The organism is Rhodococcus baikonurensis (assembly GCF_040489275.1).
Taxonomy (GTDB): Bacteria; Actinomycetota; Actinomycetes; order Mycobacteriales; family Mycobacteriaceae; genus Rhodococcus_F; species Rhodococcus_F baikonurensis.
This window is the reverse complement of the sequence record NZ_JBEUOQ010000017.1, coordinates 1-57,671: the sequence shown is the minus strand read 5'-3', so window position 1 is coordinate 57,671 and position 57,671 is coordinate 1. Positions and strand designations below refer to the sequence as shown.

Genomic DNA, 57,671 nt, shown 5'->3' with positions numbered 1-57,671 from the left:
GTGACGCCCCGCGATGCGCGTCGCCGCAGACGAATACACCAGGCGTCCGGGTCTGCCACCTGACATCACACTCGATTCGGCCGAGTGGATCGGTGCCGACATCAAGGTCGGTGAGCAGCGGGGCGGTTTCGACGCCCTCGAAACCGAGCGCGAGTAGGACCATCTCGCACACGAGATCGATCGTGTCGCCGGTCTCCACCAGGGTCCGTTGTCCGTTCGCCCTTCGTGACACGGCTACCGGAACCATCCGGATTGCACGGACCGCACCCTCACCGTCGTCGAGAAATTGCTGCGCTGCCCATCGGAACCGTTTGTCACTGCCTTCCTCGTCTGCCGGCGAGGTGCGCAGGACCCGCGGCCACAGCGGCCATGGGTCGCGATCTCGATCGCGGCGTGCCGGAGGTGGGACGTGGTAATCCAATTCCGTCACCGAGAGGCCGCCCTGGCGATGCACGGTGCCGAGGCAGTCGGCGGCCGTGTCACCGCCACCGATGATCACGACGTTCTTACCTCGTGCCGAGATGCTCGACGCGCCGTCCCCCTCGCATTCGCGGTTGGCCGCACGCAGGTACGTCATCGCACGATGGATTCCGCGAAGTCCACGACCCGGTACGTCGGTGTCTCTGGCACGATCGGCCCCTACCGCCAGGACTACCGCCTCGAAATCCGTCAGCAGGTCGTGCGCGCTCACGTTCACTCCGACGGCACAGTCGGTGACGAATCTGGTCCCTTCGGCGGTCAGTTGGTCCAACCGCCGGTTGATCAAGGCCTTGGGCAACTTGAATTCCGGAATTCCGTAGCGAAGCAGTCCCCCGATCCGATCGCTCCGCTCGAACACCGTGACATTATGTCCGGCTCGTGTCAGTTGTTGAGCCGCAGCAAGTCCCGCCGGTCCCGAACCGACTACCGCGACACGGTGTCCGCTGTGACCTACAGGTTCCTGCGGCCCCAACCAACCCGACTCCCAGGCGTTGTCGACGATTGCCTGTTCGATGCGCTTGATGGTGACACCTCCCGACGTGTGCTCGTCGTCGAGTGCGAGAACGCACGCCGTTTCGCACGGAGCGGGGCACAGATGTCCGGTGAACTCGGGGAAATTGTTGGTGGAATGCAGATTCTCCGAAGCTTCGGACCACCGTCCACGCCGAACGAGGTCGTTCCATTCCGGGATGAGATTGCCGAGCGGACACCCGACGCCGGCCGAATGGCAGTACGGCACAGCGCAGTCCATGCAGCGCGAGGCCTGTGAAGATACGCCTCGATTTCGCACGACGGGATCCAGCGACTCGTATACCGACGCCCAGTCGCCGACACGCACATCGGTCGATCTGGTCGGTGTGCCGGATCGTTTCACGTCGAGGAACCCGCGTGGGTCAGGCATGGGCCGGCTCCACCAGTTCGTTCTCTTCCACGACCTTCTGATAATCGACGGGCAAAACTTTGGTGAATCTCGGACTCTGGCCAACCCAGTCCTCGAGAAGTTCTGCCGCCACCGGCGAGCCGGTCGCAGCCACATGCTCGCCGAGAATTTCGACCAGCTGACTACAGTCTTCCGTCGAAGGCCGCTCCAGAACGACCATGTCGCAGTTGACCTTCTCTGCCTTCACGTCGAGTACGAAAGCAATTCCGCCGGACATTCCCGCAGCAAGGTTCCTACCAGTTGGGCCGATTATGACGACGCGACCTCCGGTCATGTACTCACACGCATGGTCGCCGACGCCTTCCACCACAGCGACCGCGCCCGAGTTGCGCACCGCGAATCGTTCCCCGACACGCCCCCGGACATAGAGTGCACCGCTCGTAGCGCCGTACAGCAGCGTATTGCCGGCAATGACCTGCTCCTCGGCCACGAAGGGTGCATCCTCACTCGGCCGGAGCACAATTCGTCCACCGGACAGACCCTTCCCCACGTAATCGTTTGCATCGCCGACTACGACCAGCGAGATGCCGGGCGGCAGGAACGCACCGAGCGACTGGCCTGCCGTTCCGCTGAGCACGATGTCGATGGTGCCTTCGGGTAGCCCGCCAGCGCCGTAGCGTCTGGTCACCTCAGCGCCAAGCCTCGTCCCCACCGCCCGATCCGTATTGTGTACTGGCAGTTCGATATGCACGGGTCGAGCGTCCTCGAGTGAGTTCGCAGCGCACTCGATCAGGGTGCGTTCGAGTTCGCTCGAAACAGGGACACACGGCGGGTAGGCCGCGCCGGTCGGCGCGGCCGGAACGTCGAAGAGCGGTGAGAGGTCCAACGTGCGACTCTTCCAATGCGCCACCGCCGGAGACATTTCCAATACGTCTGCGTGGCCCAGAGCGTCGTCGATACTTCGAAACCCCAGTTCTGCCAACAAACGTCGTACGTCGTCGGCGATGAAGCGGAAGAAGTTCTCGACGTACTCCGGCCGGCCGGTGAATCGCTCGCGCAGTTCGGGATTCTGCGTTGCTACTCCGACGGGGCAGGTGTCGAGGTGACATACCCGCATCATGACGCAGCCGGCCGCGATGAGTGGCGCCGTGGAAAACCCGTACTCCTGCGCCCCCAGCAACGCGGCGACGACGACGTCCCGCGCCGTGCGCAAACCCCCGTCACACTGGACGACGATCCGATCGCGTAACCCGTTGAGCACCAGAGTCTGCTGAGTTTCGGCCAGCCCGATCTCCCACGGCGTACCGGCGTGGTGGATGGACGAGAGCGCCGCCGCGCCCGTCCCCCCGTCATGACCGGAGATCAGCACCACGTCGGCGTGCGCTTTGGCCACACCAGCTGCAACAGTCCCGACTCCGACTGCGCTGACCAACTTCACGTGTATCCGCGCACGATCGTTTGCGCATCTGAGGTCGTAGATCAATTGGGCGAGATCCTCGATCGAATAGATGTCGTGGTGCGGGGGCGGAGAAATCAGCCCGACTCCAGGCGTCGAGTACCGGGTTTCCGCGATCCACGGGTACACCTTGTACCCCGGAAGCTGCCCTCCTTCACCGGGTTTGGCACCTTGGGCCATCTTGATCTGAATGTCGGTGGCATTGACCAGGTAATCGCTGGTCACCCCGAAGCGCCCACTCGCGACCTGCTTGACAGCGCTACGACGCTTGTCGTCACGCAACCGCTCCGGTGACTCTCCGCCCTCACCGGTGTTGGAACGTCCGCCGAGAGCATTCATCGCAACCGCCATCGTCTCGTGCGCCTCGGCAGAGAGGGAACCGTAGCTCATCGCGCCGGTGTTGAATCGAGCGAGAATCATCTCGACGGGTTCGACCTGATCGAGCGGAATCGGCGAACGAATCCCACGCCGAAATCGAAACAGCCCCCGAAGTGTTCCGCCCTGCGCACTCAGTCGATCGACTTCGTCGCTGTAGCGACGAAACATCTCACTTCGCCCTGTCCGGGTCGCATGCTGGAGAAAGAACACGGACTCGGGTGTGAACACATGCAATTCACCACCGCGGCGATACCGGAACTCTCCGCTGCTACTCAACTGCCGATGCTGCACCGCGCGATACGTGGCCGCGTGACGCATCAGAACTTCTCGCGCGACTTCGGTGATACCGATTCCGCCGATCCGGCTTCGTGTGTTGCAGAAGTACGTGTCGATCAAAGCCCGGCCCAAACCCACGGCCTCGAATACCTGAGCGCCGGTGTAGGAGTGAACCGTGGCTATGCCCATTTTCGACATCACCTTGAGCACTCCGGAATTCGTTGCTCTCAGATAGTTCTCCGATGCCGTCTTCGGATCTGTCCCGGGAAGCTCGCCTTGCTCGCTGAGTGCCTCCACGGATTCGAGAGCAAGATAGGGATGAACAGCCGCCGCACCGTATCCGATCAGGAGCGCGATGTGATGAAGTTCGCGGGCATCTCCTGATTCGACGACGAGTGACACCTTGGTCCGCAGGCCATGACGAACGAGATCGTGGTGCACGGCCGATACTGCGAGGAGCGACGGAATGGGAGCCTGGTCTGGGCCCGATCCACGGTCGGAGATCACGAGAATCTCGATACCGTCGACGGCGGCAGTTCGGGCAGACTCCCGAAGCCTCTCGATACCCTCGGCCAGACCGCCCCGAACATCGAACAGTCCCGGTAGGACAAAGCATGTCGGAGTTCGAGGGCCGTGGAGTTCGGTGATCTTCTTCATGACCACCGGCCCGATCACCGGCTTGTGCAGAACGATCCTCCGACACGAGCGGGCAGATGCTTCGAACAAGTTCTGCTCGGTACCGAGCGTGGTTGCGAGAGTCGTGACAACCTGCTCGCGAATCGCATCCAATGGCGGGTTCGTCACCTGCGCGAAGAGCTGGACGAAATAGTCGTACAACAGCTTCGGCCGATCCGAGAGAACAGCCAGGGGTGTGTCGACACCCATCGATCCCAACGGCTCCGATCCTGAGCGAGCCATTGGAAGGAGAACTTCCTGCAAGTCCTCTGCCTGGTATCCGAAGAGCAGTTGCCTCTGCAACAGCGGAGCCGGATCGCCTCGGGCAGGTGCAGACACGGGGATCTCCTCGAGATCGACCAATCCTCCGTCGACCCAGCCCCGGTAGGGTGCTGTGCTCGCGAGTTCGGATTTGATCTCCGCATCGGAAACGATGCCACGGCGAGCGGTGTCGACGAGGAACATGCGTCCCGGTTCGAGGCGCCCCTTCTCCAATACCTCGGAAGTCGGAGCGTCGAACACACCGCTCTCACTGGCCAGCACGATACGGCCGTTCTTCATCCGCCACCACCGCCCTGGGCGAAGACCGTTGCGATCCAACACCGCCCCGACGACGGTGCCATCGCTGAAAGTCACGGACGCCGGACCGTCCCACGGTTCCATCAGGCAAGCATGAAATTGGTAGAAGGCCCTCATCTCGTCCGGCATCGAAGAATCGTTCTCCCAGGCACCGGGAATCATCATCGCGATGGCGTGCTGCATGCTGCGGCCCCCGAGGGACAAGAGCTCGAGCACTTCGTCTAACGACGCCGAGTCGGATCCGCCCGGGGTGCAGATCGGAAACAGGCGAGCGATGTCCCCATGGAGCAGTGCGCTTCGCAGCATCGGCTCGCGAGCGCGCATCCAATTCCTGTTTCCCACAATCGTGTTGATCTCGCCGTTGTGAGCGATGCAGCGATACGGCTGTGCGAGTGGCCACGAGGGAAATGTGTTCGTGGAGTATCTACTGTGCACGACGGCCAAGGCAGTTCGCATCCTGCCGTCACGGAGGTCGGTGAAGTATCCGGGCAACTGCGCCGGCGTGAGCATGCCTTTGTACACGATCGTTCGAGCTGACAACGAGGGGAAATACACCGCGGCCCCGTCCTGGTCGATCCGTTCGACTTGCCTCCTGAGCGCAAACACTCGTCGGTCCAAGGCAATTCCGCCCACACTGCGCTCTCGTGGCTCGGCGCACGTCACAAAACACTGGCTGATGTACGGAGCACACTGCGCGGCAACGGTTCCGACGCAGTCGCTCTCGACCGGCACCTCTCGCCACCCGATAATCCGCAGTCCTTCTTCCGCTGCGTACCGGTCTATCCGGACCAGCGCGCAGTCACGTGCTTCCTGATCCACCGGAAGAAAGCAGTTTCCGGCTGCGTAGGTGTTCTCACCCATCGCATTGGGTGGTGGAAGCTCGAACTCGGTCACCGCGTCGAATAACTCCGTCGGCAGCTGAATCAGGATCCCCGCGCCGTCACCGCTGTTGGATTCGCGCCCGGCTGCGCCACGGTGGGTGAGATTTCCCAGGACCGCGATTGCCTCGTCGACAATGGAATGCGCGCGGCGTCCAGAGGTGTCTGCTACCAGGGCTACACCACATGAATCGGTTTCCTGATCGGGGTCGTACAGGCCTCGAGGATCAGGTATTCGAGAAAACGGCACTCGGCGACCTCCACGCGGACATGCAGCCGACGTGCGCCAGTTTATCAGCACATAACCGCAGGTCGCGAGAGAAAACTGTGATCCCCTGACACCGGGGTGTCAGGGGGTCACAGTTTCCGAAAGTCGTTTCGATCAGCTACGCAAAGGGCGGTTGTACTGATCGCGCACGCTGCCGGTCAACATCATGATTCCGTCGATGAGCGGCCAGATGCCACCGATTCCACACGTCAACCAAGTGACCGCGATCTGTGCGACAGCCATGCCGGGCTGGTTGAGGTAAAAACGTCCTGCTCCGAAACCGCCGAGCAGAATGCCCAGCAATCCGGCGGTCGTCTTCGACTTGTCCGAGTACGGTTCGCCGGTCATCGGGTCTCGTCCGTACGGTGCGGACGGGTCGACCAGGCCGTAGCCAGGCTGAGGATAACCCTGACCTTGCGGGTAGCCCTGAGGCTGACCGTAACCCGGCTGCGAATATCCAGGCTGGGGGTAGCCCTGCGGCTGACCGTAGTTCTGGCTTCCCTGCGGCGGAGCGGCGGGGTAGTCCTGCGGCGGAGCCGCGTAGGGATTCGGAGTCTGATCTGCCGGCGCCCCGTAGACGGGACCGTCCGTCGAGGATTGGGTAGAACCCGAGTAGTCCGGCGCCGGATAGTTCTGGGCCACGTAGCTTTCCTGCGACGTGTAGGGCGCCGTGGGGTGATTCGGGGTGGAATCAGAACCCGCGGTGGGAAAAGCTGTGGTGGATTCGGTTCCGGTCGGCGGCGGGTAGATGGGGTGGTTTCCCCAGCCCGGACCGTTTCCGACTCCCGAATACGTGTCCCAGCCCGGGCCCGTGCCGGTGGTCTCCGTCGACGGCGTCTTTTCCGTGGGCGCCGAGGTTTCCGTCAACGACGCATCCGCCGTCGCGTCGTAGTCGAACGGCGACCCGAACTGCGGTGGAACCGGCGACTGCGATCCTGACGAGTCCCCCGACTCGGAAGGTTCCGGATTCTTGTTCAAGTTAGGCAACGTACTTTCCTTCGATTCGACGACGGTACGTAATAGCTTTTGTTATCGGGCCGCGCGAAGGATTTCGACCTTCGCGTGGCCGGACCCCCACACATCTGTTTGCGCGTTCATCCTCGCGGTTCATCCCCGTAATGGCCGACGAACACCGTCCCGTGCATTGCCCGAAAGTATCACGATGCCGTCGACGAACGCCCAGATCCAGATTCCGATGGCGAACGGAATCCCGATCAGGAACGCCGACATGAACAGCGCGAAGAACATGCCGAGCAGTTGGCACAATCCGATCCCGACACTTCCGATGTAGAGGCGCCCGACTCCACAGATTCCGAAGAAGCCCAGCAAGATCTGCAACAGTCCAGCGGTGGCCTTCGACTTGTCGGAATACGGTTCCCCGGTTACCGGGTGCCGACCGTACGGGGCATAGGGATCACCGAACCCGTACATCGACGCAGCCGGTAGAGGCTGCTGATAGCCGTACGGATTGGGCGCGCCGTAGACCGGTCCCTGATCGTCGGGGAATCCCCCTTGCGAATAGGGACCTGTCACGGCTTGTCTTTCTTCGACAGCTTCACCGCGTCCGACGACTCGTCCGACGCTGCCGTGGAGTCGCTTGCCTCACTGGCATCGGACCCAGTGACATCGGATCCAGCGGCATCGGATCCAGCGGCCTTCGCTTCGGATGCTTTTGCGTCGGTGACTTTCGCGTCGGCCTTCGCCGAATCAGTGTCGGTGCCTGGCGCTGCGACTCCTGCTTCACCGGCAGCTACCGCAGCGACGTAGTTCTTCGACTTCAAATCAGCCGGATCCTCACGGCCCTTCTTCGCCAGGAAGAAGTAGGCCAGTGCGGCGAAGAACACGATCCCCGAAGTGAATGTGTTGACTCGAATGCCGGCGATCTCGTAGGCGAAATCGTCACGCATCAGTTCGACGACGAACCGGCCCAGGCAATAGCCCGCGACGTACAGAGCAAACAGGCGTCCGTGGCCGATCTTGAATCGGCGGTCGACGAGGACCAGCAGGATCACGATCAGGACGTTCCACACAGCTTCGTAGAGGAACGTCGGGTGAACGACCCGAATGACTTCTCCGTTGGAGACACCAGCCAGTTGATCGAGTTGGCCGGAAGAGTTCACCCGTTCGAAGATCTCGAGGCCCCATGGGACGGTGGTCTCGCGACCGTACAACTCCTGGTTGAAGTAGTTGCCGATACGACCGATGGCCTGCGCGAGCAAGATTCCGGGTGCAATCGCATCACCGAGCGCGGACACCGGAATGCCGCGGCGACGGCAGCCGATCCACGCACCGATGCCGCCGAGGAACACTGCTCCCCAGATTCCGAGGCCTCCCTGCCACACCTTGAGTGCGTCGAGAGGTTGCCCGTTCTCGCCGAAATAAGCGGGCCAGTCGGTCAATACGTGGTAGAGCCTGCCACCGATCAGACCGAAGGGAACAGCCCAGATCGCGATGTCGAGAACAGTCCCCTTCTCACCGCCGCGGGCCACCCAACGACGATCTCCCCACATGATCGCGACGATGATGCCGAGGATGATGAAGAGCGCGTAGGCGCGCAGCGCTACCGGTCCGACGTACCAGACGCCTTGGGGCGGGCTGGGGATATAGGCCAGCAGGTCCACAGTTGAGGTCACGACGCCACGGTAGCCGAGCGGACGCCCTCGGCGAGTTCTTCGGTGAGCGAGCGAACTGCTCCCAAGCCGTTCTCGACCGCGGAGACCAGAGCCGAGCCGACGATGACGGCATCGGCGTATGCCGCGATTTCGGCAGCCTGTGCGCCGGACCGAACACCCAATCCGACGCCGACGGGAATGTCGGAATGCGCGCGGATTCGTGCGGTCAGTTCCGGAGCCATCGAGGACACGGCGTCGCGAGCGCCGGTGACGCCCATCGTCGAGGCCGCGTAGATGAATCCACTACTCGCGTCGAGCGTCATCGCGAGTCGTTCTTCCGTCGAGGACGGCGCGACAAGGAAGATCCGGTCGAGGTGGTGCTCCTCGGATGCTTCCATCCAGGCGCCTGCTTCTTCCGGAATGAGGTTGGGGGTGATGAGTCCGAGCCCACCGGCAGAGGCGAGATCTCGTGCAAACTTGTCGACGCCGTACTGCAGTACCGGGTTCCAGTAGGTCATCACGACGGCCTTGCCGCCGACCGAACTGATCTGCTCGATCACGGTGAAGATGTCGCGCAGTCGAACGCCGTTGGTGAGTGCGGTTTCGGCTGCACGCTGGATTGTCGGACCGTCCATGACGGGATCGGAATACGCGACACCGACCTCGATGATGTCGCAGCCACCGTCGACCATCGCCTTGAACACGTCGATCGATTCGGGAACGGTCGGATAACCGGCCGGCAGGTAACCGACGAGGGCGGCACGCTTGTCAGCCTTGCACGCTGCAAAGGTGGGTGCGAGGCGTGATGGTCGTTCGCTCACTTGTCCGAGCCTTCCGTGTTGTCGTTCTGGTCTGCTGCGTCATCCGGAACGGGTGTCTGACCCGAGGCGCCGTCGAAGAGACCGAACCAGCTTGCGGCGGTGTCCATGTCCTTGTCACCGCGACCGGAGAGATTGACGACGATGATCGCGCCCTCTCCGAGTTCCTTGCCCAGTCGGAGTGCCCCGGCGACGGCGTGGGCGGATTCGATGGCCGGGATGATGCCTTCGCGGCGCGAGAGCAGCAGAAGCGCATCCATCGCTTCGCTGTCGGTGACGGGCTCGTAGGTGGCACGCCCGATGTCGCTCAGGTACGCGTGCTCGGGCCCGACGCCCGGGTAGTCCAGACCGGCCGAGATCGAATGCGATTCGATGGTCTGACCGTCTTCGTCCTGGAGCAGGTAGGAGTAGGCACCTTGGAATGCGCCTGGGGTACCGCCGGCGAACGTTGCTGCATGCCTTCCAGTTTCGACGCCGTCGCCGGCTGCTTCGTAGCCGACCAGACGGACCGACAGATCGTCGATGAACGGGTGGAAGATTCCGATCGCATTGGAGCCGCCACCGACGCACGCTGTGACTGCATCGGGCAGTCGGCCGGTCAACGCCTGAATCTGCGCGCGAGTTTCGAGGCCGACCACGCGCTGGAAATCGCGCACGATCGTCGGGAAGGGGTGCGGGCCTGCCGCGGTACCGAAGCAGTAATAGGTGTTGTCCGCGTGGGAAACCCAGTCGCGCAAGGCTTCGTTGATCGCGTCCTTGAGCGTGCGCGAACCTGTTTCGACGGAGACCACCTCCGCGCCGAGAAGGCGCATGCGGGCGACGTTCAGTGCTTGACGTTCGGTGTCGACAGCACCCATGTAGATGACGCACTCGAGACCGAGCAGTGCACAGGCGGTGGCCGATGCCACACCGTGCTGGCCCGCTCCGGTCTCGGCGATGATGCGGGTCTTGCCCATCCGCTTTGCCAGCAGAACCTGACCGAGAACGTTGTTGATCTTGTGAGAACCGGTGTGGTTCAGATCTTCACGCTTGAGGATGATGCGCGCGCCGCCGGCGAACTCGCTCATTCGCGTTGCCTCGAAAATCGGCGACGGACGCCCGGTGTAATCGCGCTGCAAGCGATCGAGTTCGTTCAAGAACGAGTCGTCCGCGCGAGCCTTTTCGTACTCCGCAGTGACTTCCTCGATAACCGCCATGAGTGCTTCCGGCACATGCCGTCCGCCATAGACGCCGAAATGGCCTCCGGCGTCGGGATCGTGAGAGCGCTCGGTGAGTCCCGCGCTGGCCGGCGGCAAATTGCCGCCCTTGAATAGTGCACCGGAGCCTGGTTCCTGAGTACGTGAAGTCACCCCACCAGTCTGCCCCAAGGGTGTCGCTGGTCACCGCCCGGGTGCATCAAAGCACGCCGGGCGGGTGAAGCGATTTATCGCGACGGTTTGGGGCAGGACGGGTGTGCGCCTGCATTGACCAGATCTGCGACGGCCTTGCGAGGGTCGCCGCTGGTCACGAGGCCTTCACCGACGAGCACTGCGTCGGCGCCCGCCCCGGCGTACGCCAACAGATCGGCGGTTCCGCGAACACCGGACTCGGCGATCTTGATCGTCTCGGTCGGCAAACCGGGAGCGATGCGACCGAAGGTGTTCTTGTCCACCTCGAGAGTCTTGAGATTGCGGGCGTTCACACCGATAACCTTGGCGCCGGCTTCGAGCGCGCGGTTGGCTTCTTCTTCCGTGTGCACCTCGACGAGGGCAGTCATTCCCAGAGATTCGGTGCGATCGATGAGCGAGGCGAGGGCCTGCTGTTCGAGTGCGGCAACGATCAGCAAGATGACGTCGGCGCCGTGAGCGCGAGCCTCGTGAATCTGGTACGGCCCCACGATGAAGTCCTTGCGCAGCACCGGAATGGTGACCGCTTTACGGACTGCGTCGAGGTCGGCCAACGAGCCGTGAAAACGGCGCTCTTCGGTGAGGACACTGATGATGCGTGCGCCACCGGCTTGGTACGCCGCGGCAAGCTCTGCGGGATCGGCAATGTCGGCCAGCGCACCCTTTGACGGGCTCGCTCGCTTGACCTCGGCGATGACGCCGATGCTCGATTCCAGAAGTGCTGCTGCAGCATCGAGTGCAGGCGGTGCAGCGGCCGCAGCAGCCTTGACTGCAGCGAAGTCGAGTACGGCTTCGCGGGCGGCGACATCAGCGCGCACCCCGTCGAGAATCGAGTCGAGTACGGTCATCGTGGCCCGAATCCTTTCTGGGCAAGAGCCCGATGTGAGATACGTCATCAGGGTGGTCTCAGCCTAGTGGGACGAAATTTTGCTACTCCGTCGGGGTACCCACGCAGGTGAGGGTTCAGTCTTACTCAGTGGGACGACCCCGGTTTCGCACAGTCGCCTCCCCCAACTCCGTCGTCTCCGTCGGCCACTGTCGGGTCCTCTCCGGCGTCGAGCGCATCCCACAACATCCGTTGTGTCACAGGCTCGTCCGACGCGGGTTTGTCTCCCTGACCGAGCTTGGCTGCGGCTTCGCGGCGCGCGGCAGGGTTGTCGTACTTCGACGACAACCCGCCTCGCACTGGAGGTTTGCGCATCAGAAGTACTGCTGCGCCGAGCGCCGCCACCGCTCCGACCAACGCGAGCAAGGCAGGCAGCACCGATACAGTCGTCGAGAGATCTTCCGGGTGACCGGACAACTCGGCCAACTCCACCGCTCGGTCCGCAGAGGCTCCGGACACCAACAACTGCACCGCCGGAACCGCTACCGCGATGGCGACGAGTGCAACCAACAGTCCGACTACCCGAAGTGCCCAACCTCGCACCGCAAACGACGCCGCGATCGCCGCGAGAAGCGCGAGCGCGAGCGGAGTCATCGCCGCCGCCCAGGTGCTGCCGTCGAGATCCGTCGTCCGCTCCAGCGTCTTGCCGTCGCTCGAGGTCAGATGAACCCACGTCATTCGTGAGCTGCCCCACAACGCTGCTGCCGACAACGCAAGCAAAAGCGTTCTCGGCACGGCGGTGCCACGAGAAGCGCTTGTAGGCTGCTCCGCTGCAATCGACTCGTTCTCACTCACAGATCGTCACCTCCGATGGTGCGCAGGGTGTGCGCCGACGCGATGGCGCTCAGTACTGCCATCGCCTTGTTGCGGGCCTCGGTGTCCTCGTAGACCGGGTCCGAGTCGGCGACGACGCCGGCGCCCGCCTGGACATATCCGATCCCGTCCTTGATCAATGCTGTTCGGATCGCGATCGCGGTGTCGGCGTCGCCGGCGAAGTCGAGGTAGCCGACGATGCCGCCGTAGATACCTCGCCTGGTGGGCTCGAGTTCTTCGATCAACTGCATCGCACGCACCTTGGGTGCCCCTGACAGGGTTCCGGCGGGGAAGCACGCCGTGACCGCGTCGAGAGCGTGCTTTCCCTCGGCGAGATGACCGGTGACGGTCGATACGAGATGCATCACGTGGCTGTACCGCTCGATGTGCCGGTAGTCGTGCACCTTCACCGTGCCCGGGCGACAGACACGACCCAGATCGTTTCGCCCCAGATCGACGAGCATGAGGTGCTCGGAGTTTTCCTTCTCGTCGGCGAGGAGATCCTTTTCGAGCAGGATGTCGTCCTCCTCTGTGGCACCGCGCCATCTGGTTCCCGCGATCGGGTGTGTTGTCGCTACGCCCTCGGCGACGGTGACCAGTGCCTCAGGGCTCGATCCGACGATCGAAAACGCGGTCTCGCCATCACCGTTCGGCACGTTGAGCAGGTACATGTACGGGCTGGGGTTCGACGCGCGGAGCATCCGGTACACGTCGATCGGCGCTGCAGTGCAATCGATCTCGAATCTCTGCGAGAGGACTACCTGGAATGCCTCGCCCGCTTCGATGTCGCCGATCAACTTTTCGACGTCGACACCGAAACTCTCGGTGGTGCGCTGACGGCGGTAGTTCGGAGTCGCTTTCGAGAATGTCGACACCGTCGATTTCGCGGGCGCCGCAAGAGCGCGAGTCATCGCGTCCAACCTGGCGACTGCGTCGTCGTACGCCGTGTCGACACGCTCGTCGGTGCCGTCCCAGTTGACCGCGTTGGCGATGAGGGTGATCGCCCCTTCGTGGTGATCGACTGCGGCGATGTCGGCAGCAAGCAGCATGACCATCTCGGGTATCTGCAGGTCGTCGACCGCCGAATCACCCAATCGCTCGAGGCGTCGCACCGCGTCGTAGCCGAGGAATCCGACCATCCCGCCCGTCAACGGGGGTAGGTCGGGCAGCCGCTCCGAACGAAGTAGCTCCAGGGTGGCACCGAGCGCGTCGATCGGATCGCCTCCGGCCGGAGCACCGGCCGGAACGTTGCCGTACCAAGCTGCCTCTCCGTCCACGACGGTCAGTGCAGCCGGACTCCCGACGCCGATGAACGACCACCGCGACCACGAACGACCGTTCTCGGCCGATTCGAGCAAGAAGGTGCCGGGACGATTGCCGGCCAACTTCTCGTACGCCGAGAGCGGAGTTTCGGAGTCCGCCAACACTTTCCGAGTGACGGGAACGACCCGGTGCTCGGCCGCGAGAGCTCGGAACTGCTCCCGAGTGGTGGTGGAATCGGACGCGTCACCGACGATCGCGGTGTCGGACGACCGTGCGGACATGGAGGTGGGCTCGCCGTGCATGACTCCATCATCCCAGGCTCCCCCACGCGGTCGTCGTGCGCGGGTAACCTCGGCCGAATGAAACCAGGCCAACTCGCTCCCGATTTCTCGCTGCCCGACCAGGACGGGACTCCGCGCTCGCTGACGAGCCTGCTCGCGAACGGACCCTTGGTCCTCTTCTTCTACCCGGCAGCCTCGACGCCGGTGTGCACCGCCGAGGCGTGCCACTTCCGTGATCTGGGCAGCGAATTCGCCGCGGTGGGCGCTTCGCGGGCGGGTATCAGCACCGATACGGTCGAAGCTCAGTCCACCTTTGCCACCGCACAATCCTTCGACTACCCCCTACTCGCAGACACCGACGGCAAGGTAGCCGAACAGTTCGGCGTCAAGCGCGGACTCCTGGGCAAGTTGGCTCCGGTCAAACGCTCGACCTTCGTGATCGACACCGACCGCACCGTTCTCAAAGTCATCTCGAGTGAGCTACGCGCCAACACCCACGGCGACCAGGCACTCGAGTTCCTTCGCAATCGAAGCTGACTTTCCTGGGGACCTGATTCCCTAGGCGACCTGAATCGAGCGCTTCGCAAGCCCCATCCAGAATCCGTCGATCACCTGGGTGGGCACCTGTTCCGGATCGGACGACGCACCGAGCGTGACGAACAACGGGGCGAAGTGTTCGATGGTCGGATGCGCGTACGGCATCCCGGGAGCTTGGGCGCGGAAGTCGATCAACGAATCGACGTCACCGGCAGCGAACCTTTCCCCTGCCCACGCGTCGAATTCCGCCGACCATCCCGGGGCCTGCGCCTCCGGTGACGGATCGCGCAGGAACGGTAACCCGTGCGTGGTGAATCCAGATCCCACGATCAGTACGCCTTGCTCACGGAGTGGCCGTAGGCGCTCTCCGAGATGGAGCAAACGCTCGGGATCGAGAGTGGGCAGCGAAATTTGCAGTACCGGGATGTCTGCGTCCGGGTACATCACCGTGAGCGGCACGTAGGCACCATGATCCAGGCCTCGATTCGGCTGCTGAACCACTCGTTCGTTGTCCGGCATCAACGCGGCAACCTGGGCGGCGAGTTCCGGAGCGCCGGGAGAGTTGTACTTCGCGCGGTAGAACCTCTCGGGAAAACCACCGAAGTCGTAGATGAGCGGGGTGCCCGTGGTCGTCGAACCGATCGTCAGCGGCGCCGATTCCCAGTGCGCCGAGACGACGAGGATTGCCGTCGGGCGCGGAAGATCGCCGGCCCACGCCCCCAACTGGTCGACCCACAACGCGCTGTCCACCAGCGGCGGAGCACCGTGGCTGAGATACAGCGCAGGCATGGTTGCGGTGGACATACGGACTCCTCGGGATAGACATTCGTCATTAAGTTGAAGGTTCAACCTAATATAGAACTCAACACTTGCGTCCCGCAACTATTCCCCGCAATATTCTTCTGGACATGCGTCTGAGACGCTGTACACCAGCACGCTCCGTGCACGAAGAATGCTCGACCCGAAGGAGAAGTCACCGATGAGTGAACCGACCGCGCAGCCCGACGCGCAGTCTCAGACAAAGTGGCTCACAGCCGAGCAGCAGGAAGCCTGGCTGACACTGATCGCTCTCGTGACTCGATTGCCTGCCGCCCTCGACACTCAACTACAACGCGATTCGGCACTCACCCACTTCGAGTACTTCGTCCTAGCCGCACTCTCGGACGCCCCCGACCACAAGCTCCAGTTGTCGGTACTTGCCCAGCGCGCGAACGCGTCCCTGTCCCGCCTGTCGCACGTCATCACGAAGATGGAGAAAGCCGGCTGGGTGAAACGGGAAGTCATTCGCGGCAGCCGCGGCTCCAACGCAGTGCTCACCGACGAAGGAATGGCAAAGGTCGTCGCGGCCGCGCCGCCGCACGTCGCCTCGGTTCAAGGTCTCCTCTTCGAGGGTCTCGACGATCGACAGGTCGCCCAGCTTTCGTCGTTGGGTACGGCAATGCTCACCCAACTGGACAAGGGAATCGCCGCCGGACTCGGCAAGGCCTGACGCTTCCCGACACGAACGGGCTGACTTACGACAGCGGCTTCGTGAGGTCGAGTGCAGCCAAGTGGCTGAACAACATGCTCGCTCCGATCGGATTTCCACCGCCGGGGTACGTTGTCCCGCTGGCCGCTGCCATCGTGTTCCCCGCAGCGTACAACCCGGCAATCGCCGTACCGTCGGCTTTGAGTACCCTCGCGGTCGCGTCGGTGCGTAGACCACCTTTGGTCCCGAGGTCGGAGATTCCGAAAGCAGCAGCGTGAAACGGACCTTGGTCGATCAGTACGAGCGGCGAAGCCCCCTCCGAGAAGGCGCGGTCGTATGCAGTGTCTCCTCGGCCGAAGTCCGCGTCGACGCCGGTCGCCGCAGACGCGTTGAATCGCTTCACGGTCTCCACCAGTTCCGCTGCGGGGACATCGATCTGGGCGGCGAGGTCTTCGAGCGTCTGCGCACTCTTCCACAATCCCGCATCCACGTATTGCTTCGTCTGCGCCATAGGCACATTGGGTGCCTTCACCGGTGGCACTGCGCCTTCTCTGTTGTCGTAGATCATCCAGTACGGCGTGGTTACTTTCCCTGCCCGCATGTGTTCGATGACGGAGCGACCCAAGCGGTCGTACGGCGCAGACTCGTTGACGAACCGGCGACCCTTGTCGTCCACGAAGATTCCGCCGGTGAACCACAGCGCAAACGCAGAGCGGCCATCTGGATGGGTCAGCCCGGGCGACCACCAGGCCTCCCCCATGAGGTCGGTGTCGGCGCCCACGGCGATGGCCGCCTGGTGAGCCTTACCGAGGTTGCCGGGGCAGCCCATCGTGTCGAGAGCAGAACCAGGGACACCGAATTCGGCCCGCAGGGTCTCGTTCTGTTCGAATCCGCCGGCGGCCAGGATCACTCCTCTGTGGGCTCGGATCATTCGACGCCGACCACCTTGCTCGACGACAGCGCCGACGACCCGTCCGTCCTCGACAACCAATTCTTCGAGTGCGGTGTTCAGGTGCATGGCGGCATTCGGGTATGTCGAAAGTGCCAGCATGAATCGGCCGATCAACGACTGCCCGCCGACGAGGTACGCCGGCAACTCTTCTCCCAACCGCTCCGTCGCGAGCGGCGATCGAAGTGAATCACGAAGCACACCAAGCCTCGTCGCGTTCATCGGTTTGGGAACGATGTGTCGACCGCTCGCGCGAGCCTTGGGTTTTTCCCCGAAGTAGTCGGGCCATGGCAGTATCTGGAACTCGAAATTCGAGTCCTCTTCGAGATAGTCGATCAACCCGGCGCCGCCCCGAACGTATGCCTCCTGAACGTCGGCGGGCGTCCGATCACCCACCACCGAACGGTAGTACTCCAGCGCATCGTCGATGGTGTCGTCGTCCCCGGAACGGCGAAGAACGGCGTTGCACGGGAACCACATTCCGCCGCCGCCCGAGTACGCCGTTGTTCCGCCGTACTTGTCGGTCGCTTCGATCACAATGACGTCGAGACCTTCGCGGGCCGCCGTGTACGCGCCGGCGAGTCCGCCGCCCGAGCCCACAGCGAGTACGTCGCATGTCTCGTCCCACTTCGTCATAATCAGCCTCTCCGATCCTGGGCACACTTTCCGAACGTGTTCTAGAAATCGTTCTAACACATGGACTTAGCGATCGCGGGGGATCGAAATTCTGTCCCACCGAGCGGGAGCGAGACATGACACCGAGCGGAAGCGAGAGAGGACACCGAGCGGAAGCGAGACATGACACCGAGCGGGAGCGAGACATGACACCGAGCGGGAGCGAGAGAGGACACCGAGCGGGAGCGACATTGAGAATGTGATAGCGCATACTTTGCTCGCTCGGGTCCTATCCCGTAGTGTCTGGACACATGTCTGGTAAGACCAAGTTCGAGTCCACGCGTCGACGGCTCACACAGCAGCAAGCCGAAACCGTCGATCGATTGACCGCGGCAGCGATCACGGTCCTGCGCGACAAAGGGTTTGCCGATCTGACTGTGCGGATGGTGGCAGCGGAAGCGGGTGTCGCCGCGGCCACGGCATACACCTATTTTTCGTCCAAGAGTCACCTTGTGGCAGAACTGTTCTGGCGCCGACTCGACGCGGTACCTCACGAGCCCTCCCCGGAGGCGGAACGGGAAGCGCAGGTCTGCTCGGTCCTTCGTAGCGTCGCACTGCTCGTTTCCGACGAACCGGAGCTGGCGGCGGCCGTGACCACGGCGATGATGGGCAACGATCCCGACGTCGAACATCTTCGGGGACGCATCGGCAAGAACATCCGGGAGCGGCTCATCGAGGCACTGGGGCCGTCGTACGATCCCGACGTACTCGAAGCACTCGAAATCTCCTGGTCCGGGGCGCTTGTCCGAGCCGGCATGGGATACGAGTCCTATTCGCAGATCGCAGACCGGCTCGAAGTCACTGCCAGGCTGATCATGGCGGGCCGCGAGAACCTTCACTAGACGGGGATCATGGCACTCACCAGCCATGTTCCGTCGACTCGGTCGAGTGTCACCTCGACTCGGCTCGACGTCGACGCTGGTGCCGGCCGCGCGATACTCGTCGTGATCTGATCGACGAACATGAGCAATTCTGCGCGGTCTGCAGCCACGGAGCGCACGCCGACGTCGACTACCCGCGCCTTGGTGCTGATTCCCTGCTCCTTCGATTGGGGTGCAACCGTTTTCGATCCGAATTCGGCGAAGCTGTCCTGAAACGTTCCGCTTGCGCCCTCGGCAGCACGTGCAAGGTCGTCGTCGACCGTGTCGCTGTTGTAGCTCAAGAGATTCTCGACGAGCATCGGCGCCACACCGATCACCTCTACACGTGCGGTGTCAGCGGCTGCCGAACGGTGATGACTCCAGAGCAGAGTCCCACCGACTCCCACCAAGATCAGCGCCGCACACACCAAGACCACGCGCTTCACGGGACGAACTCCACACTCGACATCAGCACCCGCCCGTCGACCTCCTCGACACCGATGCGCAGACGGTAGGTTCGCGCCGAAGATTCTCCCGCTGAATTGCCGACCTGGGCCGAGGCTGCGATCAGTACCACTCCCGAGGTACCGGATTCCGATGCCAGGGCTGCGGTGTCGACACGACCATCGGAATCGACGGCGAAATCGCGGATCGATGCGACGAACGCAGATTCACCGGACTTCAGTTCGTCTGCAAAAGTTCCCGTAGTCAGCGACTTCAGCGTCGCGAGATCCACGTCGAGCGTGGCAGAGTGGACGTCGATCAGGGCAAGGGTTCCTGCGACCGCACCGGCGACGAACTCTTGACGCTGGGACTCTCGGGCGCGGTCCGATCGAACTGCCAGACAGCCGAAGACGACGACGACGCTCAGAGCCGCGAGTGCAATCCAGGCCAGGGCGGTGAGAACACCGGGTTTGCCTCGTACCGGATCCAGCACCTCGCCCCTCAGCGATTCGTCGGCGTCAGCAACTGTTGCCACGGCTCGCCCTCCCCCGGACCGGAGGCGGCCGGAGCCAACTCCGTGTGTTGATAGTCGACTCCGTCAGGCCCGGTGTACAACTCGCCGGGCGCATTGGTCCCCGACGGCACGTACGCCTCGGGGCTCCGGCAGATCTCCGGGCTCGGTGCTCGTTTGCCCGGTACCTCCATGCAGGGAATGTTCCGGGATCCACGAACTGCGAAGATCGAGTTCTGTGGAACTTTGCAGTACAGGTCGGCCGGGGTGTCCGGAACACTCATCTGGGTCGGGTCTCGTCGCTGATCGGCCGGAAGGTAACCAGTCGAGCACGCTGCAGGATCTTGCGCCTGGAGGTGGAAGTTGACGTTCGCGGCGCCGTCCACCTGCCCGCGTTGTACGACGGTTTCCTGTGCCGCGACCAGTGGCGGCAAGATGACGAGCACCTGTTCCAAGCCGGCGTTGTACGTCAAAGCCACCTGAGCAGTACTCGTGAAATTGGCAAGCAGCACAGGCAAAGTGGGTTGGAGGCCTTGAAACAGCAGGTCGGCTTCGGTCGCGAAGCCCGGTCCGGTTTCGAGGATATTGCGCACGGCGCCGTCGGCGATCTCCAACTGTCCACTGAGTTGAGCGACACTGGACGCCCACTGGCGAATCTGGTCGCCCGTCACCACCTGTGTCTGCAGGAGCGGATCCAACTGCTGTACGAGCGTCGTTGCCGGCGTCGTGGCAGCGGACATCTGATCGACGAACGAAGTGGTCGAATCCAGCAGACGAGCCAGGTCCTCTCCCCTGCCTCCGAAAGCCGCCGCGGACTCGTCGATCACCGATCGCAACTTGTCCTGCGGTACGGATGCGAGCATCGCCTGCGCCTGATCGAGGACCGGTCCGATCTCGGTCGGGATCGTGACAGCGTCGGGGCCGATCACGTCTCCGTCGGACAGAAAGGGTCCGTCCGCGGTGCTCGGTTGCATGTCGACATATTGCTCGCCGATGGCCGACACACTTCGCACCGCTACTGTGAGCCCGCTGGAGGGAACGGGAACCGCGCTCTCCAAAGATAATTCGGCGCGTACCACTCCCGGAGACAGACGCACCGACCTGACCTGACCGATGGTGTCGCCGCGATAGGTCACGTTCGCGTTCCGATACAGGCCGCCGGCGTCGGGCAGTTCGACTGTCACCGAATAGCGCCCGATGCCGAGCATGGTCGGAAATCTCAGGTACGAGATAGCCGCTGCGCTCATGCCTATCACCGCCAGGATCGCGAAGATCGTCAATTGCCTTCGCACCAACTTCGTGAGAATCATCGCCCACCGTCCTGGTCGGTCCGCCCGGTGTCACTTGGGGCGGCCCGCCCGGTACCCAGAGGCGCGGTCAAAGGATCGACCAGTATTCCGTTCTCCACCGGAGTTTGCGGCGCCCCGAACGGAGTACCGAAGCCGAGACCTGACTGGAGGCGATTGCTCGTGAGGTCGATCAGCGCCCACAAATTGGTGTAGTCACCGCGCATTCCGTCGTCGATGGTCGTCTGGGGGAAGGGGAAGGTACTCAGATTGCCCAAATTGTTGATCAGGTCCGGTCCGGTTTCGACCACCTTCTGCAGCGTCGATTCCAAGGCGCTCAAATTGGCTTTCACATCGTCGCGGGTCCGGTCGACCAGATCGGTCCCGACGTCCCCGAACCTGCCGACCGCATCGAGGGCGGTGGTCAGGTCGACGCGTTGGGCGCTCAGTTCCGCCAAGGCCGGATCAAGGGTCTCCAACGCCTCACCGAGAACGTCTCGCTGAGCCGTGATCTCGCCGGCGAACACGTCGAGATTCTCCATGGTCGTGACCATCGCCTCGCGTTGACGGTCGAGTGTCTCGGTCACGGTGTCCATCTGGCTCAGCAGGTCGCGCGCCGCATCGGTCCGTCCGCCGAGAGCAGTGTTCAGTTCCGTGGTGATGCTGTGAATCTGGGCCAGCCCACCGCCGTTGAGCACCAAGGACAGTGCCGTCAACGCTTCCTCGGTGGTGGGATAGACACTGGCCGATGCAAGGGGAATCACGGATCCCTCCGACAACCGCCCTTCCGGCGCCACCTCGGTGGGCGGCGCGAGCGCGACGTGTTTGGATCCGAGCAGACTGGTCTGGCCGATCTTGGCAGTCGCGTTGGCGGGCAGCGACACCGAGCCGTCGAGCGCAACCGTCACCCGTGCGTGCCAGTTGTCGGTCTCGATCGCACTGATACTTCCGACTGTCACGTCGTTGACCATGACCGGGGAGTTGGGGCTGATCGACGTGACGTCCGGCATCTCGATCACGACCGAGAAACTTCCCTCACCGCGGCCGGCCGCGCCCGGCAGCGACACCGAATTCAGCCCGCTCCATTGACAACCCGTCAGAACGAGCACAGCGCTCGCCGCCACACACACTGTTCCCCACCGGCGGCCAGTCATCGTGATCCTGTCGACGGCATGAGCAAGCCGGTCAGATCAGACGCCACCGGTACCGTCGGAAAACTCAAGGCGCCCGTCGGTTCCAGATCAGGCTCGCTGTACACCAGTTGGTCCGGAAGAGCGCCGAGCGCCCGGGTCGGGTTGATGCTCAGGTCCGGGTAGTTGGCCTTGATCGTGTTGAGCAACGGGCCGAGGTATTCGATGCACAAATCCGCGCCCTTCTTCGAGGTGTCGTTGGCCAGGCCGGCGATTCCGCCGCAGATCAAGTCGATCGGGTTGCCGACGTTCTGGAATGCGGGCACACCCACCATCGCTCCTTGGGCCGGCCGGTAGACGTTGTAGTAGTTCGACAACGCTGTCGGAGCCAGATGCAGTACCTTCTCGAGACCTGCGCGCTTGTCGACCAATACCTGGGACACATCTGCCAACTTCGCGATCTGCTCCGTCAAGCCGGTTCGGTTCTGTTCGACAAACCGCTGTACGTCGACGACGGCGGCGTCCAGATCGGCGAGAGCCGGAGCCAATTGCGTCCGGCTCTCGGCGAGCACACTCGAGACATGTGCCAGCCGTCCTTGGAACTGAACGATCTGTTCGTCGCTTGCCGCGAGCGCCGTCGTGAAGGTCTGCAGGCCGCGGATGGTGCCGAACAGATCGGCTCCGCCTTCGTCGAGTGTGCTCATAGCCTCCGAGAGTTCGGTCACCGAGCGCCCCAGCGCTTCCCCGTTGCCGGCCAGTGCGGATCCGGCACCGTCGAGGAAGTTGGCGGCGGGACCGCGATCGTCCCCGTCGGGACCCAAAGCATCGGCGGCCCGGCCCAGCTGTTCCTTGATCTGGTCCCACTCGACCGGGACCGCCGTTCGGTCGAGCCCGATCTCCGCACCGTCATTCAGTGCGTCGGCGCCGTCCGTCACCGCCGGCGTCAACTGCACGAAGCGGGCCGAGACCAGCGACTGGGCAACGATCACCGCTTTCGCGTCCTCGGCGACGGGAACCTCGCGGGCCAATTTCAGTTCGACGCGCATTCGATCACCCTGAGGGGCGATCTCGGTGACACGGCCGACGTCGACTCCCACGACACGAACGTCGTCACCGACATACAGACCAGTCGTCGAGGTGAAGTAGGCCGTCACGTTGTAATAGCGCAGATGTTGCACCGCAAGGTATCCCGACACGACGACGATCGCCGCCCCGATGATGCCTGCGCCGACGAGGACGATTCGACGCCGGTTCAGCGGATTGCGAACTCGTGAGGCACCCATCATCGAACCTCCGGAATCGGCAGCGGTGCAGGTGGTAGCCCGAACATCGCGTTGATCAACGGTTGGGTGTATTGCGCCGGTACCAGGTTCTGGACGTACGCGTAATAGAAGGGACCACTGGCCACGGTGTCACCGAGCGTGCCCACGTACGTACCGAGACCGTCGATTCCCTGAGAAAGGTTGTCCTTGTTGTTCTGCAGAATGCCGACAACGGTATCGAGTTTGCCGAGGACCGGCTGCAATTGCGCCTCGTTGTCGTGGACGAGTCCACTCAGCTGGGTCGACAATGCCGAGATGTTCGTGATCACTTCCCCCAGCGCCGCCTGTCGCCGATCCAGTTCTCCCAACAACGCGTTGCCGTCGACGAGTAGAGCGTTGACCTGTGGACCACGCTCGGCCAACGTTCCGGCGACGTCGTTTGCATCGGACAGCAAGGTGCGCAACATGTCGTCCCGCCGATTGACGCTGTCGGAGATCCGTGCGACGCCGTCCAGTGCCGGCCTCAGGTTCGGCGCACTGTCGGACATCACCTGCCCCACTGCGTCGAGTGATTCGGAGAGTTGGTCGAGATCGATGTCCTCGACCGTCGTGGTGAGGTCACCGAGCACGTCGGGCAGCGAGTACGCCGATCTTGTTCTCTCGTCCGGGATCTCGCCGCCGACCGCGATCCTTCCCGGACCGTCCAGATCGAGCGATACCGCTCGCTTGCCGAGCAACGACATCGTGGTGACGGCGGCCGACGTGCTTTCTCCCAAACCGATCGAGCCTTCCAGTGTGAAATCCACGCGCGCGAGTCCGTGCTCGACCTCGATCCGATCCACCGTTCCGATCTTCACTCCGGCGGCGTTGACTTCGTCTCCCGGCGCGAGACCGCTGGCGTCGGCGAACACCGCGCTGTACCCGACACCCGATTTCAGGAACTGCAGATTCTGATACTGGAGCGATGCCAATACGACGGCGGCCGTGACGACCAATCCCACGACCCCCACGCGTACGGCCTGGCTCTGCGCCATCTCTCTCATCGTGGTGCGCACCTTCCGGTCGTCTGATCCACCAGGTCGACAGTGAGCGGCGTACCGTCGGCACCGTCGACCTTCAGGGCGATTCCGCACAGATAGAAGTTGAAGAACGACCCGTACGAGCCGACTCGGATCAGCTGCTTGTAGTTCGAGGGCATGGACGCGAGAATCCGATCGAGCTCACTTTGTTGCTCGATCAGCGGATTCAGGCTTGCGTCCAGCTTCGACAGGTTTCCCGCGATGTCCGGGCGAACTCCGGCGAGGAGATCGGCGAAGGTGCCTGATGCGGTGTTCACACTCTCGACGGCAGTCCCGATCATCTCCCGATCCGCCGCGAGCCCGCTCACCAGCTGTTGTAGGTGATCGAGAGTGTCACTGAACTGTCCACCGCGGCTGCGCAATTCACTGAGCACACCGTCGAGGTTGCCGATCACTCGACCGATCAGTTGGTCGCGGTCCGCGAGAGTGTTCGTGATCGATCCGGTGTGTGCCAACACCGATGCCACAGTTCCGGACTGGCCTTGAAACACCTCGAGCAAGGACATCGACAACGCGTTGACCTGCTCCGGGTCCAGGGCTTGAAACAGCGGCTTGAAACCACCGAGTAGCGCATCGAGGTCGAGTGCCGGCGCGGTGCGATCGACGGGAATGCTCTCGCCCTGTGGCTGCGGTTCCGCGATCCCCGGATCGTCGAGCAGTTCGAGGTATCGATTACCCACCAGGTCCTGATACCGAACAGCGGCCCTGGTCGAAACGGTCACGGTGTCAGCCGTATCCACACTGAAACTCACGTGGGCACGGTGATTCCCACCGAATTCGACGGAGCCGACAGAACCGACGGGCACACCGGCGATGCGCACCTTGTCGCCCGCTCTGAGCCCGGAGGCGTTGACGAACTCCGCCGAGAAGGACTTGGCATCGCCGCCCCGCATCTGACCGAATACGAGGATCAGCCCGGCGTTGACGAGGATCATCACCAGAACAAAAATTCCGAACTTGACGGTGTATCCACGAACTTTCATCGGATCTCCATCCCGAACAGATAGCTCATCAGATCCGGGACCGTGTTCATCGGCTGCCCACCGTTCGGTTGACGCTCGGGCGCAAACGGATTCACCCCGGTGTCGGTCACCAGGTAAGGCGCGTTGACGTTCGGATCACGCAGAGGAAGGCCCATACACTGCGGGCCACCTGTTGCCGCGACCTTCGGGAGGTCGTCGGGATATCGGTACGGTTCGGTCCCGGCGATCAGACCGATCGACATCTTGATGCCTGGTTGTCCGTTGTAGGCGCCGTCGCCGATCTTCTTGCTCTCCTGCAGTCCGTGGAACATGCAGGGAATCACCGGGGAATATTCCTCGAGCAGTGCGGTGGTCGGCCGCAGTAACGACAGAACGGTGTCGATGCCGTCGGCGTTGGCTCCCAGTACATCTTCTCCGGTGCGGGCGACCCCGATCACGTTGAGCAAGAGGAGATCAAGATTCTGCTGCTCGTCGAGAACAGTGGTTCCCGTCGTCGTGAGCGAGTCGAGGGTGTCGAGCAAGTCGAGAACAGCGTCGCGGTAGGTCTGTGTGACGGCTGGTAAATCAGTCAACACATGATCGAGAGCCTCACGTGCAGTGTTGAATTCGAGCAACGAGGAATCTGCTTGTTCGAGTGCGACCCCGAGCCGTTCGCCGCGTCCTTGCAGAGCAGTCGAGAGGGCACCCAATGTCGAATCAAGCTTGCCCGGGTCCACCGTCCGGAGCACGGTGGTGAGTTTCTCGAACACCGTGTTCAGCTCGACAGTCACCCGGGATGCGTCGATCGTCGCCCCGGCGGCAAGTCGCGCGCTGCTCGGCTGCTCCGGCGAGGACAGGCTGACGAACTTCGCACCGAAGGCCGTGTTCGACGTGATCGCCACATCCACGTTGGACGGAATCGATTCGAGCGCTTCGGGATCGATCGACAACGACAGTTGTGCGGTAGCGTCGTCAGTCGGCGTGATGGACTCCACCGAGCCCACGGTCACCCCGGCCATCTTCACCCGCGCGCCCGGATCCATCACGAGCCCCGCGCGCTCCGCGATCACCGTGATCGGGACGCGAGCGACAAACACCTGGTTGAAAGACGCGACCGACAAAGCGATGACCCCGACGATCGCCGCAGCCAAGCCCAGAGCAGCCAACTTGTAGCCGTATCTGTGCACGCAGTCCCCCTAACCGGACAGATTGAAGTTGCCGGAACCGCCGTAGAGCGCGAGTGAGACGAGCAGGGTCACCGCCACGACGCAGATCAGCGAGAGCCGAACCCCGCGGCCCACTGCAGTTCCCACGCCCGACGGTCCCCCGGACGCGTTGTATCCGTAGTACGTGTGGATCAGCATCACCAGTAGTGCCATCACGAGCACTTGAACGAAGGACCATGCGACGTCGACCGGATCGAGGAACGTCGTGAAGTAGTGGTCGTAAAGACCGGAGGACTGACCGAACAGCACGACCGTGGTGAATCGTCCGGCCAGAAATGATCCCACGAGCGCCAGTGAGTACAGCGGCAAGATCGCGATCATCCCTGCGGTGACGCGGGTGCTGACGACGTACGGGACCGAACTGATCGCCATCGATTCGAGGGCGTCGATTTCCTCACTGATGCGCATGGCACCGATCTGCGCGGTCGAACCTGCGCCGATCGTGGCCGACAGGCCGATTCCCGCGATGACCGGCGCAGCGATACGAACGTTGATGAAGGCGGAGAAGAATCCGGTGAGCGCTTCGACTCCGATATTTCCCAGTGAGCTGAAACCTTGGATCGCAATGGTGCCGCCCGAGGCGAGAGTCAGAAATCCTACGACCGCAACCGTGCCGCCGATCACTGCCAAAGCTCCGGTGCCCATGCTGATCTCGGCTACCAGCCTCAACACTTCTTTCGGGTGTTTGCGAATTGCCCACGGGATGTGAGCGATGGCGCGCGCGAAGAAGACAGCTTGTCGCCCGACATCGTCGATCGAGCGTGACGTTCGGGCCACCCGCGCCCGCGTGCGTCCGAACTTGCCGATTTGTGCCAGCGAATCCGACAGCGTCACCTCGATCACCCCGCCGTCAATCGGATGCCGACCGCGGTGACGATGGTGTTGACGACGAACAACGCCATGAATGCGTACACCACCGTTTCGTTGACGGCCTCCCCCACGCCTTTCGGCCCACCCCGTACCGACAGTCCGCGATAGCAGGCCACCAATCCCGCCAGCATCCCGAACAGTGCAGCTTTGACCATCGACAGGGCCACCTCGGGCAGGCCGGTCAGCAACGTGATTCCCTCGACGAACGCGCCGGGGTTGACGCCCTGGAGAAACACCGAGAAGGCGTAGCCGCCGGCGATGCCGATGACGCAGACGAGTCCGTTGAGCAGAAGAGCCACCACGGTCGAGGCGACCACCCGCGGGATCACGAGCCGATTGATCGGATCGATCCCGAGCACCTCCATCGCGTCGATCTCTTCACGGATCGTTCTCGATCCCAGATCGGCGGCGATGGCAGTCGCGCCTGCACCTGCCACGATCAGCACCGTCACCACCGGGCCGACCTGTGTCACGGCGCCGAGAGCGGCTCCGGCGCCGCTGAGGTCGGCGGCACCGATCTCGCGGAGAAGGATGTTGAGTGTGAAACTCACCAGAACCGTGAACGGCACTGCCACCAACACGGTCGGCACTATCGACACCCGGGCGATCATCCAACTCTGCTCGAGAAACTCCTGCACCTGAAAGCGGGTGCGGAACAAGCCCACTGCGACATCGGCGCCCATCCGGTAGAACTGGCCGAGTTCGCGCATCGGGCCCGCAAGTGCAACTCTTCCGCTGTACACGTCAATGCCCCGAAGGACAAGACGTGGAGTTGCCGTAGTCGACCTTGAATTCCTTGATCCCGTTGAGCCAACCGGACGAGAGCCGGCTCGGATCGCCGAGCTTGCTGATGTCGGGCATGTGATCGGCGATCTTGCCGAAGATCAGATCGACCTCCATTCTGGCCAGGTTGGCGCCGACGCAGTAGTGCGGTCCGGTTCCTCCGAACGCGAGGTGCGGGTTCGGGTCTCGGGTGATGTCGAAGACGTCGGGGTTCCCGAAGACGGTTTCGTCGAAGTTCGCCGAGCCGTAGAGCAGTACGACACGCTGCCCCTTCGCAATCGCCGTGCCGGCAATCTGTGTGTCCACCACTGCTGTTCGTTGCATCGACGTCAGTGGCGAAGCCCAGCGGATGATCTCGTCCGCGGCGGTGCGCGGACGCTCACGCTTGTACAGTTCCCACTGATCCGGATGCTCGAGAAATGCCATCATGCCGAGTGTCGTGGCGTTGCGCGTCGTTTCGTTGCCCGCGACAGCCAACATGATGACGAAGAAACCGAACTGTTCCGGGGTGAGTTTCTGTCCGTCGATGTCGGCATGCACCAAGCGCGAGATGATGTCGTCGAGCGGCTCCTCCCGTCTCGCCTCGGCCAATTGATAGGCGTAGCCCAAGATCTGCGCCGACGCCATCCGAGACTCGCCGGCGAGCGACTCGTCGTCGTATCCCGTCATCTGATTCGACCAGTCGTACAGCTGACGGCGCCCGTCCTGCGGTACACCGATCAGCTCCGAAATCGCCTGCATCGGTAACTCGCTGGCGACCTGGCTGACAAAATCACCGCTACCTTCCGCCACGGCAGCCGACGCTATGTCTTCTGCCCGCGCTTCCAGCCCGGCCCGCATCGCTTCCACCGACCGCGGAGTGAACAAGCGCGCCACCAACTTGCGCAGCTGTGTGTGCTCGGGGGCGTCCTTGTTGATCAGGACATGTTTAGTTGCCTCCAACTCCTCAGCGGAGATGTTGTCTTCATGCCGAGGAATGCAGCCGTTGACGTTGCTCGAGAACTCCTCGCTGCGCAACGAGACATCGCGGACGTCTGCGTGGCGCGAGACCACCCAACAACCACCGTCGTGAAATCCACCGGTGCCCGGTTCCTGGGCGTTCCACCAGACCGGAGCGCATCGTCGTAGTTCGGCGAACTCGGCAAGCGGGACGCGCTGGCCGTACAGATGCGGGTCGGTCACGTCGAACCCGTCGGGAAGGTCGATCTCAGGCATTGCAGATGCTCCTTTACGGATGGGTGCCAGGTGCCGGGCGCTGCGTGTGAGCGCTAGTCGATCCGGTGGACCGGGTCGCTGTTCTGTGAGAACTCCTTGGCCCAGCGGTAGTCCGGCTTGCCGCTCGGCGCTCGAACGACCTCGTCGGCGATCCAGAAGGAACGCGGAATCTTGTAGCCGGCAAGCTGAGTGCGGGTGTGTTTTTCGACGGAATCGAAATCCGGTTCCACGCCATCGCGGACGCGGAGCACCGCCGCCACCCGATTGCCCCACCGCTCGTCGGCAATACCGATCACTGTTGCGTCGTAGATGTCGGGATGGGCCTTCACCACTGCTTCGACCTCTTCCACGAAGACTTTCTCCCCGCCGGTGTTGACCACCATGTTTCCCCGGCCGAGGAGAGTGACCGAGCCGTCGTCCTCGATTCGCGCTCGATCTCCGGTCACGACTGCTCGCGCGCCGTTCACCTCTCGGAATATCTCGGCCGACTTCACCGGATCGTTGTAGTAGCCGAGTGGGACGTTGCCGAGTTTCGCCAACCATCCTTCGGCGCCCGAACCCGGCTCCAACACACGGTTGTCGTCGTCGACGACGACCGTGAATCTGTTGGCGCCCACCTTGGGTCCTCCACGCTGCTCGAGCCCTTTGGTTGCGAATCCGATTCCGCCGAAGCCTGTTTCGGACGATCCGACCGAATCGGAGATCATCAGATTCGGAAAGACGTCGAAGAACGCGTCTTTGACCGATCCGGAGAAGAGCGCAGCGCCGGAGGCGAGTACAGCCAGGCTCGACGCATCCGGTTGCAATTCGTGATGGGCTTCGACCAGTGGGCGGCCCATGGCGTCGCCGGTGATGACCATGACCTGCGGCCGATATTCGGCGACGACCTTCCAGACTTGTGCCGCATCGAATTTCGGTTCGAAGATGACGGTGTTTCCGGAGAACAGAGCGTTGAACGTCGGCATCAGAGCCGAAGTGTGGATCAGCGGTGGAAGCATGCACCACCGCATCGGTTCGGCTGCCGCGGCGCCACCGCGCGACTGCTGGTACTCGTCGCCGATCGGCTCACCCGAGTAGAAGTCGTAACCGCCGGCCAGCACGCGCCAGATGTCTTCCTGCCGCCAGACGACACCTTTAGGTCGTCCGGTTGTTCCGCCGGTGTAGAGAACGTAGACGTCGTCGCCGGAACGCTCGGGAAATGCATGTTCACCTGCGCGAAGCGGGGATTGGTTGCCGAGCGCATCGGCGTACGCCACTGCCGCCGGAATCGACGGTTCGTTCCCGAGAGCGAGTTCGTCCGGCACCTCGATCACGTACTTGACCCGCGGTGCCGACACCAAGGCACCGGCAACCCGCTCAGCGAAACCACGATGGAAAACCAACGCCTCGAGATCCGCGTTCTCGTACAGGTAGACCAATTCGTCGCTCGTGTAGCGGTAGTTCACCGTGATGGGAACGCCGCGGATCTTGAACGCCGCGAGGACAGCAACCATCGCCTCGATCGAGTTGTGCATCTGAATACCGATGTGCGAACCGACACCTAACCCGACTGACTGGAAGTAATGCGCCAATCGGTTGGCCCGCTCGTCCAGCTCACGGTATGTCACCTCCTCGCCGGAAACGATCAGTGCGAGGCGATCGGGCATCGCATCGACGGAGTGCTCGAACAGGTCTGCGAACGTGTAGGCCATAGGTTGAGTCCTTCGGTTTCGGCCGTTCAGACGACGAACAGAGGCAAGGGAATTCCGCGATCTTCGAATACGAAGGCCGCGCCGGTACTGACCTTCGTAATGGCGACTTCGACGCATTCCGGAGCAGGAGCTTCGGTGATGTCGACGGCCAGAAGGAGCCCCGCGGCATCTTCGGCCACCACTCTCACGGTGAAATGCGGATTCACGCCGCGGACCAAAGCCTGGAGGGGATCGAGGTGCTCGCTGCCGAGCAAGGTCGGCCAACCGCCGTCGCGGTCGACAAGAGCGTCTCGCGAGATCCACAGCTCCAGAGCACCGCCGTCCGGTCGGATCTCGCTCTCCACATACTGCTTCGGATTCAGCAAGGGATGCACGGACAGGACCAATGCCAACGATTCCAGAGTCGAAGGAAGCCCGAGCGCATCTCGAATACGCTGTGCCGCAACTCCCGCGATTCCGGTCAATTGCTTTCGCGTGATCTCGCGCGCCTTGTCTTCGTCGGCACGGCGGCGAACCGCTGCCAGAAAGCCCAACGCCAACAGATGATGCTGCACGCAGATCTCCTCTGCGATACGAACCAAGGCTGATCGCGAGAAGTCGGAAAACCTCAGGTCCGACAACAACGGACCCGAGTAGTCCGCCCGACCGTCCCCGCCGTGATCGATCGGGCTCAGCTCGACCGTCACCGCTGCAGTGCGTCCGATCTGCTCGGTGTGCGCGGTCATCACGGGCGGCGTGTGCGACGGGTCGATGGCAACGGTCCAGGCGCAGTGCGGATGTCGGTCCGCGGGCCTGCGCGGTGGTCGGTGAATCGGACGGATCTGGGCGTGTGGGTTGGTCGCGATGGCCGTCGCATCGAAAGTCGGATCCTCGATGTCGTGACACATCGAGGTCACGAACTCATCGCCCAACGGCTCGACGTCCATGAGCGCCCCGCAATGATCGAGCCAGAATTCACCGTGCAGCGGATCGTCGACCCGGTATCGAAAGTCCATGAACTGTGGCGGAGCACCGATGTCGAGTTGTAGCCCTTTGAAGATCGTCACGACGTCGTCGCCCTCGTATCCGAGGGCCTTCTGCATGCGGCGGGTGTACCAGGGGCTGGCCGATTCCCACTCCTCGACGGCCACCTGCGCCATACCCTCGCGTCCGAATTCGACGATCAGATGCGCCATGCCCGAGCGATCGATCAGCTGCCCACACAAGAGCAACTCGGGCACCAACACGGCAAGGTCGCGCTGCGAGAGTGTCTCGAAGGAATCGCGCACGGTCATCGGACTCACCACAGCGGGACCGGCGCGGTGCCCACCGGATACCAGCCCGGTAGCGGGTCGCCCGAGATCGATCGCTGGATCCGGCCCTGCATCCCCTTCGAGAGAGCATTGTTGCCGATCATCTCCATGAACAACGCCGACACGTTCCCGAAGTCGAAGAAGTCACGCTGCCAAGACCATTGGAAGTCCCCGCCGTAGCGGAACCAACTACCGCCGATACCGTACACGGAGTAGTTGCTACCGTCCTCGCGCTTGGCGTCGGAAATCTGCTTCCACAATCCGATCACGTTTCCGCTACGTTCGTCGATCACAAACTCTTGATACGGATACTCCCAGCCTTCGAGGCCCTTCATCTCGAGACCGAGCGCGACTTCACGAATCTCCTCGCGCCCCACCGCCATGAAATCCTGCTTGGGACCGTAGTTCCACCCGTACGTGGCGTCCTCGGCGTACATGTCCGCCAACGGTTTCCAATCACCGGCGGCTTCGGCCTTCTTGTTCGCCTCGATCCAGCGTTGGACCATCTCGTCGAGCTCTGCGCGGTCGAAACCCGTCATCTGAACTTCCTCCCTCGAGCACATGAATTCGCTGACATCAATCGACAATCCGCTGTAATCAGTCGACAATCCTCAGGGCGCCGGTCGGGCAGTACCTGACCGCCATCTCGGCTTCACTGCGGAGCGACTCGGGTGGGTCCGGGTCCAGAAGACTGACCTTCCCCCGCTTCGGGACGACAAAGATCTCCGGCGCCTCGAGCTCGCACGCCGCATGGCCCTGGCACAGGTCGAGGTCGACTTCGACGTGCATGATCACCCCTCACGCCCGGGACGTGTTCGGCGCCGGTACCTCACCGCGCACGGCTGCTGCAACTGGACGACCATCTTGCTGTGGTCGTTTCGGTAGGACTCCGACGGCTGCGTCATCTCGAACTCGAAGTCCCGCAGCAGGATCGAGAAGATCGCCTTGAGCTGCATCTGAGCGAACGCGGCGCCGACACAGCGATGCCGGCCGGCTCCGAACGGAATCCACGTCCAGCGGTTGACGATGTCCTCTTGATTCGGGTCGATGTACCTCACGGGATCGAAGGTGTCCGGTCGCGGGAAGTCCTCGGCGATTCGATTGGAGATCGCGGGTGTCGCCGCGACAAGATGGCCTTCTCGGATCTCGAAGCCGCCCACTTCGAAATCTCCACGTGCCACCCGCAACAGGATGATCAACGGCGGATGCAGTCGAAGGGTTTCCTTGACCACAGCCTCGAGAACCGGAATCTGGCGCAGGGCGTGAAAACTGATGTCGGCGCCGTCGGAGTACAGATTGTCGAGTTCGTCGACGACGTCCGTCATGGTGTCGGGATGCCGCAACATCTCGATCAGCGACCACGCTGCCGTGCCGGAAGTCGTGTGGTGGCCGGCGAACATCATCGAGATGAAGATGCCGGTGATCTCGTCGGCACTGAACCGGAGGTCGCCGTTCTCGTCCTTGACCGACACCAACACGTCCAGCATGTCGCGGTCCTCCTTGCCCTGCGGAGGATTCGCGATGCGGCCGTTCATGATGTCCTGTACCAGAGCGACCAACGCCAACCGTGCCTCGTCGCGACGGCGGAAACTCTCGATCGGCGCGTACGGATCCACGAAAGCCAATGCATCGGTTCCCTGTTCGAGCTCGTGATACAGCTTGGCGAAACTGTCGTCCAGTTCGTCGCGGAACTTCTTGCCGATCAGGCACGCCGACGAGGTGTAGATGGTCAGCTCGGCGAAGAAGTCGAGCAGATCGATCTCGCCTTCGTCTCCCCACTGCGCGACCATCGCCTCGACCTCGCGGCCGATCGTGGCGGCGTGCCCACGCATCTGTTCGCCGCGCAGAGCCGAGTTGTGGAGCATCTCCTTTCGCCGCTCCGGACTGGCATCGAAAACGACGCCTTCACCGAAGATCGGCTTCATGAAGGGGTATGCAGCTTGTTGGTCGAGATCCTCGTCGGTGGAACGGAAGAAGAACTCGTTTGCCTCGGCTCCGGACAGCAAGATCACAGTGCGATCGGCAAGTTGAAAGGCGCCGACGTCACCGCATTCTTCGCGCACCCGGCGCATGAGCGCTATCGGGTCGGTTCTCAGTTCCTCGAGATGCCCGTGCGGGAGATCCCCGCCGGACACCCGCGGCGGCTCGGGCAGTGTTCGCGACGTCTCCTGCACTCCGTGCGTCATGTCGTCTCCTGTGAGTTCGCAGTGGGAAGTTTGTCCAGTGGTGCCTCGGGCTGAACTTCGACGAGCACGATGTGTGCTCCTCGCGGCGCCGACACGACGGCGACGATGGCATTGGCGATGTCCGAGGCGCGCAGAAAGTAACCGTGTCGGGCGAACCCCCACTTACTCCACGATTCCCCGACCGGTCCGATGATCTCCGGCGTCGTGTCCATTCCCATGCCGGTCAGTGTCGGCCCGGGTCGCACGATCGACGCGCGAATGCCGGTTCCCTCGAGCTCCATTCGCATCTGGCGCCCCATTGCTTCGAGCCCGGCCTTGGCTGCGTCATAAGCACCCATGAGTGGACGCTGGCGCTCGGCACAATCCGAGCCGATCAGTACGAAGTCACCGCGCTGTCGTTGCCTCATACCTGGGAGTACGCGATGCGCCAATCGCTGCGCACCAACGAGGTGGACTTGGATCTGCCGTAGAAACGCCTCGGGATCCATCTCGTCCGCAGCCCCGAATTCGAGATCACCGGCCCCGGAGACGACGATTTCGGCGGGACCGTGCACTGCCTCTGCGGCCGAGACGAATCCGTCGACCGAATCACCGTCCGTGACGTCGAGGAAATGGGCGAACGCTTCACCACCATTGCTGCGGATCTTCTCGGCGATGGCTTCGCATTCGGTGACTCGACGCGCACCGAGCGCAACCGGATGCCCGAGTTCGGCCAAGGCATACGCGGTAGCAGTGCCGATTCCCGACGACGCACCACTGATCAGTGCCGGCCGGCGAACCGGATTGGGTTCGAAACGAGGCATCAGCGCACCTGCACTTTCACCGGCAGGGCCGCAAAGCCCCGGACGTTTGTCGAATGAACACGCTCGATTCCGGACTCGTCGACTTCGTAGTCGCTGACCCGACGCCCGAACTCCGCCAGGGCGATCTTGGCTTCGAGCTTGGCAAGGTGGGCACCCAGACAGAAGTGCACGCCACCACCGAAACTCGCGAGTTTTCCCGACGAACTCCGGCCGATCTGAAAGCTGTCGGCATCCTCGAAGACGTCGGCGTCTCGGTTGGCCGATCCGATCAGGAGCAGAACCTTCTCCCCCGCCGGAATGGTGCGCCCGTGGTACTCGAGGTCGACGACCGAAGTCCGAGCCACGATCTGGCTCGACGTGTCGTAGCGAAGAGTCTCTTCCACCCATTCCGAGGCTCGTTCGGGATCGTCGAGAACCGGTGTGATCTGCTCCCGATGGTGAGAACCCCAGTACAGCGCGTTTCCGAGAAGCTTGGTCGTGGTCTCGTTTCCGGCCACGACCATCAAAAACATGAATCCGAGGATCTCCTGGTCCGAGAGTTTGTCTCCGTCGATCTCGGCGTCGAGCAAGGCCGAGGTCAGGTCGTCCGTCCGCGATCGGCGCCGCTGCGCGATCATCTCCTTGTAGTAGCCCATCAAACTGATCGAAGCCTCCACCGCAGGTTGCGGCACGTCGAGAACACCTGCCTCTCGATGCACCACCAGATCCGCCTTGCGCCGCAGTTCGGCTCGGTCCGGTTCGGGGACACCCATGAGTTCGGAGATGACGTCCATCGGCAGCTTTCCCGCCACCTCCGTAATCCAGTCGAACTCCCCCGCGCCCAGCGCAGGTACCAGATGTTGCTTCGTGAGTTCGAGTATCCGACCGTCGAGCTCCGCGACCCGCCGCGGTGTGAATCCGCGAGAAACCAACTGGCGCAACCGCATATGGCGAGGATCGTCCATCGCGAGAAACGACATCACATAGTGCGCGTGTGGACCGTAGGCTGCGGGGTCGAGCGATACCCCGTTTGCGCTCGAGAGACGCTTGTTGTCCTTGAATCCGTCGACCACGTCCGCATATCGCGACAACGCCCAAAAGCCCACGTCCGGATTGTGATACAGCGGTGATTCCTCGCGCAGACGCTTGTACGTCGGATACGGATCGTCGTGAAAGTGGTAGTCGTACGGATTGAAGACCACCGGATCGATCAAAGCTTCTGTCATGATTTCTCCAGGATCAGTAGAGCCGAGGCCTCGAGGCGTCCAGCGATTTGCGCGTAGGTTCCGTAGCCGATCCCTGCGCGCAGAAGCGCCCCGGCATACAGCATTTCGAGCGCTTCCAACACTTCAGGCTCGCCGTCAGGATCCAACGCCGAGGCGAGTCGTTGATGGATCTCGAGTCCGATCCGGCCGCGAAGATGTTCCACTTCCGGATCGGAGCCGAGCAGTGCATTGGTCACGGCGGCCGATACCTCCGGTTCGTCCGCGAGAAGCAGCGCGATATTTCGAAGTACAGAGAGCACGTGCGCGGTGCGATCCAACCCTGAGCCGTCAGGCGCCGACGAGTTCTGAAGTCTTCGCCAGAAGACCTCTGCGACCAGATGCTCCTTGGACGCGAAATACGTGTAGGCGGTCGCAGTTCCTACACCCGCTTCGGCCGCAACCGAACGGACAGTCAGTCCGGAAAACTCTTGTTCGCGTAGAACTTTCACTGTCGCTTCGGCAAGCCTGGCCACAGTTTCCGCTTGTTTGCCCGTGAGGCGCCTGCGAGTGGATTCGTAGACAATCGATCCCCCGCTACTTGAATCGCCCCGTTGGCTGGACACGTGTCTGGACGTTACTACAGCGCCCTGTCCAGGGCAACGAAATGGGGAAACTTCGAAAATTCACCACGAACAGGCAGGCGTGACGCGAAAAGTTCTACTACAGACCGATCTTCATCCCGGCACCAGCGTCCACGCGCAATTGCTGGCCGGTGACGAATCGCGACTCGTCCGACGACAAGTACACGACCGCATGCGAGATGTCCGCGGGCTCGACCCACGGGGTCGGCATCGCCTGCATGAAGGGGAACGTCACTGCCGCATCCTCGGCGGTCGGATTCTCGAGGTCGGGACGGAACGTCCGGTACATCGGCATGCTCTGCAACATGTCGGTGTTCACGTTGGTCGGATGGATCGCATTGACGCGAATGGAACTCGGCCCGAGGGTCAGTGCCAACGAACTGGTATAGGCCTGAATCAGCTTCTTGGCCAGGCCGTATCCGTCGCCGCCCGGACCCTGGAGCGCCTGCTGCCCGTTGAATCCGGTCTGCGGCACCAGACCGGCAACAGAGCCGATCGCGATGATCGAACCCCCTTCGCCGAGGTAGTCCATCGATGCATGCACTGTGTTGACGACACCGAGAAAGTTCACATCGAACGCGTCGACGAAACCGGCAGTCGACACGTGCTTGCCGAGCGGACAGATACCGGCGTTCGCCACGACGACATGCAATCCGCCTAACTGCCCTACTGCCTCGGCAAGTGCTGTTTCGAGACCGGCGCGATCACGGACGTCGACACGCGCTGTCACCACCTGCCGCCCGGCCTCTTTCACCAGTCGAGCCGTTTCCTCCAGATCGGCTGGACTGGCGAGCGGATATTCGTTGCTGGCGATGTCTGCGCACAGATCGAAGGCGATGACGTGCGCGCCCTCCTGTGCGAGATGGACGGCATGACTGCGCCCCTGACCTCGAGCAGCACCGGTCACCAGCACCACTTTTCCGTCAACTCTGTTCATTTCGACCTCTCTCCCGTGGATGTGAAGGCGTGGTTGTGAATGTGCGGTGAACCGTAGCGGCGCCACACCAGGCACGAAGCGATTTTCACCGAAGTAGATCCAGAGACCCTCTCGAAATCTCTTATGCCCCAGAAACCATTGCCTCAACCACGAGTGTGAACTAGAGTCCAGACACATGTCCAGAAAGAGAGGGTTTGCGTTATGACGCTTCGACCCGCAGACAGTTCTGCACTTCTCGTCGACGGAAAGCTGGTTCCCGGATCCGGTGGAACCTTCGAAGTTTTCAACCCGGCCACCGAGGAACTGATCGGCCGCGCTGCCGAAGGGACCGCCGCGGACATGGACGCGGCCATCGCCGCTGCGCGCCGTGCGTTCGACGACACCGAATGGGCACGCGATCACGGATTTCGCGCTCGCTGCCTACGCCAACTGTGCGACGCGCTCCAGTCTCACATCGAGGAGCTGCGCGAGATCACCGTCGCCGAGGTGGGCGCACCCGTCATGCTGACGAGCGGTCCACAACTCGAAGGCCCGATCGAAGATCTTCGCTACTGGGCTGACCTGATCGAAACCTATTCCTGGGAACAAGATCTCGGGCACGCGTCACCGATGGGGATTCCGACTCATCGCCGACTGCTCAAGGAAGCGGTCGGCGTCGTCGGCGCAATCACACCGTGGAACTTTCCGCACCAGATCAATTTCGCCAAACTCGGTCCTGCCCTCGCGGCCGGCAACACCATCGTTCTCAAACCCGCGCCGGACACGCCCTGGTGCGCCGCGCTGGTCGCCAAGGTCATTGCCGAAGAAACCGAGATCCCGGCCGGCGTCGTCAACGTGGTGACGTCGACGGATCACTCTCTCGGCGCCCAGCTGTGCAGCGATCCGCGCGTCGATTTCGTGTCCTTCACCGGTTCCACCGCCACCGGACGCACGGTGATGGCCACGGCCGCGCAAACCCTCAAGAAGGTCTTCCTCGAACTCGGGGGCAAGTCCGCATTCATCGTCCTCGACGACGCGGACATCAAGGGCGCATGCTCGGTTGCCGCGTTCTCCGTCTGCGTTCATGCCGGTCAGGGATGCGCGCTCAGTACCAGACTTCTGGTGCCGCACGCTCGGTACGAAGATGCTCTGGCCGCGGCCTCCGCCGCGATGGCGGGTATCCGAGCCGGTGACCCCAGCGCGCGCGGAACGGTATGTGGTCCGGTCATCTCGGCGCGCCAGCGCGCCAGGGTGGAGAGCTACCTCTCCCTCGCGGTCGAAGAGGGCGGCACGATCGTGACGGGTGGTGGCCGTCCAGACGATCACGAGCGCGGTTTCTTCGTCGAGCCCACTCTCGTTGCCGGGCTGGACAACTCGTCTCGCGTAGCGCAGGAGGAGATTTTCGGTCCCGTTCTCGTGATCATTCCGTACGACAGCGACGACGACGCAATCCGAATTGCCAACGACTCCCCCTACGGCCTGTCCGGCTCGGTATGGGGCACCGATCCCGATCGCGTCGCGCACGTCGTTGCCGGTGTCAGAACCGGAACGCTGAGCGTCAACGGCGGCGTCTGGTATTCGGCCGACGCACCGTTCGGCGGCTACAAGCAATCCGGGATCGGCCGCGAAATGGGCCTCGCGGGTTTCGAGGAATACCTCGAAACCAAGCTCGTCGCTTCACCTTCCTGACATTCCACATCCTCACCACAGGATCATCACCACGAAAGTAGGTCGACATGGGACGTTTCGACGGTCGCACCGCGATAGTCACCGGAGCAGCGCAGGGTATCGGAGAGGCGTATGCCCGGGCTCTGGCCGCGGAGGGGGCCAACGTGGTGGTCGCCGACCTCAATCGCGAACTGGGCGAAGCTGTCGCCAAGCAGATCACCGCGGACGGAGGACGAGCGGTCTTCAAGGACGTCGACGTTGCCGACGGGGAGTCGACTGCGGCACTTGCCGACTTCACGATCGAGCACTTCGGCAGCATCGAGCATCTGGTGAACAACGCTGCCATCTACGGCGGAATGAAGATCGACTCGCTGTTGACCGTCGACTGGGACTACTACCGAAAGTTCATGAGCGTCAACATGGACGGCGCGTTGCACGTGTGCCGGGCGGTCGTACCTCACATGCGGGAGAAGGGTGGCTCGATCGTCAACCAATCCTCCACGGCGGCGTGGCTGTACTCGAACTACTACGGACTCGCCAAAGCCGGAGTCAACAGCCTGACTCAACAACTCGCGACCGAACTCGGCTGGTCGAACATCCGGATCAACGCCATCGCTCCCGGTCCCATCGACACGGAGGCGACTCGAACCGTCACCCCCGGAAATATCGTCAAGGACATGGTCAAACGAATCCCGTTGCAGCGCATGGGTACGCCGGAGGATCTCGTCGGCATGTGCCTGTTCCTTCTCTCCGACGACGCAGGCTGGGTGACGGGGCAGATTTTCAACGTCGACGGCGGCCAGGTGTACCGATCATGACGGATTCGGCGCCCAAAGCGGGCCCTTCGAAACCCAGACTGGGGTACATCGGTTTGGGCAACATGGGTGCGCCCATGGCGACGCGCCTCCTGGACTGGCCGGGCGGACTGGTGGTGTGTGATGCCCGCGCAGAAGCCCTCGAGCCGTTCATCAGTGCGGGCGCGAGTGGAGCATCGACGCCCGCCGACGTTGCAGCGCAGGCGAGAATCATCTCCGTCACGGTGCTCGACGACGCGCAGGTGCGCGAGGTTGTAGGCGGGCCGCACGGCATCCTGTCGACCGCACAGCCAGGCACTGTCGTCGCAATTCACTCCACCATCTCGGACACCACGGCGGTGGAACTCGCTGGTATCTGTCGACAGCGTGGCGTTCTGCTGGTCGACGCACCGATCAGTGGCGGCGCCGGCGGCGCAGCGCAGGGAAGGCTGGCCGTGATGATCGGCGGCTCCGACGAGGCGTTCGAGGCCGTCCGCGAGCCCTTCGGATCCTGGGCCGAGCTGGTGGTTCACGCCGGTGACGTCGGCGCGGGAACGCGAATGAAGCTCGCACGCAACCTTCTTCACTTCGTCTCGTTCACCGCCACGACCGAGGCGGCGCGACTCGCCGAAGCAGCAGGACTCGATCTCCGCACGCTCGGAAAGGTCGTCAGGCACACCGATGCGATCACTGGTGGCGCGGGCGCGATCATGCTTCGCGACACCACCGCACCGGTCTCGGAGGACGACCCGTGGTTCTCGATACTGCGGCATGTTCGCAATCTCGGGGAGAAGGACCTGGCCTTGGCCATCGACCTCGGTGATCGGCTGGATCTCGATCTGCCGCTCGCGCACCTTGCGCTCGCCGGACTCGGTGCCGGTCTGGGCGTCGGGAATGACAGAGAAGACAGGCTCGCCGAGCCTTCACCGGCATCTACGGCGTCCACTACACGGGAGCACGCATGACCGAGACCACTCACACGACCGACACCAATGGAACGGGCGGAAGCCGCGTCTCCGAGACCCGCGCTCGCGGCGTAGCGAAGATGAACGAGGTGTACGGCTGGGAACTCCCCGCCGACGTTCCCGGCGACTTCTTCGCCGTGACCGCCGACCACCTCTTCGCCGACATCTGGACGCGGCCGGGCCTGTCGGTGCGCGATCGGAGACTGCTGCTTATCGGTGCCATCACAGCCCAGGGGCAGAGCGATGTGGCAAAGATCCAGATCAACGCTGCTCTTCACAACGAGGAGTTGACCGAGCAGCAATTCGAGGAGGCCGCGATCTTCCTGTGCCACTACGTCGGCTGGCCCCTGGCGACCGGCCTCAACAATGCGCTGATCGCCGTGAAGGCCGACAGACGTAAAGCCGCGCGCGCCAAGGAGAAGGCCGCGGCCGATTCCGCGAAAACGGACACCGACTGACTTTCGGTCGAGATACTGCAATCAGGGCATCGATCACACCTACCGATTCCCCCACCAACCAACCAGAAGAACGAAGGATCCGAATCCATGGCCGAGGCCAGCTCAATCCGTCCGCAGTCCGCCGCAAGCATCGAGCAGTGGCACTTCGAGGCTGACGTCGTCGTCGCCGGCTACGGCATTGCCGGAGTGAGTGCTTCGATCGAGGCGGCGCGAGCGGGCGCCGACGTGTTGGTGCTCGAGCGCACGAGCGGCTGGGGCGGCGCTGCGGCGCTGGCAGGCGGATTCATCTATCTGGGTGGCGGAACCCCGCTCCAACAGGCACTCGGGTTCGAGGACTCCCCTGCCAACATGAAATCGTTCATGATGGCCGCGCTCGGCCCCGGCGCCGACGAGGAGAAGATCACCGACTACTGCGAGGGCAGCGTCGAACACTACAACTGGCTCGTCGACAACGGCGTGCCGTTCAAGGAGAGTTTCTACGGCCAACCCGGGTGGGAAACACCCTTCGACGACGGTCTCATGTATTCCGGCGGCGAGAACTCGGCACCGTTCAACACGATCGCGACACCGGCCCCCCGCGGACACGTTCCGCAGATGAGCGGCAAGCGTACCGGCGAGAAGGGCGGCGGCTTCATGTTGATGAAGCCGTTGATCGAGACGGCCGAAAGCCTCGGCGTACGAGCAGAATACGACATGCGAGTGCAGCGACTGGTCGTCGACGGCGATCGAGTAGTCGGCATCATCGCCAAGCAGTACGGCAAGGAAGTGGCAGTTCGAGCACGCACGGGTGTCGTTCTGGCGACGGGAAGCTTCGCCTACAACGAAGCGATGATCCAGTCGTACGCCCCACGGCTGATCGGGCGCCCCGGTGCGGCTATCGAAGAGCACGACGGAAAGTCCATCCAGATGGCGCAGGCTCTCGGGGCCGACCTCGCGCACATGGACGCCACCGAGGTCGCATTCTTCGGCGACCCCCAGTTGATGATCCGCGGCATTCTCGTCAACGGACGCGGCCAGCGCTACGTCAACGAGGACACGTACCCGGGAAGAATCGGCCAGGAGACGCTGCTGCGCAACGAGAATCAGGCCTACCTGATCATCGACGAAGCTTCCTACGAAGAGGGCTGCGCCGCCGACAGTTCCACACCGTTCTTCAGATTCCAGCCCAAGTGGGTGGCCGAGACCGTCGAGGAACTCGAATCCGACATGGGTCTGCCGGAAGGCACCCTCCAGTCGACCGTCGAGGTCTACAACCGCCACGCCGCCCGTGGTGAGGACCCGGTATTGGGAAAGAAGAAGGAGTGGGTCAAGCCGATCGGCTCACCCGTCGCTGCGCTCGATCTTCGCAATTTCACCGCCGGATTCACGCTCGGCGGCCTGCGCACGTCGATCAACTCGGAGGTCATCCACGTCTCCGGCGAACCGATCCCGGGTTTGTTTGCCGCTGGACGCTGCACCGCCGGCGTCTGCGCTGGAGGGTACGCCTCCGGAACGTCCCTCGGTGACGGCAGCTTCTACGGGCGACGCGCCGGAGTCAGCGCTGCCAAGGGCTGAGCGTCTCTTCTCAGATGTCAGCGTCCTCGCTGCGACGTTCGAGGAACAACGTGTCACGCCACCGCCCACCCAGTTGAGCGATACGCGAGCGAGTGCCGACGACTCGGAATCCGACGGCCTGGTGCAAGGCGACGCTTGCCCGGTTCTCCGGGAAAATCGACGACTGCACTGTCCAGATCTCACTGGCGTCGGCGGCCTGCACCTGTCGGCGAAGCAGCAGCTTGCCCACGCCGCGCCCGCGAGCGCCGCTACCGATGTAGATGGAGTTCTCGGCGACCCCGCGGTAGCAATCACGCGAGGACACCGGGCTGAGGCTCGCCCAGCCTTCGACGCGGCCGTCGATCTCGGCCACCCATCGATGATCGGGTAACCATTGCGCGTCGAGCTTCTCGGCGGATGGCACCGAGGTGGTGAACGTCGCGGTTCCGGTGTCGATTCCTTCGCGGTAGATCGAGCGGACGGCATCCCAGTCGCCGGATTCCATGCGGCGCACCACCACGTCATCAGGAAGAACTCCCAGTGTGTCTTCGACCGGACCACGAGCAGCCACGACGGCGGCCGCTGCCATCAGATCGGAGTATGCCGTTCCGGCAACACTGACAACCGAAGTGCCTTCACGCACCGAAGCCTCGACAAAACCGACCTCGATCAAGGCCTCGAGGTGGGCACTCAACGCCGACGGCTCGAGTGATGCGGCGTGTGCAATCGTGTCGACGTCGATCGGACCGCCGGCAGCAAGTCGGAGCACTCGCAGCCGCGTCGGATCACCCAGGCACGCAAACCTGCGCGCAAGTACGTCGGTGTCGAGGGGAGCGAGTGTTTCTGAACTCATGAGGCGACTATAACGCCGCTGACCTGCAGTTCGGTCGGCTAGGTTCGGCAAGAGTGTCCCGGAGTGAGAAACAACTCAGCCACCGACCCCAGGGTTCGCCGGCTAACGCGCACCGATCGACGCGGCAATCATCGACCACGAGTTGTGAAGATCGTCCTGCCAGTAACCCCAAGAGTGAGTGCCAGTTGCCCGGAAATCATAGGTGGCCGGGATGCCCAAGGAGTCGAGCCGCTCGGCCAAACGCTGGGTGCACTGGTTCGTCCCGGCCTCGATGACTCCACCCACGATCACCTGGTTCGCCAGAACGCCGAGGTCGCCGTTGACCATCGGTCCGCCCAGATTCTCGTGTGGGCCGGGCAGGCCCGATCCATTGCTGATGTAGAGGTCGACCCCCCGCAATCTCTCGGCGTTGACCACAGGATCGTTGGCTACCCAGCCCGGACCGCCGGGAGGACCCCACATGTTGTCCACGTTGCCGCCGCGGAATCCGACCACGAATCTCACGTAGTCCTGACCGGGTTGAGTACTCGTCTCGGCGCACCCGCTGAAAGCGCCGACCGCGCGGTAAACCGTCGGCGCAGCCTCGGCCAGGCTCAGAACGGAGGTTCCCGCCATCGACAAGCCGGCGACCGCGTTCACACCCGTGGTGCCGAGCGTGGCGTCGACGATCGGCGGCAACTCCTGAGTGAGAAATGTGGTCCACTTGTTCAGTCCGAGAACAGGATCGGGCTTCTCCCAGTCGGTGTAATAACTGTAGGCACCGCCGATGGGGTTGACGACGTTGACGTTCTTGTCGCCGAAGAAGTCGACGACGTCTGTCCGTGTCTGCCACGTCGCCGTGTCCTCGCCGCCGCCGGCGCCGTTGAGTAGGTAGAGGGTCGGTCGGGGCGCACTTGTGTCTGCCGGCCGAATCACCTCGAGCGGAATCACTTTGTCCATTGCAGCCGAGTAGACGTACATAGTCAGCTGACGGGCGTTGATTTCCTCGACGTGATCGAGAGCTGAACCGTCTGAAGGCAACATTCGAGCCTGATCAGCCGAGGCGAGCGCGGCTTCGCCGAACAATCCCGTCCAAGCGACGAGGGCGACGACCAGTATCGCCCGAGTACGTCCGATCCTTCTCATTGCCGCTCCTCGTGCTCGATTGCGGTGCCCGGCAACAGCTCGGTGGCGCTCGCTTCGCGGGCGTGCGGCTCGGTGGCTTGAAGGTGTCATGCCCGTTCGGAGTATCCGGAAAACATCGTGAGAAGCCGGGCCATCTCCGGTCCGATGACCGCCATGGCCGGGGCCTCGCTCATCTCGTTGTGTCCGCAACGCACCGGCACCTCCACGATCCGTCCCGTCACGAGCGGACGCCATTCCTGTGGCGACCTTTCGCGCGCAATCGTGTCGTCTTTTCCGTCAGCCGGGAAGATCAGCAGGTCTCCCTGGTAGATCTGCGGAACGAACTGGTGGGTGATTCTCTGCGAAGTCTCATACCCGCGGGCAATCCGCTCGAGGTCCCGACCGTCGACTCCCGTTTCGGGCCCGAGCGTCCGGGCCACCACGGCCGCCGCCTCGTCGAAGGTCAGATCTCGGTCGGTCTCGACTTCGAGGCCGAGTCCTCGAAGTAGGTCTCGGACGTCGAGTTCGGCTGACGCAGGCGCATCCCCGTTGTCGGGGTAGCTGTCCATCATGGCCAGTGTGGCGACTTCGCGGTCGGACGATTGCAGTTCGACGGCCATGGCGTGCGCGATGACTCCACCGAGGGACCATCCGAGTAAGTCGTACGGCCCGTCTGGCGAAACGGCCTCCATCTCTTCCACGTAACGATGCGCCAACTGTTCGATCGACTGATAGTCACCGTCGTCGCTGAGTGCGGGTAGCTGAAGTCCGTACACCGGTCTGTCCTCGGGCAGATACCGCACCAATCCGGCATACCCCCAGGACAGGCCGATACCAGGGTGCACACAGAACAGCGGTCGCCCACTTCCTTTCGTCCGCAGCGGAACAACCACGGCGAGAAGCTCTTCCATGCCGGCGTCCACGGTTGGCAAGTCGAGGCGTCGAGCGATTCCAGCGGGCGTCGGGTCGAGGAACATCCACTGAAGCGGAATTCTGCGTCGGAAACGGGAGTGCAGTGCGCTGACGATTCGGGTGGCTACCAGGGAGGACCCGCCCAAGTCGAAGAAGCTGTCGGTAGTGCTCACCCGGTCGAGACCCAGAACCTCGACGAACGAGTCGACCACGGCGCGCTCGGTATCAGTGACCGGCTCGTGGAACTCGGCGGCAGCCGAACCGAATTCGGGTTCCGGTAGAGCCTTTCGGTCGAGCTTGCCCACCGGTGTCATCGGAATCCGCTCGAGAAGCACCACTGCCGACGGAACCATGTGGGAGGGTAGTCGGTCGGCTGCATACGCCCGTATCTCGTCGCTGTCCGTGGCGTCGGCAGCTGACACGCGCACGTACGACACCAGGACCGTCTCACCCGACGGTCCGACGTGGCCGATGGTGGCAGCGAAGCCCACGGCCGGATGATGCATGAGAACTGCATCGATTTCGCCGAGTTCGATCCGGAATCCGCGGACCTTGACCTGGAAGTCGCTTCGCCCGATGTATTCGAGTGTGTGATGTGCGCCCTCGCCGGACCCGACGATTTCGGCACTGTCGCTTTCGGCACTGGCACCGCCGGACTCATGCCAACGCACGACATCCCCGGTGCGGTACATTCGGCGCCCCGGAGACCCGTACACGCAAGCGACAAATCGTTCCGACGTGAGCGACGCCCGATTATGGTACCCACGTGCCATACCTGGGCCCATGATGTACAACTCCCCCGGCACACCGACCGGGACGGGCTGCAAACGCCCGTCCAGCACCAAGAAGCCGAAGCCCACTGCCGGCGAGCCGATGTTCACTCCCGCACCGGGTTTCATCGAATCGCTGACGCTTGCCTGCACGGTGGTTTCAGTCGGGCCGTAGCCGTTGTGCAGCCTCCGACCCGGTGCCCATTGCGCGACGACCTCCGGCGGGCAGGCCTCGCCCACCAGATCGAGAACACGGAGTGCCTCGAAACCGTTGGCACCCAACGCCGCCAGCGCGGTCGGTGTAATGGTGGCATGTGTGACCTGCTCGTGCCGGAAGACATCGGCCAATTCGGCGCCACCGAACACAGCAGGCGGAACGATCACCACTCGCGCCGACGCACTGAATGCCATCGTCAACTCGAAGATGGAAGCGTCGAAACTCGGCGAGGCCAACTGCGAAACATGAGAGTCGTGTGTGACCTCGAACCTCTCACGAGTTTCTGCCGTGAAGCTCGCCAAACCTCGATGAGTAATGTTCACTCCCTTGGGTTTCCCCGTAGATCCCGAGGTGTAGATCAGGTAGGCCGGATGATCGAGGTTCAGTTCACCGGTTCGATCGTCATCGGTGATCGGTTTCGGCGACCGCGCGGCTACCCGTCGGGCGAAGTGTGGGTCGTCGAGTTCCAGCCAGGGAACAACGTCGGGTAGGTGAGTTCGGCTGGACTGCACAGTCAAACCGAGCGAGGCTCGGCAATCGGCGAGCATGTATTCGACGCGCTCGCGCGGATAGGCCGGATCGACAGGCACAAAAGCCGCTCCGGCTTTGGTCACCGACCAGATCGCCACCACCGATTCGATCGAGCGAGGCATCCCCAGCGCCACGAAGGTCTCCGGGCCCACACCCCGACCGCACAACTCCCGAGCAACACGATTCGACCACTCGTCCAGGTCGCGATAGCTGAGTTGCCGATTCTCCAGCGACAGGGCCACCGAGTCCGGATCGATCGCCACCGCGTCCGCCAACAACTCAGGCCACAGTTTCGGAGGTACTTCGGGGAGCCCACGCGCCGGCGTCAACGCGCGACGTTCACGATCGCCGAGTAGATCGATGTCACCGATCGGTACCTCCTGATTCCGGGTCACGGACTCGAGTACACGAACGAACATGTCGGCAAACCCGCTGACCGTGCCGGGGTCGAAGAGATCAGTGGCGAAGTCGACGGCTCCGCTCATTCCTCCCGGTGCACCGCGGTCGTCGTACTCTTCGGCGAGCAGGAATTCCAGGTCTACCTTCACTACCTCGAGTTCGGGGTCGATCCCGCGGACTTCCAGTCCCGCCAGGTTCAGAATCGGCCGATCGTTGTTCTGGAATTCGAGGGACACCGAGGAAATCGGTGGATAAGCGCTCGACCGTTTCGGCCCGACCGCCTCCACTACCCGCTCGAAGGGAACGTCGGAATGAGCGAACGCGGCGAGGTCGACTTCGCGGCAATGCGCAACCAACTCCCGGAACGATCGAGCCGGATCCACCTGTGTGCGCAGTGCGAGCGTGCCGACGAACATGCCGACCAGATCATCGAGGGCACGATCTCCCCGGCCGGCGATCGGCGTTCCGATCACGATGTCGTCGGTGCTGCCCAAACGTGCCAGCAGGACCGCGAGTGCTGCATGCACAGTCATGAATGCAGTGGACTCATGCTGCCTCGACACGTCCCGAATCCGGCGGTGAAGATCACTGCTGATCGAGAAATGAATCCGCGAGCCGTGAAAACTCTGTTGTGTCGGCCGGTCTCGATCGAGGGGAAGTTCCAAGAGGTCGGGAGCGCCTGACAGTGCGCGTCGCCAGTAAGCCAACTGCTCGGTGATCACCGACCCCGGGTCGTCGGCTGAGCCCAGAATCTCCCGTTGCCAGAGCGCAAAGTCGGCGTACTGGACTGGAAGCGGCGTCCACTGGGGTTCCCCGCCGTGCGCGTGGGCCTCGTATGCAATCATCACGTCTCGGGTCAGCGGAGACATCGAGAAGCCGTCAGCCGAAATGTGGTGCACCACTACGGCAAGTACGTGTTGGCGCTCATTCATGGAGAACAACGCTGCCCGCAGGGGAATTCGTGCGGCGACGTCGAAACCGGCCGAGACCATTCGGGCAAGCTCGTCACGGAGATGATGTTCGTCGGTCACCGATGTCTCGGCCAGTTGCGGCAGCGCGGCGCTCTTGGTGGGCACGATGTGCTGGACCGGTCCGTCGCCGCGGACCGGGAACATCGTTCGCAGCGATTCGTGGCGGGCGATGACATCGGACACCGCTGATCTCAACGCCGGCTTGTCGAGTTCACCGCTCAGCCGCACCACGAGTGGAATGTTGTACGCGGGAGAACTGGTGTCGAGTTGATTGACGAACCACATTCGCTGCTGCGCAAACGACAAGGGGATGTCGTCGGGTCGGGGGCGCGGTTCCAGTCGCTCCGACCGTTCGGCAACCGAATGGTCGATCACCGTGGCCAACTCGGCCACCGTCGGCGTCTCGAACAGGTCCCGTACCCCGACGGTAGCTCCGAGCACCGCCCGCAGCCTCGCCGCGACCGAAGTGGCGCTGAGAGAATTTCCCCCGAGCTCGAAGAAACTGATGTCGGTACCGACTCGTTCCAGGCCGAGCACCTCTGCGAACACGTCCGACACCGCCTGTTCGACCGGGCCGACAGGGGGCCGGAAATCCCCTGTGGTTGTGCCGATCTCGGGGCTGGGCAACGCCGAACGGTCGACTTTTCCGACAGCGGTCAACGGAATGTTCTCGAGCACCGTGAGAACGGCAGGCACCATGTGCGCAGGCAAGCGCCGGGCCACGGCGCGAATCAAGACCCCGGTGTCCAGTTGACCTGCCGTAGGCACGACGTACGACACGAGTCGGGTGTCTCCGGTAGGGCCGGAATCGGCAACCGTAACGGCAAATCCGACGTCGGGCTCTGCCATCAGCGCACTGTCGATCTCCCCGAGTTCGACACGGAAGCCTCGAACCTTGACCTGGAAGTCGCTTCGCCCGACGTACTCGACACACAGGTCCGGCGTCCATCGCACGATGTCGCCGGTACGGTACATCCGCGTTCCCGGGTCAGCCGGGTTGGCGACAAAGCGTTCTGCCGTCAACCCCGACCTTCGGTGGTATCCCCGTGCCACGCCAGGTCCGGCCAGGTACAGCTCGCCGGGGACCCCGACGGGAACCGCTTGAAGTCGAGCGTCGAGCACCAGTTCGCTGACGCCCCTGACGGGTCCACCGATCGTGATCGGTTCCCCCGCGGCCATCGGCGGACTGACGTTGGACATGATGGTTGCTTCGGTCGGTCCGTACGCGTTGTACAGGCGGCGGCCAGGTGCCCAGCGCGCGACGAGGTCGGGCGGGCACGCCTCGCCCCCGAATACGACTTCCGAAAGGTGTTCCAGCCCAGCCGGGTCCACTGATGCCAGTGCCGCCGTGGTGATGAACGCATGCGTGACGGCGTGCTCGGCCAGCAGTTGCGCCAGGTCCTCACCCCCGTAGATCCCGGGTGGAGCGATAACCATCGTCGCCCCGGCGCCGAACGCCTGCAGATACTCGAACAGCGACCCGTCGAAACTCGGAGTGGAGAAGTGCAGCGTGCGTGATTGTGGAGTTGCGCCGTAGCGTTCGACCTGGTCTCGGGCGAAGTTGTCGAGCCCTCGCTGCGTGACCACGACACCCTTGGGCACGCCGGTCGACCCCGAGGTGTAGACGACGTAGGCGGCTGAATCCAACCCGATCGGACGGAGTCGGTCGTTGTCGGTCAGTGGGCTCCCCGAGAATCCCTCGCACTTCTTCGTGAAGTGCGGATCGTCGAGAATCAGCCACTCCGCGATATCGGGCAGTCGATCTCGGTCAGCGGCGGTGGTCAATCCGAAACCGACCTTCGAATCGATCAGCATGTGGTTTATCCGCTCGTCTGGATAGTCGGGATCGATCGGCACGAATGCAGCGCCTGTCTTGGCGACGGCGAGTATCGCTACCACAGACGTGAGAGAACGTGGGACACCGACTGCGACGTAGTCCTCTGTTCCCAGACCTTGCGAGACAAGCACGCGAGCAATGCGATTGGAGAGGATGTCCAGCTCGCCGTAGGACATGCTGCCGTCCGTCGATTCCACGGCCGACGCGTTCGGATCACGCTGGGCTGCCACGTCGAAGATCTCCGGGAAAACACGCGACGACCCACCAACGGTGCCACGGGCTGGTACCAATTCGGCACGTTCGGACGGGGCGAGCACCGACACCACAGCCACGGGGCGATCCGGCTGGGCACACGCTTCGAGTACACGCCGCAGTCGTCCGGCGATCTCTTCGATGTCGGCGGCACCGAACACCTCGGGTAGGTACTCGAATTTCAGGCGGAGCCTGGTGTCGACCGATGCCACCAGGCTGAGCGGGTAGTGGGCAGCGTCCTTGGCTTGGACATCGGTGATCCGGATCCCCGCAATATCGGTATCGGACGAAAGACCCTGACGGTCAACGGGATACGATTCGAAGACAGTCAACGTGTCGAAGCCGGTCTCCGGCCCGGTGGCTCCTTGGATCTCGGAAAGCCCGAGATAGTGGTGATCCGACAGCTCTGCTTGCTCGGCCTGGACCCGCGCGAGGAAGGTGCCGATACTTTCTCTCGGGCGCAGCGTGATTCGGACCGGAATTGTGTTGATGAACAGCCCGACCATGGTTTCGATCCCGGTCAGCTCGGGAGGTCGACCCGACACCGTCGCACCGAACACCACATCGTCTCTCCCGGTCAGTGCGGCGAGGACGATCCCCCACGATGCCTGAACAATTGTGTTGATCGTCAGTCCGAGTTCACGCGCCATCCCGCGAAGTGAGGCTGTGAATTCCTCGTTCAGATCGAACACCCACTCGGCCGCCATGGTGGAGAGTCGACGCGATCGAACCGCCGGAGCCAGCAGCGTCGGTCCTTCTACTCCGCGCAGCGTTCTCGCCCATACAGCTCTCGAGGCTTGCTGATCGCAGCGGCTCATCCAGGTCAGATAGTCGCGATACGTGCGCGCGTGAGGCAAGGCCGCCACTTCACCGTCAGCGGCATAGAGCGTCGCCAATTCCCGGATCAGCAGTGGCATGGACCAGCCGTCCAGAAGGATGTGATGGTTGGTGAGCACCAGCGTGAACTTTTCGGAGGTGAGAGCGATCAGGGTGAATCTGATCAACGGCGCCCGCGCCATGTCGAACGGGCGCGCTCGGTCCTCGGCCAGCGCTCGATCACGATCCTGATCTGTTGCACCCGTGAGGTCGATTTCCTGCCACGGCGCTGCCACGTTGCTTCGGACCACCTGGACGGCACGGCCGTCCGCTCCGTGAAGGAAGGCGGTACGCAGGTTCTCATGCCTGCGGAGCAGCGCGTCGGCGGCGCGACGCAGGCGCTCCGAATCGACTGCGCCGGCAAGATCGAGAGCCACTTGTACGAGGTATGCGTCGACCGATCGTTCGGCAAGTTCGGCATGGAACAACAACCCCGCCTGCAATGGAGAGAGCGACCAGACGTCGCTCAGGTCGGGGCACCGACTTTCGAGGTCGTCGACCGCGTCCTGTCGAAGATCGACCAGGTCGAAGTCCGAGGGTGTGAATCCGCCGCCGCCTGCCGCGTACTCTCCGAGCCCGGCCAGTGCGTCGAGCCACCACTGCGCCAGTTGCCGAACGTCGTCCGCACCCAGAATGTCCGGTGGGAACGTCCAGCTGGCAACGAGCTGCGGGCCGTCCTCGGGGTCACTGTTGTCGGTGTCGCTGTTGTCGACGGTCATCACGTTGACCTCGAGAACGCCGGCGAGCGGAAGATCGACGGCCGCAACCGTCCGCAGGTCCTCGTCACGGATCGGTACCCATCCCGCTGAAGCGTCGGAGTCGGATCCACCGACGCGTCCGAGGTAGTTGAAACTGATCTGCGGCACGGGAAGTTGCGAAAGAGTGTGTGCCGTTTCGCGGTTCAGATAGCGCAGCAACCCGAAGCCGACGCCGCGGTCCGGCACCGCCCGGAGTTGTTCCTTGACGGCCTTGGCAGCGACGCCCGCGGCCGGGCCGCCGGCAAAGGCGTCGATCGGATCCACTCCGCTCAAATCGATCCGCACCGGGAAGATCGATGTGAACCATCCCACCGTGCGAGCAAGATCTGCGCCGGGAACCACCTGTTCCTCGCGTCCGTGCCCCTCGAGACTGATCAACGTCTCCGGATTGTCGACCCCGCGGTCCATGCGCCAGCGGACCATCGCAAGTGCCAAAGCCGTCAACAACCCGTCCTCGACGCTCCCGTGAATCGCCTGCGGCACTGTCGTCGACACGACCTCGGTCAATGCCGTGGGAACTCGTACTTCGATGTCGGTGGTGGCCGAGGCGGTGTCCCTCTTCGTCAGGGCGCGCACACCCAGAGTCGGATCGGGACCCTCGAGCACCTCTCGCCAATAGTCGAGTTCAGCAACCCGATCCGGCTCGCGCGCGGCGTCGACAAGGCCACGTGCCCATCGACGCATCGACGTCCCGACCGGAGCCAGTGACGGGTCGACGCCTGACTGCATCTGCGCACAAGCAAGTGCCAGATCGGGGATCAGGATTCGCCAGGAGACCCCATCCATCACGAGATGGTGAGCGACGAGGAGCAACCGTTTCTCGTCGTGTGCATCGGTGTCGAGCAAGACTGCCTGCACCATCACCCCGGCCTCCGGATCGAGCCGATCCAGAGCGGCGTCCAGTGCCGTCGAAACCGTCTGCGCCACAGCGCTGTCGACACGCATGCGATGCACGAGTGTCTGCGCCCGCACTGCACCTGGAGGCGCAACGTCCATCCGCCGAACGGAGTCTGGGGGCGACGACGCCCGCAGGCTCGACCGGAGTACGTCGTGATGGTCCACCACGACTTGGATGGCCCGCGTCAGCGTGCCCTCGTCGACCGCGGCAGGAATCGTGAGCAGAACAGATTGTGAGTACCGGCGAAAATCTCCACCACGATCAATCATCCACTTCATGATCGGCGTCAACTCGATCTCACCGACGCCGCCGCCTGGCAACTCGTCGAGCACAACGCGGTTGCCGGCCATTCCAGTCGTCTCGGCCAGCGCTGTCACGGTTTTGAGTTCGAACACCTCCCGCGGTGTGATCAGAACTCCGGCAGACTTGGCGCGCGTCACCAACTGGATGGACATGATCGAGTCACCGCCGAGAGTGAAGAACGAATCGTCGACCCCCACCTCGTCGAGTCCCAGAACTTCGGCGAACAGGCCCGCAAGGATGTTTTCCGTCTCGGAGGCGGGGCCACGGCTCACGGTTGCCTGTCGACCGAAGTCAGTTTCAGGCAACGCTTTCCGGTCGAGCTTCCCGTTCACCGTCAGCGGCATAACCTCGAGAACCGTCACGACAGCGGGGACCATGTGCGGCGCCAACCTCTGAGAGAGATACTCGAGCAACGCCGCCGGAGAGATGGCCGAACCGGGCTCCAGTACCACGTAGCCCACCAACCGGTCTCGGCGGGCCACCACCGCCGACTGAGACACGCCCACTCCGGAGAGCAGCGCAGCCTCCACCTCGCCGAGTTCGATTCGGTACCCCTTCACCTGCACCTGCAGATCGTTTCGTCCGAGGTACTCCAGCTGCCCGCTGTCGTTCCAGCGCCCCAGGTCACCGGACCGATACATACGCGCCCCACTGACCGTGAGGTCGGGAATGAACCGCGCGGAGGTCAGACCGAACCGGCCGAGGTATCCGCGTGAAACCTGATCGCCGGAGACATACAGTTCACCCACCACACCAGGCGGCACTGGATGCAGCCGCTGATCCAGCACGTACACACGCAACCCGGGCAACGCCTGCCCGATCACCGAAGCAGATCCTTCACGCGCCAGCTCACGATCGAGCGGTAGGTGGCTGACGTGCACGGTGGTCTCGGTGATGCCGTACATGTTCACCAGATCTGGTGAACATGTACGGCGGCGGGCGTACCAGCGCGTCACCTGTCCGAAGTCGAGGGCTTCTCCGCCGAAGATCACGTAGCGCAATGACAGAGCTCCACCCCCGGTAAGCCGGTCGGCTTCCGCCAATTGATAGAAGGCAGTGGGGGTTTGATTGAGCACCGTGACACGTTCGTGCCCTAGCAATTCGAGGAATGCCTCTGGTGAACGGGCCGTGAAGTAGTCGACCAGTACCAGTCGGCCACCGTGTGCGAGAGCACCCCACATTTCCCAGACCGAGAAGTCGAATGCCTCTGAATGGAACATCGTCCACACATCGCCGCTGTCGAACCCGAAGAGCTCTCTGGTGTTTGCCAGCAACGTCACCACGTTGCGGTGAGAAACCTGCACCCCCTTCGGTCGCCCGGTAGACCCCGAGGTGTAGATCACGTAGGCCACCGATTCGGGTCGGAGCGGTCGCAGCCGATCTCGGTCGGTCACCGGCAGCGGAGAAAACCTGTGCAGCGCAACGCGAATCGCCTGGTCGTCCACGGCAATCACTGGAATCTCGTTGTCTGCGACTGCGTCACTGTCTCGTATGTCGTCGCCGTCGGCCCGAGTGGTCAGCACGCACTTCGGCGCGGAGTCACGCAGCACGAAGTCCACCCGGTCGACCGGAGAGGTCAAGTCCACCGGTATGTATCCGCCGCCGGCCTTCACCACCGCCAGCAATGCCACCATCAGGTCGATCGAGCGGGCCATCGCGACTGCCACCAGGGTTTCCGGCATCACCCCCTGCGCCACCAATAGTCGAGCGAGGCGGTTTGCTCGCTCGTCGAGTTCGCGGTAGGTGACGGACAATCCGCCGCAGCGCAACGCCACGGCATCCCCGGACGTCTGCACCGTGCGATCGAAGAGATCCGACAAAGAATCCTCGTGTGTTCCGACGCCGGAGACCGAGGCCGAGCCCGAGGCCGAGGGCGCACCCAGCACCCCGCTGAGTTCGCCGGCCAGAAGTATGTCGATATCGCCGACGACCGCCGACGGGTTCTCGATCACGGCGCCGATCACTCTCTCGAAGCGCGCCGCGATGCGCGCCACCGACATCCGATCGAAAATATCTGTTGCATAACGGAAACCGGCGCTGATACCGGTGGGATCACCGTGCTCGTCGACGTGCTCCATCACACTCAGTTGCAGATCGAATTTTGCAACCGCGAGATCGACATCGAGCGAGCGAACCGTCAGTTCCGGCAATTCGAAGCGCAGTCCCGTATCGGTCTGGAATTCGAGGAGTACTTGAAAGAGAGGTGAATGTGCGGTGGAACGGTCGGGCGAGAGGTAATCCACCAACCTCTCGAAGGGAATGTCTGCATGGTCCAGTGCACCGAGATCGGTTGACCGCACCGCGGCCAACACCTCGGCAAAGGTTGCTCCGGATGTGACAGGTGTGCGAAGCACGAGCGTGTTGACGAACATCCCGACCACATCGTCGAACACCGATGCACCGCGACCTGCGACCGGGGTCCCGATCACTACGTCGCCCGCCGTCGTGAGCCGTGCCAGCAGTACCGCAAGAGCCGCATGCATCACCATGAACAGGGACGAACCATTCTGGAGTGCAAGTTCGTTCAAAGCTCGATGGGTCTCGGGCGAGAAGTCCATCGAAACCACCGCACCCTCGGCAGACCGTTTCGGCGTCCGCGGTCGATCGAGAGGGAGCGGCGAGACTTCCGGAATACCCGACAGCTCTGCTGTCCAATAATCGAATTCCTCCGAGGACGACGTTTCCGTACCAACTTCTGCGTCGAGGATCTCTCGCTGCCACAGGCTGTAGTCGGCATACTGGACGAGCAGTGGCGCCCAGTCCGGAATCTGCTCCTGAGCACGGGATGTATAGGCGCGCATCAGGTCACGTGCCAATGGTGCCATCGAGAAACCGTCCGCGGCGATGTGGTGAACAACGATCGCAAGAACATGCTGCTCCGGGCCGATTCGGAGTAGCCTCACGTGCAGCGGGAACTCTTCGGACACATCGAATCCGATGTCGAAGAACGCGTGCAAGTCCGTAAATAGCCGCTCGCCGGGAATCGGCACGGGGTGGATTCGAGGAGCAGCGAGCGCTGGTTCGGCGATCACCTGGTAGGGCCCGTTCGCGGACGTCGGGAAGAGCGTTCGAAGGGATTCGTGCCGTTCCACCACATCCTCCAGTGCGGCTTCGAGCGCACCCGAATCCAGGAACCCGTCCAATTGTAGTGCGACGGGGATGTTGTAGAGCGGAGACGACGTGTCGAACTGGTTGACGAACCACATACGCGTCTGTGAGAGCGATAGTGGAATGTGTTCTGGCCGTGGCTTACCCGCGATTTCCGAAATCCTCGAACCTTCCAGCCCCGAACCTCGCAGCGCAGCTTCCAGTGGATCGATCGATTCCGCCAGATCAGCGACCACAGGAGTGTCGAACAGGGCCTTCACCCCCACGTTCGTGATCGATTCGGATCTGATGCGCGCTGCGACGCGAGTGGCGCTGAGCGAGTCTCCACCGAGTTCGAAGAAATTGTCATCCGCGCCCACCTGGTCGAGACCGAGTACCTCGGCGACGGCTCGGGCGACCAGAACTTCGGCTCGCGTGCTCGGCATCCGATAGCCCGCGGCTGTAAAAGTAGTGTCCGGGAGGGCTTTACGGTCCAACTTCCCATGCACCGTCACCGGAAACTCCCCCAACACCACCACCACCGACGGCACCATGAACCCCGGAAGAGACCTCCGCACCCCCTCCAA

The 57,671-nt window shown here is 62.9% G+C and carries 43 protein-coding genes (1 of these 43 running past the window's edge); 8 read left to right on the top strand and 35 right to left on the bottom strand.

All coding sequences use genetic code 11. From position 1 onward, the window contains the following. The 10 genes from ABWI03_RS28210 to ABWI03_RS28165 form a co-directional block, all read right to left on the bottom strand. On the bottom strand, window positions 1–1,381 hold the 5' portion of the coding sequence (locus ABWI03_RS28210) for a glutamate synthase subunit beta (RefSeq protein ID WP_298780717.1). It extends 122 nt beyond the left edge of the window; 1,381 of the gene's 1,503 nt are visible here — the first part of the coding sequence; it begins with the start codon at window positions 1,379–1,381; the stop codon falls past the left edge of the window. Continuing rightward, window positions 1,374–5,852 (bottom strand): glutamate synthase large subunit, encoded by a 4,479-nt coding sequence (gltB, locus tag ABWI03_RS28205; RefSeq protein WP_298780720.1) that lies wholly within the window; start codon window positions 5,850–5,852, stop codon window positions 1,374–1,376. Before gltB ends, ABWI03_RS28210 begins: the two co-directional genes overlap by 8 nt. Before the next feature lie 132 nt (window positions 5,853–5,984). Then, window positions 5,985–6,848, bottom strand: a complete 864-nt coding sequence (locus ABWI03_RS28200; protein WP_298781415.1) for a TM2 domain-containing protein — start codon at window positions 6,846–6,848, stop codon at window positions 5,985–5,987. A gap of 129 nt (window positions 6,849–6,977) precedes the next feature. Beyond that, window positions 6,978–7,403, bottom strand: coding sequence for a TM2 domain-containing protein (locus tag ABWI03_RS28195; protein ID WP_124569821.1), 426 nt, complete (start codon window positions 7,401–7,403; stop codon window positions 6,978–6,980). Continuing rightward, complete coding sequence (lgt, locus tag ABWI03_RS28190) at window positions 7,400–8,503, bottom strand: prolipoprotein diacylglyceryl transferase (protein WP_298780724.1); 1,104 nt, start codon at window positions 8,501–8,503, stop codon at window positions 7,400–7,402. The genes ABWI03_RS28195 and lgt overlap by 4 nt, the downstream gene beginning before the upstream one ends. After that, the gene (gene trpA, locus ABWI03_RS28185; protein ID WP_003944010.1) at window positions 8,500–9,303 is read right to left on the bottom strand and encodes a tryptophan synthase subunit alpha; all 804 of its coding nucleotides are present in this window, start codon (window positions 9,301–9,303) and stop codon (window positions 8,500–8,502) included. The genes lgt and trpA overlap by 4 nt, the downstream gene beginning before the upstream one ends. Continuing rightward, window positions 9,300–10,649 (bottom strand): tryptophan synthase subunit beta, encoded by a 1,350-nt coding sequence (gene trpB, locus ABWI03_RS28180; RefSeq protein WP_298780728.1) that lies wholly within the window; start codon window positions 10,647–10,649, stop codon window positions 9,300–9,302. Before trpB ends, trpA begins: the two co-directional genes overlap by 4 nt. A 74-nt stretch (window positions 10,650–10,723) precedes the next feature. Then, window positions 10,724–11,533 carry an indole-3-glycerol phosphate synthase TrpC gene (trpC, locus tag ABWI03_RS28175; RefSeq protein WP_003944016.1) on the bottom strand — a complete coding sequence of 270 codons (810 nt, stop codon included), beginning with the start codon at window positions 11,531–11,533 and terminating at the stop codon, window positions 10,724–10,726. A gap of 125 nt (window positions 11,534–11,658) precedes the next feature. Next, a complete protein-coding gene (locus ABWI03_RS28170) occupies window positions 11,659–12,366 on the bottom strand; it encodes a TIGR02234 family membrane protein (protein WP_435054157.1) in 708 nt (235 codons plus the stop codon). Then, on the bottom strand, window positions 12,363–13,949 hold the full coding sequence (locus ABWI03_RS28165; RefSeq protein ID WP_095973277.1) for an anthranilate synthase component I: 1,587 nt from the start codon (window positions 13,947–13,949) through the stop codon (window positions 12,363–12,365). Before ABWI03_RS28165 ends, ABWI03_RS28170 begins: the two co-directional genes overlap by 4 nt. A gap of 57 nt (window positions 13,950–14,006) precedes the next feature. On the opposite strand from ABWI03_RS28165, the gene ABWI03_RS28160 reads away from it, so the two are divergent. Further along, window positions 14,007–14,465, top strand: coding sequence for a peroxiredoxin (locus tag ABWI03_RS28160; protein ID WP_020907928.1), 459 nt, complete (start codon window positions 14,007–14,009; stop codon window positions 14,463–14,465). A 21-nt stretch (window positions 14,466–14,486) separates the two neighbouring features. Here ABWI03_RS28160 and ABWI03_RS28155 read toward each other — a convergent pair whose 3' ends face one another. Continuing rightward, window positions 14,487–15,269, bottom strand: coding sequence for a dioxygenase family protein (locus tag ABWI03_RS28155; RefSeq protein ID WP_124569825.1), 783 nt, complete (start codon window positions 15,267–15,269; stop codon window positions 14,487–14,489). A gap of 175 nt (window positions 15,270–15,444) precedes the next feature. Here ABWI03_RS28155 and ABWI03_RS28150 point away from each other — a divergent pair, with 175 nt between their 5' ends. Then, complete coding sequence (locus tag ABWI03_RS28150) at window positions 15,445–15,954, top strand: MarR family winged helix-turn-helix transcriptional regulator (RefSeq protein ID WP_030536759.1); 510 nt, start codon at window positions 15,445–15,447, stop codon at window positions 15,952–15,954. Between the two features lie 25 nt (window positions 15,955–15,979). Here ABWI03_RS28150 and ABWI03_RS28145 read toward each other — a convergent pair whose 3' ends face one another. Next, the gene (locus ABWI03_RS28145) at window positions 15,980–17,518 is read right to left on the bottom strand and encodes an FAD-binding protein (RefSeq protein ID WP_298780738.1); all 1,539 of its coding nucleotides are present in this window, start codon (window positions 17,516–17,518) and stop codon (window positions 15,980–15,982) included. Between the two features lie 290 nt (window positions 17,519–17,808). Here ABWI03_RS28145 and ABWI03_RS28140 point away from each other — a divergent pair, with 290 nt between their 5' ends. After that, entirely contained in the window at window positions 17,809–18,399 is a 591-nt protein-coding gene (locus ABWI03_RS28140; protein WP_095973280.1) for a TetR/AcrR family transcriptional regulator, read from the top strand. Here ABWI03_RS28140 and ABWI03_RS28135 read toward each other — a convergent pair. The 20 genes from ABWI03_RS28135 to ABWI03_RS28040 all read right to left on the bottom strand — a co-directional run bounded on the left by ABWI03_RS28135 (window position 18,396) and on the right by ABWI03_RS28040 (window position 37,919). Then, the gene (locus ABWI03_RS28135) at window positions 18,396–18,863 is read right to left on the bottom strand and encodes a hypothetical protein (RefSeq protein WP_124569827.1); all 468 of its coding nucleotides are present in this window, start codon (window positions 18,861–18,863) and stop codon (window positions 18,396–18,398) included. The genes ABWI03_RS28140 and ABWI03_RS28135 overlap by 4 nt on opposite strands. After that, on the bottom strand, window positions 18,860–19,396 hold the full coding sequence (locus ABWI03_RS28130) for an Rv1363c family protein (protein ID WP_296554499.1): 537 nt from the start codon (window positions 19,394–19,396) through the stop codon (window positions 18,860–18,862). Before ABWI03_RS28130 ends, ABWI03_RS28135 begins: the two co-directional genes overlap by 4 nt. Next, window positions 19,363–20,682, bottom strand: coding sequence for an MCE family protein (locus tag ABWI03_RS28125; RefSeq protein WP_298780744.1), 1,320 nt, complete (start codon window positions 20,680–20,682; stop codon window positions 19,363–19,365). The genes ABWI03_RS28130 and ABWI03_RS28125 overlap by 34 nt, the downstream gene beginning before the upstream one ends. After that, a complete protein-coding gene (locus tag ABWI03_RS28120; RefSeq protein ID WP_298780747.1) occupies window positions 20,679–21,812 on the bottom strand; it encodes an MCE family protein in 1,134 nt (377 codons plus the stop codon). The genes ABWI03_RS28125 and ABWI03_RS28120 overlap by 4 nt, the downstream gene beginning before the upstream one ends. Beyond that, window positions 21,809–23,071: an MCE family protein gene (locus ABWI03_RS28115; RefSeq protein ID WP_298780749.1), complete on the bottom strand. Its 1,263-nt coding sequence runs from the start codon at window positions 23,069–23,071 to the stop codon at window positions 21,809–21,811. Before ABWI03_RS28115 ends, ABWI03_RS28120 begins: the two co-directional genes overlap by 4 nt. Then, on the bottom strand, window positions 23,071–24,093 hold the full coding sequence (locus ABWI03_RS28110) for an MCE family protein (RefSeq protein ID WP_298780753.1): 1,023 nt from the start codon (window positions 24,091–24,093) through the stop codon (window positions 23,071–23,073). The genes ABWI03_RS28115 and ABWI03_RS28110 overlap by 1 nt, the downstream gene beginning before the upstream one ends. After that, window positions 24,090–25,112 (bottom strand): MCE family protein, encoded by a 1,023-nt coding sequence (locus tag ABWI03_RS28105; protein ID WP_298780757.1) that lies wholly within the window; start codon window positions 25,110–25,112, stop codon window positions 24,090–24,092. The genes ABWI03_RS28110 and ABWI03_RS28105 overlap by 4 nt, the downstream gene beginning before the upstream one ends. Next, window positions 25,109–26,278: an MCE family protein gene (locus tag ABWI03_RS28100; protein ID WP_298780760.1), complete on the bottom strand. Its 1,170-nt coding sequence runs from the start codon at window positions 26,276–26,278 to the stop codon at window positions 25,109–25,111. The genes ABWI03_RS28105 and ABWI03_RS28100 overlap by 4 nt, the downstream gene beginning before the upstream one ends. A gap of 9 nt (window positions 26,279–26,287) precedes the next feature. Next, window positions 26,288–27,160 (bottom strand): MlaE family ABC transporter permease, encoded by an 873-nt coding sequence (locus ABWI03_RS28095; protein ID WP_003944051.1) that lies wholly within the window; start codon window positions 27,158–27,160, stop codon window positions 26,288–26,290. Then, on the bottom strand, window positions 27,157–27,897 hold the full coding sequence (locus tag ABWI03_RS28090; protein WP_021344419.1) for an MlaE family ABC transporter permease: 741 nt from the start codon (window positions 27,895–27,897) through the stop codon (window positions 27,157–27,159). The genes ABWI03_RS28095 and ABWI03_RS28090 overlap by 4 nt, the downstream gene beginning before the upstream one ends. 34 nt (window positions 27,898–27,931) lie before the next feature. Continuing rightward, complete coding sequence (locus ABWI03_RS28085) at window positions 27,932–29,185, bottom strand: cytochrome P450 (RefSeq protein ID WP_298780764.1); 1,254 nt, start codon at window positions 29,183–29,185, stop codon at window positions 27,932–27,934. Window positions 29,186–29,238: 53 nt separating this feature from the next. Further along, window positions 29,239–30,876 carry an acyl-CoA synthetase gene (locus ABWI03_RS28080; RefSeq protein WP_298780769.1) on the bottom strand — a complete coding sequence of 546 codons (1,638 nt, stop codon included), beginning with the start codon at window positions 30,874–30,876 and terminating at the stop codon, window positions 29,239–29,241. Between the two features lie 26 nt (window positions 30,877–30,902). Next, on the bottom strand, window positions 30,903–32,150 hold the full coding sequence (locus tag ABWI03_RS28075; protein WP_031333428.1) for a hypothetical protein: 1,248 nt from the start codon (window positions 32,148–32,150) through the stop codon (window positions 30,903–30,905). A 5-nt stretch (window positions 32,151–32,155) separates the two neighbouring features. Continuing rightward, window positions 32,156–32,707, bottom strand: coding sequence for a Cif family virulence factor (locus tag ABWI03_RS28070; protein WP_095973306.1), 552 nt, complete (start codon window positions 32,705–32,707; stop codon window positions 32,156–32,158). A 58-nt stretch (window positions 32,708–32,765) separates the two neighbouring features. After that, on the bottom strand, window positions 32,766–32,957 hold the full coding sequence (locus ABWI03_RS28065; protein WP_298780780.1) for a ferredoxin: 192 nt from the start codon (window positions 32,955–32,957) through the stop codon (window positions 32,766–32,768). A 2-nt stretch (window positions 32,958–32,959) separates the two neighbouring features. After that, entirely contained in the window at window positions 32,960–34,354 is a 1,395-nt protein-coding gene (locus ABWI03_RS28060) for a cytochrome P450 (protein WP_298780783.1), read from the bottom strand. After that, window positions 34,351–35,157, bottom strand: a complete 807-nt coding sequence (locus ABWI03_RS28055) for an SDR family oxidoreductase (protein ID WP_200314836.1) — start codon at window positions 35,155–35,157, stop codon at window positions 34,351–34,353. Before ABWI03_RS28055 ends, ABWI03_RS28060 begins: the two co-directional genes overlap by 4 nt. Beyond that, window positions 35,157–36,362 (bottom strand): cytochrome P450, encoded by a 1,206-nt coding sequence (locus tag ABWI03_RS28050; protein ID WP_019748682.1) that lies wholly within the window; start codon window positions 36,360–36,362, stop codon window positions 35,157–35,159. The genes ABWI03_RS28055 and ABWI03_RS28050 overlap by 1 nt, the downstream gene beginning before the upstream one ends. Further along, window positions 36,359–36,925: a TetR/AcrR family transcriptional regulator gene (locus ABWI03_RS28045; protein ID WP_095973308.1), complete on the bottom strand. Its 567-nt coding sequence runs from the start codon at window positions 36,923–36,925 to the stop codon at window positions 36,359–36,361. The genes ABWI03_RS28050 and ABWI03_RS28045 overlap by 4 nt, the downstream gene beginning before the upstream one ends. Before the next feature lie 136 nt (window positions 36,926–37,061). Beyond that, on the bottom strand, window positions 37,062–37,919 hold the full coding sequence (locus ABWI03_RS28040) for a mycofactocin-coupled SDR family oxidoreductase (RefSeq protein ID WP_298780788.1): 858 nt from the start codon (window positions 37,917–37,919) through the stop codon (window positions 37,062–37,064). Window positions 37,920–38,120: 201 nt separating this feature from the next. On the opposite strand from ABWI03_RS28040, the gene ABWI03_RS28035 reads away from it, so the two are divergent. The 5 genes from ABWI03_RS28035 (at window position 38,121) to ABWI03_RS28015 (ending at window position 43,337) form a co-directional block, all read left to right on the top strand. After that, on the top strand, window positions 38,121–39,587 hold the full coding sequence (locus ABWI03_RS28035; RefSeq protein ID WP_298780793.1) for an aldehyde dehydrogenase: 1,467 nt from the start codon (window positions 38,121–38,123) through the stop codon (window positions 39,585–39,587). Between the two features lie 47 nt (window positions 39,588–39,634). Continuing rightward, window positions 39,635–40,384, top strand: coding sequence for an SDR family oxidoreductase (locus ABWI03_RS28030; protein WP_235169534.1), 750 nt, complete (start codon window positions 39,635–39,637; stop codon window positions 40,382–40,384). Continuing rightward, on the top strand, window positions 40,381–41,325 hold the full coding sequence (locus ABWI03_RS28025; protein WP_298780803.1) for an NAD(P)-dependent oxidoreductase: 945 nt from the start codon (window positions 40,381–40,383) through the stop codon (window positions 41,323–41,325). Before ABWI03_RS28030 ends, ABWI03_RS28025 begins: the two co-directional genes overlap by 4 nt. Beyond that, window positions 41,322–41,783 carry a carboxymuconolactone decarboxylase family protein gene (locus ABWI03_RS28020; RefSeq protein ID WP_095973295.1) on the top strand — a complete coding sequence of 154 codons (462 nt, stop codon included), beginning with the start codon at window positions 41,322–41,324 and terminating at the stop codon, window positions 41,781–41,783. Before ABWI03_RS28025 ends, ABWI03_RS28020 begins: the two co-directional genes overlap by 4 nt. Window positions 41,784–41,870: 87 nt before the next feature. Beyond that, the gene (locus ABWI03_RS28015; protein WP_298780807.1) at window positions 41,871–43,337 is read left to right on the top strand and encodes an FAD-dependent oxidoreductase; all 1,467 of its coding nucleotides are present in this window, start codon (window positions 41,871–41,873) and stop codon (window positions 43,335–43,337) included. 10 nt (window positions 43,338–43,347) lie between these two features. On the opposite strand, the gene ABWI03_RS28010 is transcribed toward ABWI03_RS28015, so the two are convergent. The 3 genes from ABWI03_RS28010 to ABWI03_RS28000 all read right to left on the bottom strand — a co-directional run. Then, entirely contained in the window at window positions 43,348–44,169 is an 822-nt protein-coding gene (locus ABWI03_RS28010) for a helix-turn-helix domain-containing GNAT family N-acetyltransferase (RefSeq protein ID WP_003944042.1), read from the bottom strand. A 102-nt stretch (window positions 44,170–44,271) separates the two neighbouring features. Next, window positions 44,272–45,294 (bottom strand): alpha/beta hydrolase, encoded by a 1,023-nt coding sequence (locus tag ABWI03_RS28005; RefSeq protein ID WP_298780811.1) that lies wholly within the window; start codon window positions 45,292–45,294, stop codon window positions 44,272–44,274. Between the two features lie 86 nt (window positions 45,295–45,380). Then, window positions 45,381–57,671: amino acid adenylation domain-containing protein (locus tag ABWI03_RS28000; RefSeq protein ID WP_353799006.1), on the bottom strand; the 12,291-nt coding region annotated here is incomplete at its 5' end.

Coding starts and splice junctions, on each gene's coding strand:
- trpC (WP_003944016.1), bottom strand. CDS start 11,533: ATGACCGTACTCGACTCGATTCTCGACGGGGTGCGCGCTGATGTCGCC.
- ABWI03_RS28165 (WP_095973277.1), bottom strand. CDS start 13,949: ATGCACGGCGAGCCCACCTCCATGTCCGCACGGTCGTCCGACACCGCG.
- ABWI03_RS28160 (WP_020907928.1), top strand. CDS start 14,007: ATGAAACCAGGCCAACTCGCTCCCGATTTCTCGCTGCCCGACCAGGAC.
- ABWI03_RS28155 (WP_124569825.1), bottom strand. CDS start 15,269: ATGTCCACCGCAACCATGCCTGCGCTGTATCTCAGCCACGGTGCTCCG.
- ABWI03_RS28150 (WP_030536759.1), top strand. CDS start 15,445: ATGAGTGAACCGACCGCGCAGCCCGACGCGCAGTCTCAGACAAAGTGG.
- ABWI03_RS28145 (WP_298780738.1), bottom strand. CDS start 17,518: ATGACGAAGTGGGACGAGACATGCGACGTACTCGCTGTGGGCTCGGGC.
- ABWI03_RS28140 (WP_095973280.1), top strand. CDS start 17,809: ATGTCTGGTAAGACCAAGTTCGAGTCCACGCGTCGACGGCTCACACAG.
- ABWI03_RS28125 (WP_298780744.1), bottom strand. CDS start 20,682: ATGATTCTCACGAAGTTGGTGCGAAGGCAATTGACGATCTTCGCGATC.
- ABWI03_RS28120 (WP_298780747.1), bottom strand. CDS start 21,812: ATGACTGGCCGCCGGTGGGGAACAGTGTGTGTGGCGGCGAGCGCTGTG.
- ABWI03_RS28115 (WP_298780749.1), bottom strand. CDS start 23,071: ATGGGTGCCTCACGAGTTCGCAATCCGCTGAACCGGCGTCGAATCGTC.
- ABWI03_RS28110 (WP_298780753.1), bottom strand. CDS start 24,093: ATGAGAGAGATGGCGCAGAGCCAGGCCGTACGCGTGGGGGTCGTGGGA.
- ABWI03_RS28105 (WP_298780757.1), bottom strand. CDS start 25,112: ATGAAAGTTCGTGGATACACCGTCAAGTTCGGAATTTTTGTTCTGGTG.
- ABWI03_RS28090 (WP_021344419.1), bottom strand. CDS start 27,897: ATGCGCGAACTCGGCCAGTTCTACCGGATGGGCGCCGATGTCGCAGTG.
- ABWI03_RS28085 (WP_298780764.1), bottom strand. CDS start 29,185: ATGCCTGAGATCGACCTTCCCGACGGGTTCGACGTGACCGACCCGCAT.
- ABWI03_RS28080 (WP_298780769.1), bottom strand. CDS start 30,876: ATGGCCTACACGTTCGCAGACCTGTTCGAGCACTCCGTCGATGCGATG.
- ABWI03_RS28075 (WP_031333428.1), bottom strand. CDS start 32,150: ATGACCGTGCGCGATTCCTTCGAGACACTCTCGCAGCGCGACCTTGCC.
- ABWI03_RS28070 (WP_095973306.1), bottom strand. CDS start 32,707: ATGACGGGTTTCGACCGCGCAGAGCTCGACGAGATGGTCCAACGCTGG.
- ABWI03_RS28065 (WP_298780780.1), bottom strand. CDS start 32,957: ATGCACGTCGAAGTCGACCTCGACCTGTGCCAGGGCCATGCGGCGTGC.
- ABWI03_RS28060 (WP_298780783.1), bottom strand. CDS start 34,354: ATGACGCACGGAGTGCAGGAGACGTCGCGAACACTGCCCGAGCCGCCG.
- ABWI03_RS28055 (WP_200314836.1), bottom strand. CDS start 35,157: ATGCCTCGTTTCGAACCCAATCCGGTTCGCCGGCCGGCACTGATCAGT.
- ABWI03_RS28050 (WP_019748682.1), bottom strand. CDS start 36,362: ATGACAGAAGCTTTGATCGATCCGGTGGTCTTCAATCCGTACGACTAC.
- ABWI03_RS28040 (WP_298780788.1), bottom strand. CDS start 37,919: ATGAACAGAGTTGACGGAAAAGTGGTGCTGGTGACCGGTGCTGCTCGA.
- ABWI03_RS28035 (WP_298780793.1), top strand. CDS start 38,121: ATGACGCTTCGACCCGCAGACAGTTCTGCACTTCTCGTCGACGGAAAG.
- ABWI03_RS28030 (WP_235169534.1), top strand. CDS start 39,635: ATGGGACGTTTCGACGGTCGCACCGCGATAGTCACCGGAGCAGCGCAG.
- ABWI03_RS28025 (WP_298780803.1), top strand. CDS start 40,381: ATGACGGATTCGGCGCCCAAAGCGGGCCCTTCGAAACCCAGACTGGGG.
- ABWI03_RS28020 (WP_095973295.1), top strand. CDS start 41,322: ATGACCGAGACCACTCACACGACCGACACCAATGGAACGGGCGGAAGC.
- ABWI03_RS28015 (WP_298780807.1), top strand. CDS start 41,871: ATGGCCGAGGCCAGCTCAATCCGTCCGCAGTCCGCCGCAAGCATCGAG.
- ABWI03_RS28010 (WP_003944042.1), bottom strand. CDS start 44,169: ATGAGTTCAGAAACACTCGCTCCCCTCGACACCGACGTACTTGCGCGC.
- ABWI03_RS28005 (WP_298780811.1), bottom strand. CDS start 45,294: ATGAGAAGGATCGGACGTACTCGGGCGATACTGGTCGTCGCCCTCGTC.